The organism is Caryophanon latum (assembly GCF_001700325.1).
Taxonomy (GTDB): domain Bacteria; phylum Bacillota; class Bacilli; order Bacillales_A; family Planococcaceae; genus Caryophanon; species Caryophanon latum.
The window spans coordinates 1-57,671 of record NZ_MATO01000029.1; the positions used below are offsets into that span (position 1 = coordinate 1).

Sequence of the window (57,671 nt, forward strand, 5' to 3'; positions counted from 1 at the left end):
GCCGAAACTAAAATGTTGCTGGCATCAATTATGATGTCCAAAATCGTTTGCTAGAGTTAACTAGCTATGTTTCATCAACGTTTGTTGTTCAGTTTTCAAGGTTCATGTCAGCTTGTGTTTCCGACTTACTATAATTTAACACCGTTATGTTTTAGCGTCAAGCATTTTCTTAAAAAAACTTTTCCGACTAATTTTTGTAAGTGCTTATATAGTTCGCATATCAGCGACAACCCTTATATTAAAGGTTATTCCTTTCTACGTCAACTGTTTTCATGAAAAAAATTCGATTATTTTAAAGAAATAATATTATGAATATAATAGCATTTCAGTTGCTTCTACCTTCTTTTATATAAGAAGAAAGATCAATAAATCCTTTTTTATCATAACAAAATAAAACAGATTGGGAGATTGGGATAAAAAAGTGCCACAAGGAAATGTTCCGTTTCCTTGTGGCACTTTGCTTCGAGCGGGCCATTCTTTAGGACATAACATAAACCTGTAGTCTCAAACTCATGCTATGCGATTACTCGTCACAAAAAAACATTTGTGATTCAACTATATACAAGGTGATTGAAATTTAGAATGTGAACGAGGCTCGAAACAAGAGGCGGACTCCTGCGGGAAAAGCGTGAGCGAGAGACTACAGGCTCGAGCCACGCCCGCGGAAAGCCTGCCTCGATGTGGAGAGCCGACGAACAAAACGCTAAAATACATTCACCGTCTATATAGAAGTCCGCTCTTCGCTTCGTGACCATGTATGAAATTTTCAGCATATAACTACACTGTACTTCATTGGAATTATACTTTTGTTCCAGCCTACTCTAAAAAAATTATTGTTTTCCAACTTTATAATAACGATGAAAAATCATTTCATTTTTTGACATGACTGCTTCAACTTCAATGTATTCACGCTCAACTAAATACTCGATAAATACTTCGAGATCTTTAGAATAATTGCTTAGCTCTTTATGCTCGTGTAATTGTTGAATAGTCCAAGCATCTTGTTCTTTCATAACCGATAAAATATGTTGTGCTCCATCTGCTGTGCGTGAGTGAATCATAAACTCGCTCGCTAAAAATAACAGCTCTAATCGTTTATCAATCGGCTCGTCACTTAAAATGAGCTCTTCGTATAATTTGTAAATGGCTGGCTCTAGCCGTTTTACTTGCGCCCACACTGTCACTTCTGGATATAAACCGCTATCAATTACAGATAGACGCGCTAAATGATGTAATGAATCGACAACATGATTGTACGCATCTAAATAGTTCTTTTGTTCAAACAACTCTTTTCCCTCTATATAACGTCGAATGAGCATCGCAAATTGAATACCTGTTTTAATTTTGCGCCCATCAAATGGAAAAGCTTTTAATTCCATCTTTAACGTATGTAAAAATTCATTGCGATCAAATAGCACTTTACCGTTAAATAACCAATCGACAAGACGACGATGCGAGCCTATAAGAAGCCATTTGCGCAATTGCTTTTCTGTAATTGTATGCATCACTGCTTTTTGGTAATCGAATGTGTAATGCTTCGTCATCATCGCCTTTTCTGCATCCTTTACGATGACGAGCAGCACCTTATCAAAAGTATCTGTAACATTTGTTTCGTTTTGCTTTTTATCCACTAAAATAATGCCGAGCGTTTCTGCATTGCTCGCCCGCTCTTGATAAATCGGTCGTAATACGTGTTCCACTTTCGCTCCCCCTTACACTAATTTCTTCTTTGCCGAATTTTAGTTGCTGCACGCTAAATAGCAGACGACTACTAGTATATCTTTTTTATTTCGACATGTTTCATAAAATTCCTCTTTGTTAGGCGAACGTTTTGCATCAAGCGTTTCGTATAGTACAATAAAACGAACAAAGGGGGCGGCATAATGAAGAAATATTCAAGCAAAATCAACAAAATACGGTCATTTGCGTTATCGCTTATTTTCATCGGCTTCGTCGTAATGTATGGAGGGATTTTTTTTAAAAGCAATCCGTGGCTCGTGCTCGTCTTTATGTCACTCGGTCTTTTATGCATCTTCGCAAGCACCGCTGTATACGTTTGGATCGGTATGCTGTCGACAAAGGCGGTCGTCATTGAATGTCCAAGCTGTGGTAAACATACGAAAATGCTCGGGCGCGTTGATATGTGCATGTATTGTAATGAGGCGCTAACACTCGATCGAGAATTAGAAGGTAAGGAATTTGACGAAGCGTATAATAAGCGCGCGAGAACATAACAAAAGGCAGCTGAAATTTCCAGCTGCCTTTTGTTATTATTGTGCTTTTGCTGATACACCTTGGCAATTCGGACATGTGCCGTAAATTTCCATGCGGTGTGAATTTACTTTAAAGCCCGTGACATGTGCTGCAAAATGCTCCACTTCATCAAGTCCAGGATAATGGAAATCTACAATCGTTCCACAGTCTTCGCAAATCATATGGTAATGATCTGTTGCACCGAGCACGAAATCAAATCGACTTGAAGAGTCACCGTACGTTAGCTCTTTCACTAAACCGGCTTCGCGGAAAACACGCAAATTGTTGTACACCGTTGCCACACTCATGTTAGGGAACTTGCCTTCAAGCGCTTTATAAATATCGTCTGCTGTAGGATGGATCATCGATTGAATTAAAAACTCCAAAATCGCATGACGTTGTGGTGTGATTCGTACACCTGTACTTTTTAACGTGTCTAACGCATCTTTTAAATGCACCTCTGACATCGCCATGCACCTACTTTCATTAGAATAGTTATTATTAGTTTATAATCGTTATAATTAGTGTATAAAATGAAAGTAGTATCTGTCAACTTTTGTGTGTTTTTATTATCAATTAGTAACCACGTTCTAAGTCTACGATATTTTCTAAATTGCGATAGCCTTGCATAAAGCGACGTAAACTCGGTTTAAAAATCGCTAAGCTACGTTCTACATATAAAGAAGAACGACTTGAAATGTGCGGTGAAATGACAACGCCGTCTAGCTGCCATAGCTCGCTCGTCTTCGGTAGTGGCTCCTCATCAAACACATCGAGAACGACATGTGCAATTTGCCCTTCCTTTAACGCCCCGACTAATACGCTCTCTTCGACGATGTTGCTGCGCCCGAAGTTCATGAAAATAGCTGTTTCCTTCATACAGACGAAATAATCGTATGAAAATAAACGATCTGTCTCTGGCGTTTTTGGCAACAGCGACAGCACGATATCTGCTTTCGGTAAATAATCTTTTAGCTGCGCGAACGTAATCGTCTCGTCCATATATTTTGCACGTTCACCTGAGCGGTTGCAACCGATCGTCGTCACGTCAAACTTTTGCAGCAGGCGTCCGATTTCCCCGCCGATCGCGCCTGGCCCTAAAATGAGTGCGGTGCTGCCGTTTAGTTCATCTTGTCGCACGTCTTGACTCCACTCACCTTTTTTCTTTTGCTCGTACATCCACGGAATGGCACGCTTTAACGCTAAAATGTGCCCGATGATTGATTCTGCCATCGGTTTTTTATGAATACCTTTGACGTTTGATACGACGATATCGCGGGCTAAAATAGTGCGCGCTGGCAGCTTCTCAACACCAGCTGATGCGACGAAAATCCATTGAATGTTTGGCGCTTTTTTGAGTAATTCCTCCGTTACATCTTCCCCGTACGTTAGCAATACGTCCGCCTTTGCAAGCGCCTCCTCATTCACGTCATGTGGAGCAAATGTGAACTGAACGTTTGGAAACGCCGAAACTAACGGCTCGCGTAAATCTGGTCGAATAAAAAATGAAGCATATACATGCATGTGAAAACACTCCTTATTGTTGTAAAGTTGATAACACGTCTTGAATGTGACCTTTCACCTTCACTTTGCGCCACTCACCAACGACTTTGCCTTGTGGGTCAATTAAAAACGTCGAACGCTCAATACCCATATACTCACGCCCGTACATTTTCTTTAATACCCACACGCCGTACTGTTCAGACACGGTATGGTCGCTATCTACAAGAAGTGAAAACGGCAGACCATGCTTAGCGATAAACTTTGTATGCTTTTTGTCGTCGTCTGGGCTGACACCTAAAATGACCGCATTGAGTGCCGAAAAATCCTCGTATGCGTCGCGGAAATCACACGCTTCTGTCGTGCAGCCAGGCGTTGCGTCCTTCGGGTAAAAATAAAGCACGACGTATTTACCTCGGTATGCTTCTAGCGATACGTCGTCGCCATTCTCATTTAGCAGCGTAAATAACGGTGCGTCTTTATGTAATAATTCCATCGCTGTTCCCTCCAGTCTTTCTAATATCGTACCCGACTGCGCTCATTTCATCAATTTGTTTGGCATAACTTTTCGTTTAGGTCTACAATGAGAATCGAAGTACAAAAACGTTCCAGTTGGAGGTAATTATGAATCATTCAAAATCAGAAGCGCTTCACGAAGAGGCACTTAAACATATCGTTGGTGGCGTCAACAGTCCATCACGCTCATATAAAGCAGTTGGCGGCGGCGCACCAGTAGCAATGGATTACGGTAAAGGTGCATATTTTTATGATATCGACGGCAACCGTTACATCGACTATTTAGCAGCGTACGGTCCGATCGTAACAGGTCATGGTCATCCACATATCGCAAAAGCAATCGCGCATGCAGCAGAAACAGGATTACTGTTCGGTACACCGACGAAGCATGAAGTGAAATTTGCAAAAATGTTAAAGGACGTCTTCCCATCAATGGATAAAGTGCGCTTTAACAACTCAGGAACAGAGGCAGTCATGACGACGGTGCGTGTGGCGCGTGCTTACACAGGTCGCACGAAAATTATGAAGTTTGAAGGGTGCTACCACGGACATTTCGACCAAGTACTTGTAGCAGCAGGCTCAGGTCCGGCAACGCTCGGCTCACCTGACTCAGCAGGCGTACCAGAATCAGTCGCAATCGAAGTCATTACAGTACCGTTTAACGACGAGAACGCATTCGTTGCAGCGATGGATAAATGGGATGGGCAAATTGCTGGCATTTTAGTTGAACCAATCGTCGGCAACTTCGGCATCGTTGAACCGAAAAAAGGCTTCCTTGAAACGGTTCACCGCATCGCAAAGGAAAAAGGCTCTTTAGTCATTTACGATGAAGTCATTACTGCATTCCGCTTCCACTACGGCGGCGCGCAAACGCTACTTGGTCTTGAGCCAGATTTAACGGCGCTTGGAAAAGTAATCGGCGGCGGCTTACCGATTGGCGCATACGGGGGGAAGAAAGAAATTATGGAAACGGTCGCGCCACTTGGACCTGCGTATCAAGCAGGAACGATGGCAGGCAACCCAGCGAGCATGCAAGCTGGAATCGCGTGTTTAGAAGTGCTTGCACAAGACGGCGTGTACGAGGAAATGGATCGCTTAGGTGCGATTTTAGAAAAAGGGTTAGTGGAAGCGGCGGCAAAGCATAACGTCCCTGTTACAGTAAACCGTTTAAAAGGTGCGCTTGCGGTGTACTTCGTTAAGGAAGCTGGGCAAGTTGTTGAAAACTACAAGCAGGCGGAAAATACGGACGGCGAAAAGTTCGGGCGTTTCTTCAAGCTCATGTTAAGTAAAGGCATTAACTTAGCACCGTCAAAATACGAAGCGTGGTTTTTAACGACAGAGCATACAGAAGCAGACGTGCTTGAGACGATTGCAGCGGCGGATTATGCATTTTCGCAATTGTAACTAACTTAAACTGTTGGTAATTGCTTTGTGCGGCTCTTCATATCGAAGTAGGCTTTTCACAGGCGTGGAGGCTCACGTTTTTCTACTGAAGTCCGCCTTTTACTACGAGTAACACTTTCCGATTCCACTCGTTTCAAATAATGTTAAATGAATGATTGTAAAAGCGTGTGCCGATATTGGCATGCGCTTTTTCTCTCAATAGTTGACGCTGTAGGCAATTATCGTATAAAGTGAACACACTATTATTTGTGAAAGGGGTGACTGCTGCTATGAAAGTTGGGGCTCGCGTCTTAAAAACAGGTGTCGCCATCGTTCTTGCATTGTTTATCGCACAGACGTTGAATGTGCCAACGCCAGTGTTTGCCGGCATCGCTGCTGTGTTTGCTATTCAGCCATCCATTTACCGCTCATACTTAACAATTTTAGAGCAAATACAAGGGAATTTGATCGGTGCAATTATTGCAGTCATTTTTGCGCTATTGTTTGGACATCAAATTGTCGCAATTGGGATGGCCGCGATTATCGTCATTAGCATTATGATTAAGCTCAAGCTCGAAAAGGCGATTTCCCTTGCGCTTGTAACCGTCATCGCCATTATGGAAATACAAGGTGATGATTTTTTAATGTTTGCTGTCGTGCGCTTTGGAACGGTGATGATCGGTGTGTTTGCGGCATTTTTCGTCAACTTAGCGTTTTTACCACCGCGCTATGAAGTAAAGCTATTTAAAAACATTTACGTGCTGCAAGATGACATTATTCGATGGACGCGTCTTGCAGTTCGCCAAGCGTCAGAGCATACGTCAACGAAAATGGCACTTACAAAGCTTGAAACGCGCTTGTCTGAGGTGACGACACTGTATGATTTCTTTAAAGAGGAGCGCAATTACCATCGCAATAAAAAATTTGTGAAAGCACGCAAGCTCGTCATGTATCGCCAAATGATTTTAACGACGCGCAAAAGCTTAGAACTACTGCATCGTTTGCATAAGCATGAAAATGAGCTCGCGACGCTACCCGATCAATTTAATCTACTCATTCAAACGCGGCTCGATTCACTGTTGACGTATCACGAGCAGCTGTTGTTGAAGTTTACAGGTAAATTAAAGCCGGAGCATTCGAAGTGGACGCGTGAAGAGGAGTATTTACGCGGTAATGAGGTGATGGAGGAGTTCATTAACCAAATTATTTTGTCTCGTGAAAACATTGAAGAGGAAGAGTTTTCGAGTTATCACTTGCTGTACATTTTATCGCGCATTTTAGATTACGAGGAAAACTTAGAGCATTTAGATACGCTCATCGTGTCGTATCGCAGCTATCATAGTAAGGAAATTAACATTGATTTAGAGCAAGATTTTTACTAACCTTCTATCGCACTTCACGTCGAGGTAGCCTTTCCATGACACATCTTGTTGCGAACAATACTGTTTCCTTGCTATAGAGGCGGCATTTGAAAATGATAGTTAGGCTAAAACGTGTACTATATACGATTCGCGCTACCGCCTATGCTGCGAGACTTTCTAGGCAAGAGCAATGCGGTAGATTAAAGAAGGTGATCACGCGCCATCGCCTTCATAAAAAACGTCGTGTTTGCCGCCGAAGCTTAGAATTATTTGCGAACCGCCATATGCTCCTGCTGATTGACCGGCTAATGAACATGCTTGATCCAATACAATTTGCTGCATTTTTGCATGCTTCATAAAATAATCTGAACCTGATATGAATTCATGTCGTCTATATAAGGAATTGTTTGATATAATGTTGAAGTTAGTACATTGTTTCACTTTTTATTTTAAGGCAGTTGTTCTATACTGATAGCTGATACAACATACGAACACCTATTTTACTAATCAAGGAGATTTCACATGCTTACTCGTAATAAGTTAGTACCTATTTTTTTGGTCTTTTTATTACTTCAACCTGTACTTGATGTGCTAACGAACTTGCTGATGAACACGTTTGGCATTAACTTGTCACTCGGTATTATTGTTCGTACGCTTGTCATGCTAGTCTTCATGTTATTTGTTTTGAAAGAAGTATTTACAAACAAAGATCACTCACTCATGTTCCATATTGCAGCGATCACCTTCCTTGCAGCGATGCAATTGATCGTGACACTGCTGTTCAAAGAAGGTGCGAGCCTCGGGAGCGAAATTACGTTTCTCGTAAAATCGGTTTATCCGGTCGTCTTAATTTTTGCGCTGTTTTATTTAATGCGCTCAAAGGAAGAGCTGCATCGCCTCGCAAATGTTGTGATGATCAACGGGATTGTCATTTCAGCATTTATTTTAGTGCCAACTTGGTTAAACTTCTCGTTTGATAGTTATGACCACGGCTTAAAAGGAAGCTTAGGCTTTTACTCATCAGGTAACGAAATTAGTGCGGTATTAATGTTCGCCTATTTCTTCTCGGTATATACGTTGTTCTTCCGTAAAGGGAAACAAACGATTTTACCGTTCCTATCTGTCTTTTTAATTACATGGTCATCATTTTACGTCGGAACGAAAGTAGCAATCGGGGCCATTTTAGTTATTGCTATACTGTTTGCTTTAGCCATTTTCATTTTCCGTATGAAAGAAGTAAAGAAAACGAACGCGGCATTTTTAGCTGTGCCATTCATTTTCTCACTGCTGTTCTTTAACGGTGTACCTGCTGCCGAAAATAGTCAAATGGCAGAGGAGCAACAAGCCGCACGTAATCAAAAGTATGAAACGCCGGAACTGTTTTACGCAGCAGACGACGTAGCACGTATTTCAGAAGTTGTTCGTTTACGTGAAAAAGTAAACCCAATCATTACGAAAATCGTATCGTCGCGTGACATTTACGCGATTGAAACATATGAAGACTACGAGCGCGCCCACGTTATGCGCAAGCTGTTCGGTTTAGGCTATGCTGGCGATTATTACGATGATGTCGATGTAAAAATTATCGAGATGGACTTCATCGACTACATTTTCTCATTCGGTATTGTCGGAACGGTTTATTTCTTACTTGTGTTCGTATCATTCCTCGTGTTTACGGTCAAAGCGGTGTTCTCAACACGTGGCGTAACGCGCGGGAAAATTTTATATGCGCTCTTTGCGTTCTTACTAGCAATGTCAGTATCACTGCTTGCCGGACACATTTGGTTCGCACCAGCAGTTAGCATTTATTTAGCCGCGATGGTCATTATGCTCTATCGCGTCACACAGCTTGATACGATGGTAGAGAGTAATAGTTAATATGCAAAAAGCACCTGAAGGACGAAACTTCAGGTGCTTTTTATGTGATTTACTTAAATTTATTCTCCTTATTTATTGACATAAAAAAATAAAGGTGATAAATTTGATTACAGATACAAGAATATATTTCGTTGTGTCGACCCTCGCAGATAAATTCTGGCGAGTTTTTTTTTGCCTATTTTTATTACGTATGGTCAATTGCTCTACACAAAATGAGCTTTTCATTTAAAAGTTCTTTAAAATCCACACCATCTACATCTTGATCCTCATACTCAATAAATTTGAAGTTAACGTAATCATTAATTGTTACACTTTTCTCATCAATAAACCCTCGTGCTTTTAAAAATTCATATCTTGTTAACGTACAGACTAACGAACAAATAAAGTCAACAACCTCACTTCCACAATGAGGGGGCGTATATTCACTGCCGACTTCTTCCTTACGTATGAAACGAATTTCATCTAACAATTTCACAGCAGTCTCTTGTAAAAATCGTTCTGTACCGATCGTAAGTGATTCATTAAATGCCGCCTTCAAATCATTTTTCGCATCAAAGTTTTTCCCATCAGCATCGAATCTAATTTTTATGTACCGCTCAGACGTTAAGTTTTGATTCAAATACAATTGCCCTTCAATTTCTTCTGTTAACAAATGCTCAATAATCAAATCGAGTTGCTGTTTAAACGTAATGCGTGGTGCTAGTTTTGCGATGTTTTCTGGTGGGTTCGATTTCTTTTTCGTTAATCCTTTCGTTCCTTTGTTCACATATTGTCTTTTAGTATTTACATAATCTGTGTTAATGATCGTAAATTCCGCGGACGACAATAATTGTTTTAAATCGTTGAAGAAGCTCTTCAAATCACTTTTCGATTGTTCCTCCGAACGCTCTTCATCGTAAAATGTCGAATATGCTGACAAATCCGAATCATCTAAACTTAATGACTTCTTTACTTTAGTTAGAAATGTAGCTACATTAGGTGAGTCAACGTTTAATAAATATTTAGCTATAATCGTTTCCATATCCATCGTTTTGAAATCACCTTCTACGCACTTATATTTTTGAATGTTTTGTATATGTGTCTTCGAAAACAACTTCTTGAACTCCGCAAAATGTAAACATTCATTTTTAGGAATATTATATTTAGCTCGCAATGCTCTCCATTCATCTTCAAATTGATTTTTATAATAATTCGACTCAAAAATGACACTAGAAATTGAATAGTAGTTCAATTCTTTACATGCTGGAAACTGCACATTTAATGAATTGGTGAAGTAATTTGTTTTACACTCATCTGAATATGAGTAAAATAAGCCTTTTTCCAAAATGAAAACAACCTTTCTAAAATAACGTATTCTCGTATGTTCCATCATAAACAAGTTTTTTCGACCATACAAGTAAAAGCCGAATAGTAGCCACTTCTGTAAGTGGCTACTATTCGGCTCTTCATTAATCTAAATGCTGAATTTGGAACAGATCATAATACGCACCTTGCTTTTTCATAAGCTCTGCGTGCGTGCCGTATTCCTTCACACGTCCGTGGTCGATAACGTAAATTGTATCGGCATGTGTAATTGTCGATAAACGGTGTGCAATGACAATCGTCGTGCGGTCGTGCGCTAGTCGCTCAAGCGAATCTTGAATGAGCGCTTCACTTTCTAAATCGAGTGCAGACGTCGCTTCATCGAGCACAAGCACAGGCGGATTTTTTAAAAACACGCGTGCAATCGCAACACGTTGCTTTTGCCCACCTGATAGTTTCACGCCACGCTCGCCAACTTTCGTATCATATCCTTGTGGCAGCGACATAATGAAGTCGTGTGCGTTCGCTGCTTTTGCCGCTTCGATCATGTCTTCTTCGCTCGCGTGTGGGTTCCCCATTAAAATGTTTTGGCGTACCGAGTCGCTAAACAAAATGTTGTCTTGCAGCACGATGCCGATTTGTGAGCGCACCGACTCCATCGTCGCATCACGCACATCGACATCATCAATTGTAACTGAGCCGCTCGTCGCATCGTAAAAGCGTGGAATTAAACTAACGATTGTCGATTTGCCGCCGCCGCTCATGCCGACAAATGCGACTGTCTTCCCTGGTTCAATCGTAAAGCTTACGTCATCGAGCACGTTTTTGCCGCCATTTTCATACGCGAAGCTAACGTTGCTAAACGCCACTTTCCCTTGAATCGCTGGCAGCTGCTTTGCATTCATTTTATCTTCAATGTCGTACGCCTCATCCATTAGCTCAAACATGCGGTCCATTGATGCAATCGCCTGTGTAAGTGTCGTCGATGAGCTCATTAAACGACGAAGCGGTGAATACAGTCGCTCAATGTATGCGATAAACGCCGCCATGACCCCGATCGTTAAGTTGCCTTGAATAACTTCGTAGCCGGCATACGCAATGACGAGAAGCGGTGCAATGTCGGTAATCGTGTTGACGACCGCAAATGATTTCGCGTTCCAACGCGTTTGGTCAAGTGACTTTTCTAAAAACTCATCGTTCGTGCTATCGAAAATCGTTTGCTCGTGCTTTTCAAGTGTAAAGCTTTTAATGATGCTCATGCCGCTTACTCGCTCATGCAAATAACTTTGTACGCCTGCAAGTGCTTGCGAGCGTTTTCGTGTTAAGTCGCGCAGCTTGCTAAAGAAATATTTGACGCTAATCGCATAAAGCGGCAGCGTAATGAGTGCGACGATTGTTAGCTTGACGTTTAGCGTTAACATAATCGCCACTGCAATTAAAATTGTCGCTAAATCTAGCCACATGTTCATTAAACCGATCATGACGAAGTTTTTCGTTTGCTCGACGTCGTTAATGACGCGCGAAATGACTTCACCTGCTCGCGTGTTCGAATAATATTTCATGCTGAGCTTTTGTAAATGCCCATAAATTTCTTGACGAATATCGTATAAAATTTTATTCGATAAGTGCTGTGCGTAATATTGACGGTAATACTCAACCGGCGGACGAATGATGAAGAACAGCACAATCGTTCCACCAATCCAATACGCAAGCTGTGTCGTCTTCTCCTCGATCGACATATCGCCACCAATAATATCATCAATAATAATTTGAATTAATAACGGCGTGAACAACGGGATGGCAAATTTCAAAATCCCAATCGCCATCGTTAAAATTAACATTCCCCAATACGGCTTCACAAACCGCATATAACGCTTCATACTATCCAACGTATCACCCTCATTCTGTAGTTGAAAGACAAGATTTAATTATGGCATTTTTTGCGGGAAAAATCCATTTCGCTGTTTGGGCGTGTGCTTAACTGTTGCCTTGCTATCATCTTTCTACCACGCTCATTTGATCTTTAACTATAGTTACTTTTCACGACGAAGCAGGCTTTCCGCGGGCTCGGCGGCGAACACGATGTTGGTCATGAGGCACGTGCTTTTCCCGTAGGAGTCCGCCTCTTGTTACAAGCAACTTTTACGCGTCAACCTTCAGCTTATGGTGATGTACTACTAGGCTAGAACAAATGTAAAATTCAATCGTGTAAGAGATACGCTTACACATAAAAAGAGAGCTATGCTTCAGTCAATACAACTGAAACATAGCCCTAGCTTTTTGTCATTCCGATGAATAAATATCCTTTAGCAGCTTGTACCTGCTCGTCCACGCCTCGATAAAATCTGGTGCGAATGGTCCGCGTCGTTGGTGAATCCAACTAATGAGCTTGTCGACGTTACGCTTTAAAATTTTATCGATGACCTCTGGATATGCCATTTCTTTACGGTGTTGCTCGTACTCATCCTCATCTAACAGAGTATAGCTCATATCAGGGAATACTTTCACATCTAAATCGTAATCAATGTACTTCAATGCATGATTATCAAATACAAATGGTGAACTAATGTTGCAATAATAATACACACCATCGTTGCGCAGCATACAAATAATGTTAAACCAATGCTCCGCGTGAAAATAGCAAATTGACGGCTCTCGCGTTAACCACGTGCGACCATCAGATTCTGTAACAAGCGTACGTTCATTTGCGCCAATTACGATATTTCTTGTCCCTTTTAAAACCATTGTTTCTTGCCAGACGCGGTGGATACGACCGTTATGCTTATAGCTGTGGATTTGTATCGTTTCTCCTTCTACTGGTACTGCCATATTGAAGCCCACCTTTTCGTCTTACACGTTTATATAGTAATCTTCTCTATTATAACAATGTCATTCCGAAACGTGTAGAGTGAAACACCGTTTTGTAAAACTTTCTATCCCAAACTATTTTCATACGCTTTTAAAATTTTCAGCATCGACACAGGCATTGGATACTTTTTCATTTCCTCAAATGTTACCCAATGTTGTTGTACCCCGGCAACATCGACGACAAACACGTCCATATGCCACACTAAATGCGAAAATATGTGCTTTAGCGTTGTTAAGTTTTCCTTCGTCGTAATCGTCACATCGTATTGCTGCTCCAGTAACGTCGGTGTAAATACGTCGTCGCCACGCTCAATCATCGGGAACTGCCACATGCTCGCTAGTAAACCGCTTGCATCGCGCTGCTCGACTTTCAAATTGCCCGCTTCATCACGCATGACGTACACGTCGTAATAAAGCGGCTTCGTCTTCACCTTTTTCGTTTTCACCGGTAGCTTCTCCGGCTCACCTTCATGAAACGCTGTGCAATACTCGCGCACTGGGCAAAGTAAGCATTTCGGTGACGTCGGCGTACAAATGAGCGCCCCTAGCTCCATTAAACCTTGGTTAAACGACGACGCATTGTCGCGGTCAATGAGCATATCGACTGCCGCTTCGAACACCTTTTTCGTCTTCGGCAACGCGATGTCGTCATGAATGTTCAGCACACGACTGAGCACGCGCATGACGTTCCCATCAACCGCATGCTCTGGCACACCGTACGCAATCGATAGCACCGCGCCTGCTGTGTACGGACCGACACCTTTTAGCTTGGAAATTTCCTCGCGCGTGTTCGGCACGACCCCGCCGTATACTTCAACGACTTCGCGCACACCGGCTTGTAAATTGCGCGCACGTGAATAGTAGCCAAGCCCTTCCCATTGTTTCAGTAACAATTCTTCTTCCGCATTCGCTAAAGCGTCCATCGTCGGAAAATGCTCTAAAAAACGGGTATAATACGGTATGACCGTATCGACGCGCGTTTGCTGGAGCATCACTTCAGACACCCAAATTTTGTATGGATCTTTCGTATGTCGCCACGGTAAATCGCGCTTTTCTTGCTCAAACCATGTGACAAGTGCTTTGCGAAATTGTTCGGCATATGCGTAATGCATGAAAAACACCTCTCTCATATTTCATTTTATTGGAAAACAATGTACACTAAAGGTATACATCCGTTTTAGTTGTACGTCACCTTGTAAGGAGTGGATACTTTTGGATACTGCAACCCACGTCGTCATGGGTGTGGCACTGAGCGGTTTAGCACTCGCTGATCCTGTCACTGCCCAACCTACTACGTATACAGCGATCGTCGCAGCTGTTATGCTCGGCTCGCAAGCACCTGATATTGATACTGTTTTAAAATTACGCAACAACGCTGTTTACATTCGCAACCACCGCGGCATCACGCATTCTGTGCCAGCCGTGCTGCTTTGGCCGATTGCCATTACAGCTGTTTTATATGGTTTCTTACCCGAAATGAATGTGTTACATGTGTGGCTTTGGGCATTTTTAGCCGTTTTCCTACACGTGTTCGTCGATATTTTCAACGCGTACGGCACACAAGCATTGCGCCCATTTTCAAACAAATGGGTCGCGCTCGGCGTCATTAACACGTTCGATCCGTTCATCTTTATCGCGCACTGCATCGGTATTGCCGCATGGGCTTTCGGCGCGAATCCGGTCATTACGTTTAGCATCATGTACGTCATCATCGTCGGCTATTATATTGTACGCTTTGGTGTGCAAAATGCAATTAAAACAGCCGTCGCCCACACGCTACAAGACGAGGAGTTCATCATCGTTGCTCCGACGATGCGCTTTTGGTATTGGCGCATTGCCGCTCGTTCAAAAACGCATTATTACGTCGGGCGCGCATACGGTCGCTCGATTACGATTTACGATAAATTCCCGATTGAGCCGATTCCGAAAACGCCGATCGTCGAAGCAGCACTTGCCGATTCGAACTTATGTGCGTTCACGTCGTTTTCATCGATTTATCGCTGGGATATGTCTGAGCTAGAAAATGGCTTAACGGAAGTGCGCTTAATCGACTTGCGCTACCGCAGTAACGAGCGCTATCCGTTCGTTGCGATCGCGCACGTAACCGAAGATGCGAAAGTCGTGTCGTCATATACAGGGTGGATTTATCAAGAGGATAAGCTTCAGCAAAAACTACTGATTGGGGCAGGCAATATGCCAACTTCATTTGAGAAAATGAAAAGCCGTATTTTAAAGCCGACAGAAAAAAACTAGCCGCGCGCGTGCGGCTAGTTTTTTTGCTGTTTATACAGTTGCTGTTAGCTTCGTTAGCGCTTCTTTATACTCGCGCTCTAGCTGCTGTGCAATTTGTGCGATCGTTTGCTTATGCTTCACGCTACCGACACCTTGCCCCGCTGACCAAATGTCCTTCCATGCTTTCGCGTCGGTCATTACCGAAAAGTCGAGCTTGCCTTTTGACTGCAAGTTTTTCGGGTCTAATCCGTTTGCGACGATCGACGGCACTAAGTAGTTCGCATGCACACCGCTAAATGCGTCCGTATATACGATATCCTCAATATCACTTTCAATGAGCATATCTTTTAGCGGCTCTGGTGAATTGCTCTCGGCTGCTGTCATAAAGCGCGTGCCGACATACGCGTAATCCGCCCCGATCAGCTTTGCCGCTGCAACGTGCGCCCCTGTAGAAATTGCCCCTGACAAGCAAATGATGCCATCGAAAAATTCGCGCACTTCCGAAACGAATGCAAACGGGTTTAATTGACCGCCGTGACCACCTGCACCCGCACAAACGAGAATGAGCCCGTCCACTCCGGCTGCCGCTGCCTTTTTCGCATGCTTCACGTAAATGACGTCGCTATACACTTTGCCGCCGTATGCATGCACCGCTTCGACAACAGGTGCTGGGTTACCGAGCGACGTAATGACGATCGGTGGCTCGTACTGTTGAATGAGCGCAAAGTCCTCTGCATAGCGCACATTTTCACGCTCATGGCAAATGAAGTTCACTCCCCACGGCTCGGTCGGTAATGCCGATTTCACTTCCTTTAGCCATTTTGCACATTCTGATGCAGGGCGCGCATTCAGTAGCGGAAACGTGCCAATCATTCCTGCCTTGCTCGATTCAATGACCATTTGCGGTGTTGAAATTAAAAACATCGGTGCAACAATTACTGGTAACATAAAACATCCCCCTTTAGTTTATCGCAGTCGGGCGCAACGTATGCTTTAACACTTTGCCCGATGCGTTGCGTGGTAGTTCGTTCAAATATTCAATGACAGCAGGTACTTTATAGCTTGCGAGGCGCGTTTTGCAATGGGCGATAATGTCGTCGTCCGTAAGCGCTACCCCTTCTTTTAAGACGACGTACGCTTTTGGCACTTCACCGTAAATTTCATGCGGGATGCCGACGACTGCCGCCTCTAAAATTTCGGGCATTTCGTACAACGCTTCTTCGACTTCGATCGGATACACATTTTCACCGCCGCGCAAAATCATATCTTTTTTACGGTCGACGATATATAAAAACCCTTCGTCATCGAATCGTCCTAAATCTCCGCTCAGCAGCCAACCGTCACGTAGCGCACGTGCCGTTTCTTCTTCGTTGCGCAAATAGCCGAGCATCACTTGTGGACCTTTCACCGCAATTTCGCCGACTGCCCCGACTCGTAATGGCTGTCCGTACTCATCAACAATTTGAATGTGCGTCTTCGGTAGCGGCTTGCCGACTGAACCGATTTTTGTAAGCGCATCTTCATCAAGCAGTGACGACGCAGCTGGTGAATTTTCCGTTTGCCCGTATAAGTTTTGTACGCGCACGTTCGGAAACGTATCTTTTAGCTTACGTACCATTTCGTATGGCATTGGCGCCGCTCCGTAGCAAAATAAACGAAGATGCGGGAACGACAACGTTTTCGTATCGTCACGACTAAGCAAAATCATATACATCGCTGGCACGCCGAAAAAAATCGTCGCGTCCGTATCAACGAGCTCCTGCAACGTACTTTCTGGTGAAAACGCCTCAGAAATGACGACCGTACCACCTGCATGTAACGTCGGCACCGCAAACACTTGCAAGCCAGCACAATGAAAGAGCGGTGTACAAATGAACATGCGATCGTGCTCAGTCATTTGCATCGACTGCGACCAAATCGCCGCCGCTTCGTACACGTTGCGCTGTGACAACATGACCCCTTTTGGCTTGCCGGTCGTGCCAGATGTATACATGACGACCGCCATTTCATCTGGGTCCATGTCGTACGGCTCATACGTTAATTGTTCATCGTCCAAAATCGCTTGCAATTCATTCACACCGCCTCGCACAATCGTCTCATCAAACATATGTGTCGTTGCGAGTGCTTTGTCACGGAGCGCTTCATCATATATGAGTACACGCGCTTGCGAATGCTCAAAAATATAGGCAATTTCAGGCACCGCTAGCTTCGTGTTTACCGGCATAACGGTTAAGCCCGCAAGCTGAATGCCGTAATACGCTACGAGTAAGTCGTCGGAGTTTATTAAAAATAACGCAACAATATCTCCTTTTTTGTAGCGCTTTTGTAAATGTGCCGCTAAACGCTGTGCGCGCGTCCAAAGCTGCTCGTATGTGAGTTCATTGCCGTTATAAACCGTCGCTACGTGCTGACTTGCCGCTTCTGCTCGCTGTTTCAAATCGTTCGTTACTAACATGCTCGCCACCCCTTTGTCATGTGTATACATTCAGTGTAATTGAATAACGATTCAGTTGTAAAGTGCACAGAAGAGAAAATAAAAGAATAAAAGAGAATTAAACAACAAAAACCTCCAATCAACAGAAAAAAGCTGTTCGAAATCAACGCTTCGAACAGCTTCCTTCTACTTATTGAAAATCATCGCTTTCTTCTAGCAAATGAATGTACTTCGGATTGCGTCCTGCAAACTCGTGCAGCTCTGCGCCGTACGCTTGAATCCATTGCTTAATAATGTTTTCGACAACGTCTTTGTTTGCTGGGCCGTAGCCTGCGCGTGCTGAGCTTGATTCAAAATCAGACCATAATAGCTCCATCCATGTGCGTGCTTTCGCGACCGATAAGTTTTTATTTTTCGCAAGCAGCGCATTCGTTAAGCTTTCAATGCGATCGTTCATGTTACTTCCCTACCTTTAATGGCGCAAGCAGTGCAACTGGTAATGCTTCCTCATGACGATTGCCGCCTAAACGATAGCCCCATGCAAAGCGCCCTTTTAAATATTCTACTTGGAAAAATTCACCCGGTGTTCCGTCAATGCGGTATAGCTCACCCGGAATAATTGTATCTAAATCAACTAAATAAGATGCTGCCATTAACATGCGGCGCTCGTAAACAGCGAACTCGTTAATGATGCCGAGTGACTCTGCTTTTCGTGCTTTTTCACGTAAGTTCGCAACCTCTTGACGCAGCTCCTGCTCGGTCATGCTTGCATAATTCGTTTCATTCATGTTCCTCGTACTCCTTCTGTTCAATAAACGCATCAATAACTTCGCTCGGGAAACCTTTTTGGTACAGCGCTTGCTTCGTGCGCATACGCAAATCGTAGCCTTCGTACTTCGCCGCGTATTTGCGCCATACTTTGTCACCCTGCACCGCGATGAGCGCATCCCAGTCGTCGTCTTGACGCTCTAATTTTATATTTTCTACCACTGACGTAATAATCGCAAATGAATAGCCTTTACGCAAGAGCAAGTCTTGAATTTTTTGCTTTAGCTGCATCGGCGTTTTTTTCGTTTCGCTGCGCACAAGCTTTTCCGCAAGCTGCATCGCCACGTCGATTTGCTCTTGCTCGCTATACTGCTGTAGCACTTGCTGCTGTAGCTCCTTGTCGATGCCTTTTTTATGCATGTCTTGCGCGATGGCACGCGGACCTTTTTTTTGCGTTTTCTTTTTCGTCTCGAGCAGCGCCTTTGAATACGCCGCATCGTCTAAAAACTTATAATGGTACAGCTTTTGAATCGCCTCTAAAATGACTGCCTCGCCAAAGCCTTGTGCGAGCAGCTTCTCCTTCACCTCGTGCTCACTGCGCATTTGAAATCCAAGAAATTGAAGCGCCTTGTTAAACGCCTTACGAATTTCCTCCTCGTACGTAATGTCGCCGATTTCGAATTCGTCGAGCACTTTGCCTTTTTTTAATTCAAACTGCACGAGCACTGCTTCATCGACCGCAAAGGCATATTGCTCGTCTAGAAATATGTTGTAGCGCTGCTCATTATTTTTTTGGCGCGTAATTTTCGTAATTTTTTTCATAATGCTAGCCCTCCTTTTTGGCTTTCTATGTGAAACATACGTATGATGTAGATAGCAAGATATATTCGTTGATAATCGCTTCATTCGGCTCGCTTTCCTGGGGCGTGGCTTGAGCCTCCTCGCCGCTCCTACGTCGCGTCTGCGGGGTCTCAAGTCTCACGCTTTTCCCCAAGGAGTCTCGCCAATTACGCTCTATCAACGTTAATGAATCAACACACATGATGCAAGTACAAACAAACGATGAGGTGATGAAAGTGAACATTGCAATTACAGGCGGAACGGGACTTGTCGGGCGCGCGCTCACAAAGCTTCTCCAACAAAACGAACATACTGTATACATTTTAACACGCGGTGAGCAAAAGGTTGAAAACGGCATTCATTACATTCACTACTTATCTGAACATGCAGCACCTGAACAACATTTACAAGCGATCGATGCGTTCGTCAATTTAGCCGGCGTGTCACTCAATAGCGGACGTTGGACAGACGAAACGAAGGACGCCATTTACAGCAGCCGCATCGATGCAACGCGAGAAGTCATTCGCATTATGAAGGCGATGGAGCAAAAGCCAAAAGTACTCATAAACGCTTCGGCTGTCGGCATTTACCCTACATCAAAAACGAACGAATATACAGAGCAAGAAACGAATTTAGCAAACGACTTTTTAGGGACGACGGTGCGCCACTGGGAGGCAGAAGCTGAGCGTGCAAACGAGCTTGGTGTGCGCGTAGCAATCGGACGCTTCGGTGTCATTTTACATGAGGACGCGGATTCGTTAAAGCTCATGGCAATGCCGTATAAATTCGGTGTTGGTGGGCGTATCGGCAGCGGCAAGCAATGGCTGTCGTGGGTGCATGTAGATGATGTTGCACGGGCGCTATACTTTGCGATCACGCATAACATCGTCGGACCGTTCAACGTCGTGAGCCCAAAACCGATGACGATGCATGCATTTGGCGCTACGCTTGCACAAGTGTTGACGTCTCCGCACTGGCTACCGGTACCCGCATTTGCGCTCAAGCTTGCACTCGGTGAGAAAAGCACGCTCGTTGTCGACGGGCAGTTCGTCAAGCCGACCGTTTTACTCGAGCATGGCTTTACGTTCGACTACCCCGATGCAAAACGAGCGCTTCAGCACATTTTCCATAGCGCGCCTTAGTTGTTTGACGTAGCTTTTTTTCACGGTATAATGGTGAGATGACTAAATTGAAGGACGTGGCAAAATGAATCAACAAGCTGTAATGGAAGTCGGTCAAAAGTTTCCATTAACAATTAAACGTCTCGGCATTAACGGTGAGGGCGTTGGCTTTTTTAAGCGCAACGTCGTGTTCGTCAAAGGTGCGCTTCCTGGAGAAGAAGTAACAGCACAAGTAACGAACATTTCACGTAATTTCGCCGAGGCGAGCGTATTAAACATTCGCAAAGCGTCACCGTACCGCCAAGAAGCACCTTGCCCTGTATATGAGGAGTGTGGCGGTTGCCAGCTGCAGCACATGACGTACGAAGGGCAATTAAACGAAAAGCGCGACATCGTCATGCAGGCACTTGAAAAATACGTGCGCAACGTTGCTGAAACGACAGACGTTCGCCCGACGCTCGGCATGGAAAACCCGTGGAACTACCGCAACAAATCCCAGTTCCAAGTACGTCAAGAAGGCAAGCGCGTTTATGCTGGTCTATTTGCAGAAGGCTCAAACAAGCTGCTAAACATTAACGACTGCCTCGTGCAACAAGAAGTAACTTCAAAGGTGACAGTCGCTACGCGTAAAGCGCTACAAAAACTTAATATTCCAATTTATGATGGCAAAACGTTAAGCGGCTTAGTACGCACAATCGTCGTTCGCACTGGAGTTCGCACAGGTGAGACGCAAGTGTGCTTAGTAACGACGCGCAACGAGCTTCCAAAGAAAGAGGAGCTGTTAGAGCGCATTCGCAAAGTCGACCCGTCAATCGTATCGATTACACAAAACGTCAACCGCAGTAAAACGTCGCTTATTTTCGGTGAGGAGACGTTCACGCTATGGGGTAAGGACACGATTCACGAGGAGCTTGGTGAACTAGCATTCGACTTATCGTCACGCGCATTTTTCCAGCTCAACCCGATCCAAACGGTGCATTTATACGATGAAATTAAAAAAGCAGCCGAGCTAACAGGTAACGAATCGGTAGTTGATGCATATTGCGGCGTCGGCACAATCGGCTTATGGCTCGCAAAAGATGCAAAAGAAATTCGTGGTATGGACATTATCGCTGAATCGATTGACGATGCGAAAGCAAACGCGAAAGCACATGGCATCGAGCATGCACGTTACTTTACTGGCAAGGCAGAGGACTGGTTCGGACGTTGGCATAAATCAGGCTACGTGCCAGACGTTGTAACGGTAGACCCACCGCGTACAGGATTAGACGACCGCTTCATTCAATCCGTTTTACAAGTAAAACCGAAGCGCTTCGTATACACGTCTTGTAATCCGTCAACACTTGCAAAAGATTTACAGCAGCTAACGAAAATTTACGACGTTGAGTACATTCAGCCAGTCGATATGTTCCCGCATACGGCACATGTCGAGGCAGTTTGTAAACTCGTATTAAAGCAATAAATGAAGCGAGATGCTCTTTACTGAGGGCGTCTCGTTTTCACATTTTCACGAAAGAGCAACGCGTGTTATTTGAACTTTTTCATGGTATGCTGAACGTATTGATTTAGGAGGTTTTTCAACGATGGCAACAATTCAAGAAATTAATGAGCAAGCCCGCACATTAAAACGTGAAGGCAAATATGACGAAGCTTTATCACTTTATTCAGAAGGCTTAAAGGCGTTAAACAATGCGCTTGAGCAATTCGAAGCAACAGGTGAAGCACAAGTCGTTGTAGAAGGCACAGAGCCCGCAACGCTTGATTTCATACTATTCCAGCTGCAATCAACGTATTACAACTTAGCAAAAATTGCATACTTAAAAGAAGATCCAAGCTATGCTATTCGCGCGTATTTAGCAGCAATGCATATTGAAATTTCAAAAGTAGCAAGCGACATTCGTACAGGTCAATTAAGCGAGGACTATAAAAAAGCATTCCGCCAAATTCCACAAGAAGCAGTTGCACAGCTGCCACACCCTGCTGCTGCTTATATTTATTTTGAGCGCGACAAGCCTCGTCACATCGCCCATGCGTTTATGGATTACAATGAGGATTTTTTAAAGAGCGCTGAGGCAAACCCAAAATACGTAGCAGCATATAAGGCGAAACTTCGCGGCGACGGCTCGTATGAAGATGTACTAAAGGAGCAAGGCATTACAGAGGAAGAATCAAACGCGGCAGAGCTTCAGTTTTACTGGCCGTTCGGTGCGCGCTTCTTCATGAAAAATGGGCTTGACTGGTCACGCATCGACGCGACGAACGTTTTTGAAATTTATTTCGAATCAGAAGAACGTCAAACACGATAAAAAAGGCATGTGCGAAAATTTTCGCACACGCCTTTTTTTATACTAACTGCTCAAAGCCATACGTATATAAACGAATATGCTCGTCATCAATGACTGCATCTTGCACATCAATTGGCTGTCCGCCGAGCTTTTCAAAAAACGACAAGCTCGCTGCATCGTCAATGACACGTAAATACACTTTATGCGCCCCTTGCTCGTTCATTAACGTTAAAAAATGTTTCAATAAATCGCGCCCATGCCCTAAGCCGTTATGTTCTGGCTTTACGTATAAACTAAGCAGCTCCGCATCGTAGCCTGGATAGTTTTCCTTACGTACGAGCCCGCCGCTAACGAAGCCAAAAAGCTGCCCGTCCTTTTCTAACACGAACGTATGCATTTTTTCATTCGCTACATTATCTTCCCATAAATATGTTCGCTTTTTATGTGACAGCGACTGTAAAAATTGCTCGCTCACATGCTCTGTATATGTCGCCTGCCAGCATTGAATTTGTAACGTTGCAATGGCCGCGGCGTCATGTGCTGTTGCTAATCGAATCATTTGCTCTGCCCCCTTTATGTGTACTCTTTATTATTTCACGTTTACAAAGAGGTTGAAAACAAAAAACTCTCAATTTCTCAACAACTATTCCTATTTCGTTCATTGCAATGCTCCATCATTCCATATATTATGGAGGAAATAACGAATGAGGTGCTTTCAAATGAAACCAATTTCAGATAAAGATCAGCAAGTAACCTACTTAAAAGAGCGTCTCCAAATTTTTTTACAAGTGCTAGATGCCATTGATCCTGAAACGACAGAGCTTGACGATATCGACCGCTTAATTCAAATGATGGACGATTTAGAGCAAAAGATGGATCAGTTCAACAATCGATAAAGAAAGAGGCTATGCTAAAAATCTACATTTTAGCATAGCCTCTTTTCGCTCACCCGCAATCCCAGTTATACAACACGCGGCTGAAATCGCGATTTTTCAGTTGCTCCTCTGTCACAAAAAAGTTTGCGATGCCAACGTCACCCCATAGTAAATCGAGATCCATTTGCGAATCGATTTGTAAAAGCATAACAGTATAATCGCTATATTCGTACTCACGAGGGTCCGTTTGTGTAAAAAAGCTGTATCCACCAACTTGATGAAGCGGCTCGTTGTAATGTAACTTGATGTAGTCGTCCCATGCATCGTATTGCTCGGCTACTTCATTAGGTAAATGCTGCGCGCGAAAATCCTCTAAGCTAATCGGCTGCGTTTTTTGTGTGAAATGCATTTTCACTTCCTGCACTCCTGGCATCATTAATTCACTCTCATCGTATGTCGGAAGCTCCTGTTCTGCCATCATCTGCTCAACTGCTTCATGATAAATGACACGAAATCCTGCTTGATTCGTACCGTCGTCAAAGTCCATGCCATGTATGTCATCATATGGATCAATAAAAAACTGCAATATGCCGGTCGTTGGGAAATAAGAAAAATTCGGCATTTGCGCGAAGTTTAACTGTGCGAGTAGCTTTAACGGACGATTATCTTTATTCGTTGGAAACGGCATATTTAACGGGAAATACGGCACACCAAACAACTTGCTATCTGTGCGAGAAATCGACTCATCTTTTTGCAGCGTAATGTGTATATACGGCTGAACGCTTTGCTCAAAAAATGCTCGTGCAGGTTCGAAAGCTTGCGGTAACATTAATTTTCCGGTCATTTATTGTCCACACCTTCCTTTTCAAGTTACGTTAATTATAAAACATATGTTCGTATTTATCAATTAAAAATGCAAAAATTCTAACTAAAGCGCTTACTTTTCACCTTTTATTCACGACGGCAAAAGGGTATAATGAACGTTGGAATTACCTAATACATTTTTATTTTTCTGGGGGGAAAAATAGTATGGCATACTTACAAAACTTAGAGAAAAGCCTTTACAATTTAGTAACAGAAACTTCTACAAACTTACCTAAAGACGTTCGTCGCGCAATTAAAGCAGCGAAGGAAGCAGAAAACGCGGGTACTCGTGCTGCAATGTCTTTAGACACAATTACAACGAACATCGTCATGGCGGAAGATAACGTATCTCCAATTTGCCAAGACACTGGTTTACCAACATTCAAAGTGTACACTCCAGTTGGCGTAAACCAAATCGAAATCCGCAAAGCGATCGAAACAGCAATTGCGGCTGCTACAGGCGACGCAAAATTACGTCCAAACTCAGTAGACTCATTAACTGGTAAAAACTCTGGTACGAATATCGGCGCTGGCTTACCAGTTGTGAAATTCGAACAATGGGAAAACGACTACATTACAATTAAACTAATTCTTAAAGGTGGCGGCTGTGAAAACAAAAACATCCAATACTCTTTACCGACAGAATTAGAAGGTTTAGGTCGCGCTGGTCGTGATTTAGACGGTATTCGTAAATGTATTTTACACTCAGTTTGGCAAGCACAAGGTCAAGGCTGTTCAGCAGGCTTCATCGGTGTTGGTATCGGTGGTGACCGCTCTTCTGGTTACGATTTAGCAAAAGAGCAATTATTCCGTCACGTTGACGACGTAAACCCAATTGAAGACTTAGCGAAGTTAGAACAATACATCGTTGAGAAATCAAACACATTCGGCGTAGGTACGATGGGCTTCGGTGGTGAAGCAACATTACTTGGCTGTAAAATCGGCGTAATGGACCGCTTACCAGCATCATTCTTCGTATCAGTAGCGTACAACTGTTGGGCATACCGCCGCATGGCAATCGACATCAACCCTGAAACAGGCGAGATCATCAACTGGCACTACCAAGAAGGCGAAAAAATTACGTTCCGCGACGAAGAAAAGGAAGAAGCTGGCGACAACAAAGTAGTAGAATTAACAGCTCCTATTTCTGAAGAGCAAATCCGTTCATTAAAAGTGGGCGACGTTGTAAAAATTACTGGTCGTATGTACACTGGCCGTGACGCAATCCACCACCACTTAATCGGTGAAGGCGTTGAAGCTCCAGTAGACTTAAACGGTCAAATTATTTACCACTGTGGTCCAGTAATGGCGAAAGACGAAAACGATAACTGGGTAGTAAAAGCTGCTGGCCCAACAACTTCAATTCGTGAGGAGCCATACCAAGGCGACATTATGAAAAAATTCGGTATCCGCGCAGTTATGGGTAAAGGCGGCATGGGTCCAAAAACATTAAAAGCATTAGAAGAGCACGGCGGCGTTTACTTAAACGCAATCGGTGGTGCTGCACAATACTACGCAGACTGCATCAAGTCAGTTGACGGCGTAGACTTAATGGAATTCGGTATTCCAGAAGCAATGTGGCACTTATCTGTTGAAGGCTTCACAGCAGTTGTAACGATGGACTCTCACGGGAACTCATTACACGCAGACGTTGAGAAATCATCATTAGATAAATTAGCTCAACACGCTGAGCGCGTATTCTAATCACCTAACGAGCACGAGCGAGAAAATTCTCGCTCGTGCTTTTTTACGTTTATCGCTAATGTCATTCTTTACGATCGAGGCAGGCTTTCCGCGGGCTCGGCTCAAGCCTCCTCGATACTCGTTCCTCGTATCTGCGGGGTCTTTCGACGCGAGCTATTCCCGCTGGAGTCCGCCTCTCTCGTTACGAGCAAACGATTACACCCTAAAATATATTCATTACAAACATTGTTACCGCTTATCGCAACTACTGTGTACTATAATGGAATAAAACATGTGTTGAGCGTTCATGTTATTCGGCGATGTAGCGTCTAGAAGCATGGCGGCGAGACTCCTTGGGGAAAAGCACGAAACTTGAGACCCCACAGCCACGAAGCATGAGTGGCGAGGATGTCTCAAGCCGTGCCCCAAGAACGCGAGCCGCCTAGAGCAACTGGACGCAATAAATTGGAGGGATCATATGACCACTACTCAACAGCTAAAAAAAGAGCACATACTCGTCACGACGTTAAAGGCATACGGTGAGCTATTGCTTGCAATCATCGTCGGCGTACTCATTTTATTCGCCTGGCGCATGGATCTCGTCGGCTTAGAAACAGCAGCCATTTTAACGTACATCGCCGCCTTTTTCCTCGGAGGCTACACGAAAGCAAAAAGCGGCATTTTAAAAGGCGTGCGCGAGCGTAAATTAAACGTCGAAATTTTAATGATTCTCGCAGCAGTTGGCGCAAGTCTCACAGGTTACTGGACAGAAGGGGCGCTCCTCATTTTCATCTTTGCGATTAGCGGTGCATTTGAAACGCTCATTTTACGCAAAAGTCAAAAAGATTTATCTGCACTCATTCAATTACAGCCACAAGAAGCGGCACTCGTACGCGGTGGTTTTGCGCCGATTATGATTCCAGTAAAAGACTTAACGATTGGCGATCACATTTTAGTAAAGCCTGGCGAGCGCATTCCCGTTGACGGTCATATTTTTAAAGGCTACGCGACGATTGATGAATCTGCACTAAGCGGTGAATCGATGCCGCTTCATAAAGAAACAGGCGATGCAGTATTCGCCGGTACGATGAACTTGCACAATGCGGTGACGGTCGTCGTTTCTAAAAAAGCAGACGACACTGTATTTCAACAAATTTTAACGTTAATGGAGCGCGCGAAAAACGACAAAGCACCTGCCCAATTGCTGCTTGAGCGCATTGAGCAACGTTACGTGCAAGTCGTGTTACTCGTCGTCGGCATTATGATGTTTTTACCAATATTACTGCTCGACTGGTCGTTTGAGACGTCCTTTTATCGCGCGATGGTGCTGCTCGTCATTGCATCACCGAGCGCACTTGTCGCATCGATTATGCCCGCAACGCTTGCCGCTATTTCCGTAAGCGCGAAGCAAGGTATTTTATTTAAAGGTGGCAGTCATTTCGATACGTTAAGTCGCGTGCGCCAAATCGTCTTTGATAAAACAGGCACGCTGACGATGAGCGCACCGAAAGTTGTTGATGTCGTCGTTGCAAAAGGCGAAAATAAAGATGACACGCTGCGACTGCTCGGGGCAATTGAAAGTAAATCGAATCACCCACTCGCTGAAGCACTCGTGAAGGAGCTATCGATTCGCTACACATTAACGTATGAAGCATTAACAGTTGAGGAAATTGCAGGGCAAGGGTTGATCGCTCATACGACGACGCGCTCGTTTCGTGTCGGCAATGAAGCATTCGTCGGCGAGCACGCAGCTGAGGCATTTTTAAAGCAGCATAACATCGATGCGCGCGGTAAAACATTCGTCTTTTTAGAGGAGGACGGTGTATTACTCGCCGTTGCATCGCTACAAGACCCGATTCGACCGGAAGCAACGATGGCGATTTCACAGTTAAAAGCACTTGGCATTAAGCCTGTCATGCTTACCGGTGACAATGAGCATGCTGCACAAAGCGTCGCTGAAATGGTTGGCATCGCGCACATCGAAGCAAATAAACGCCCAGAGGAAAAAGCGGCATACATCGAGGCACAGCAGCACGTCGCAATGGTCGGTGACGGCATTAATGACGCCCCTGCCCTGGCGCTTGCGGACGTCGGCATTGCGATGGGTAAAGGTACGGCAGTCGCACTCGAAACAGCGAACGTTGCGTTAATGGAAAACGATTTGCGCAAGCTCGTCCAAGCGATCACACTGAGCCGCAAATTACAGCGCATCATTACGCAAAATCTCGCTGTATCGGTCATCGTCATTACGCTTTTAATTGGCACGAACTATTTACAACTGTTAAATTTACCGTTTAGCGTATTACTACATGAGCTAAGCGTGCTGTTCGTCATTTTAAACGGCTTACGCATGCTGAAATAAATATATGAGGAGATGTGTGTAACGCACATCTCCTTTTTTCGTTCGGCAAAGACACTAAAAAATAATACATAATCCTTCCATTTCACTGTTAACTAGATTATAATAATTATAAATTAAAAATAACTATAATAAAGGATAATGATAATCATTTACAATGAAATGGAGGGTTTACATGCAATTACATAATCGAGAATACTTATCATTAAATGAGAATATAAAAGCGTACGGTGAATTGCTCGCCGCAGCTGTTTCTGGCATTTTAATCGTCGTTGCTTGGCTATTACAAACAAATGGTGTTGAACAATTATCGATTTTCACGTACATCGCCGCCTTTTTAATCGGTGGCTATGCAAAAGCGAAGGAAGGTATTACCGAAACGTTTCGTGAAAAAAAATTAAACGTCGAAATGCTCATGATCTTCGCTGCACTTGGCGCATGTATTACTGGCTACTGGGCAGAAGGTGCACTGCTCATTTTCATTTTTGCCGTAAGTGGTGGCTTAGAGGCGTACGCACTGAGCAAAAGTGAAAAGGAATTATCCGCGCTTGTCGAGCTACAGCCACAGGAGGCGACGCGCGTTATTGGCGACATGCACAAAACAGTTGCTGTAAGCACGCTACACATTGGCGATATCGTTCTCGTAAAGCCTGGTGAACGCGTGCCAATTGACGGTGAAGTACTAACAGGTCGCTCGTCTATCGATGAAGCAGCACTAAGCGGTGAAGCTGTACCGATTGTGAAGGAAGTCGGCGATGCGGTATTTGCTGGCACGATGAACATTAACGGTGCGCTAACGATTCGCGTAACAGCAGAAGCAAGTAATACCGTATTCCAGCAAATTGTCACGCTCGTTGAACAAGCACAGCACGACAAAGCACCGACGCAGCAGTTCATCGAAAAATTTGAAGAACGCTACGTGCAAGCGGTGTTAATCATCGTCGGCGTCATGATGTTTTTACCGGTGTTTTTATTTGATTGGTCGTATGAAACCGCGTTTTACCGTGCGATGGTATTACTCGTTGTTGCGTCACCGTGTGCACTCGTTGCCGCAGTTATGCCTGCAACACTTGCCGCTATTTCATCAGGCGCAAAGCAAGGCATTTTATTTAAAGGTGGGCAGCATTTCGAACAGCTTAGTCGCATTGAGCGCATCGTTTTCGATAAAACTGGCACGCTGACGATCGGGCAACCTGTCGTTGTTGACTTTGCCGTTGATGCGAGCGCAAATGAGCTTGATATGCTTCAGCTGCTCGGCACGATCGAAAAACAGTCGCACCACCCGCTCGCTCAAGCAATTGTGAACTACGCAGAGGAACGAACTACGCTGCACATGAGCGACGTAACGATGGAAGACATTCCAGGATTCGGCTTACGCGCAACGCATGATGGACACACATACGACGTCGGCAAAGCAGATTTCGTCGGCAGAGACAACGCGATGAGCTTTTTACAAACATATGGTATTGATCCAACAGGTAAAACACTCGTCTTTTTAGCGAATGAGCAGCGCATTTTAGCAGCCGCTGCCCTGCAAGATACGGTGCGTGATGAAGCGGCTGACGCAATCGCCGCACTAAAGAAACACAAAATTACACCGGTCATGCTTACAGGCGATAACGAGCTTGCCGCAGCAGCTGTTGCGAAAGAGCTCGGCTTAACGGAAGTTGTTGCAAACTGTTTGCCACAAACGAAGGCGGAATACATTCAAGCGCACGAGCATATCGCAATGGTCGGTGACGGCATTAATGACGCTCCTGCACTTGCGCTTGCAGACGTCGGCATTGCGATGGGCAAAGGCACAGCGGTAGCCCTGCAAACAGCTGACGTTGCACTTATGCAAAACGACTTACGCAAAATCGAGCGTGCTGTGCGCATGAGTAAAAAATTACAGCGCATCGTGAAGCAGAACATTATTTTTTCAGTGACTGTCATTGCACTGCTCGTGTTGTCGAACTTTTTACAAATCGTCAATTTACCACTCGGCGTTATCGGACATGAAGGTAGCACCATTTTAGTTATTTTAAATGGACTGCGCATGCTTCGAACAAATTAACAAATAAAGAAGGAATCCCCCTTTGTGCAGTCGAATAATTGCATAAAGGGGGATGTTTTTTATGAATGAACGTTTTAACAAAGGGATGGAGACGATGCGTCAATACGTCTCAGAGGAAGAATTACAGCAAATGGTATCAAATGATGCACTCGCTCATATCGCGCCAGATTTGCGTAAACTGATTGTCGAATATGCATACGGCGATATTTATAGCCGCGGTGAGCTTGATGCGAAGGAGCGCGCACTCGTTGTCATTTCAACAGTCGTGACGCAAGGGGCTGCTCCGCAAACGAAAACGCATATTAAACGTGGTTTATACGCGGGCTTAACAGAGGCACAAATTGTCGAGGCGATTTTACAGCTCGCTCCGTACATCGGCTTCCCGCGCGTACAAAATGCCTTAACGCTCGCTTCAGAAGTATTCGCCGCGCAGCAACAAAACGTATAAAAAAAGGGAGCGTGCTGCAATGAGCATGCTCCCTTTCATATTAATAAAACGTTGGTGATTTACTGTCAGCTCGTACTTCTTTTACGTTTTTACGCTTTTGCATCGTCGCGTTAATGATGCCGCCGATAATTAAAATCATGCCCGTAAAATATAGCCAAAGCATGAGAACAATTACACCACCGATACTGCCGTAAGTCGCCGTATAATTACCAAAGTTGCTAATGTAAATTGAGAAGCCGTACGTTAACGCAAACCATGCGACTGTCGCAAATGTCGCGCCAATGAAAACACTCGTCACACGAATGCGCGGGTTTGTGTTCGGCACAATCCAATACATTAAGTTCATGACAACGAAAATGAGGACGATCGGTAACACGAAGCGTACGACGTTCCAAATTTCATTAAAGCGCTCGCTCAAATTAAATGTCGTTACCATGAAGTCACCAATTTGCTGACCGAATACTGGTAGTACGAGCGCTACTAATATAATCGCGACGAACGACACGGTGAAAATAAGCGACCATACACGATTCATTATGCCAGGCTTCGCTTTTACGTCATATGCTTTGTTCAATGCTTTCATGAGCGCATCGACACCTTTAGACGCCGACCAAATCGTCCCTAAAATACCGATTGACAGTAAGCCGCCACTTTGGTTCGTTAACACTTCCTGTAGCACACCTGAAATGAGCGAATACACTTCTGGCGGCATGACGTCATCTAAAAACTCATACATTGCTTGTTCATCTAAATTTAAAAACGGTAATAATGTAACTAAAAAAATGAGAAGCGGGAAGAAGGATAATAGGAAAAAGTAAGCTAGCTGTGCGCCGAGTGAGCCGATATCTACCGCTTTGACGCGCAAAATGAAGTCTTGAATGACACCTTTTGTCGTCGTAATATCTATTTTCGCTTCATCTGGTGCTGCAATTTCCATCACCGTTGCAACGATGCCTTGTTTCTTCTGTGCCATATACCTTCCACCCTTCTAACGCGTTTAGTTTGCTCCGTTTGTCGTTTCATCTTTTGCGAATGCTTTTTGCGTATCGCCGACCATCGCTTGAATTGTTTCTGGCAAACCTTTTAACTGATCTGCATTTTCAACAAGCTTCGTAATGCTCGTTTGCGCTGTGTCGTATAACGATTGCGCTTGTTCAATTTTACCTTCGACCATTTGCATTAACTCGTCGCGATTTTGCGCATAATATTTCACGCGCTCTGACGTCGTTTTCACCGTCGCCACTGTTGATTCACGTGTCGCACGGTCAAACATACTCACAATCCCACCAATAATCGCACCTGCAATAACTGCTTTGAAAAGTTTATTTTGCCCCATAGTCATCTTCTCCTCCTGCTTCTAATAAAAGCTATTCCCTAAAATATGCGGCAATAACCGCCTACAATTCCATTTTATCGAAAAACTTCCAAAGTGCAAAGTCGCATACCCGTTCAGTAGTTGACTTTTCAACATGAAAATGAAAAGATGGAAGTATTCTGGTTCAATTATCTTTTATAAAAAGCAAAAAGCAGGGAAATCCTGCCTCGACGCAAAGAGCAACATAAGCCAGTATTCTAGCAAACGGAGGGAACTATCGTATGGATTTAACAACACCATCAAAAGAAAATGTCATTTACATGATCGACCAAATGAAAGATAAATTACGTATGGTAAACGTAGATGCGATGAAGTCTGAAAATTTCAGCGAAGAGCAATACGAGGACTTACTTTATTTATACAACATGGTAATGAAGCGCGATACGTTTAGCCCAAGCGAAATGCAAGCAATTGTCGCAGAGCTTGGTTCATTACGTAAATAACATGCATAAAAAAACGCTAGAGCAGACGAATCATTTCGCCGTTGCTCTAGCGTTTTTACATGTTTTGCTTTCATTCGTTACGGGCGCTACTTTTCGCTAGCTCGCGATACGCATATTCGAGCTTATTTTTGTAACGCTACTGCGATCGCCGCGCCAATTTTCGCATTGTTTTTCACTAATGCGATGTTCGCGTCTAGCGATTTTCCTTCTGTTAACTCTTTTACTTTGCCTAGCAAAAACGGTGTGACATTTTTGCCTGTAATACCTTGTGCGTCCGCTTCGGCAAGTGCTTTTTGAATAATGTCGTTTATAAACGTCGCGTCCATTGCATCTGCTTGTGGAATTGGATTTGCAATTACCGCACCACCACGTAAGTTTAAATCCCATTTCGCACGCATCATGCTCGCCACTTCTTCAGCTGAATCAGCGCGGAAATTAACAGTGAAGTCCGACTCACGCGTGTAAAACGCTGGCAATACGTCCGTACCGTAGCCAATTACTGGCACACCTTTCGTTTCTAAATATTCAAGCGTTAAACCGATATCTAAAATTGATTTTGCCCCCGCACATACGACCGCTACGTTCGTCATCGACAACTCCTCTAAATCCGCTGAAATGTCCATCGTCGTTTCTGCCCCGCGGTGAACGCCACCGATACCACCTGTTACGAACAGTTCAATGCCAGCAAGCTCTGCACAAATCATCGTCGCTGCAACAGTTGTCGCACCGATTTTTTTCGTCGCCAGTAAGTAGCCGATATCACGGCGAGATGCTTTTGCGACGTTTGCTGCGTTGCCGAACATTTCTAATTCGTCTTCTGATAAACCGATTTTAATTTTGCCGTCGATCAATGCGATTGTTGCTGGCACTGCGCCATTATCGCGAATAATTTGCTCGACCTCGCGCGCTGTTTGTACGTTTTGTGGGTAAGGCATGCCGTGTGAAATAATTGTTGACTCAAGCGCAACGACCGGTAGCCCTTGCTCCTTTGCTTGCTGTACTTCCTCTGAATAAACGATGTATTGTTGCATATTAGTTTGCCTCCGTATGAAGTTGATTTTTCGTAATATTTTTTCGCACTGTATGCGTTGATTGAATCGTTTCACGTGCGTTCGTCATTGCTAACTGCAGCGTTTCGTCTAGCGTTTGTTCTGCTAAAATGCCGTAAATGAATGCCGCAACAAACGCATCACCTGCACCTGTTACATCGACGACTTGCTCGACTGCTTCAATATCCTTCGTTAGCACATCACCACTCGCAGCTCGCAGCCATACTTTTTCGCTGCCGTTTGTAATGACGACATTTTCGACGCCGCGCTGCTGAATGTGCTGCAACGCCTGTTCAAACTGCGCGTCTTCATACAAACTGTAGCCAACAAGAGATTCCGCCTCATCTCGATTGCACATAAGCCACGTAATGCCGGTGAAATCATCTGGCAAATTCGCCATTTTCGGTGACGATACTGGCACGGCAATGAGCGGTATGCGATGCACTGTCGCAACTTGCTGCAAATACGCAATCGTTTCTTTCGGACAGTTTAAATCCGCAACGATATATTTTGCATGGATAAATAGCTGCTCATGCTTTTGTACTAGCGCTTCTGTTAACATGTCGTAAATGTCCATATCGGCCGCTGCTAGCACTAAGTCACCTGCTTCATTTAAAACGGCTGTGTACGTGCCTGTTTGATGCGTCGATAATTTTTCGACAGCTGCAACATTCATATATGGCTTACTTTGCTCTTCAATCATTGCCCACGCCGCATCGTCACCCGCGACGGTTATGAGACGCACGGATTCACCTAAACGTCCTAAGTTTTCCGCAATGTTTCGTGCGACACCGCCGACTGTTTCTTCAGACGTTGCCGGGTTCGACGTCGCCATATGCAATGCGCCGCGAATATGAATTTTACGATCGACGTTTGCCCCGCCAATACATACGATATGTTTTGCCTCCGGGAATACGTAAGCGCGCCCGAGTAGCTTGCCATCTTTCATGCACGCTGACAAAATGTTTGCTACTGCTGGGCGCGACATGTTGAGCTGCTGTGCCATTTCCTGCTGAGATAAAAATGGATTTTGACGCAGTAGCTCGAGTACGCGCTGCTCTTTTTCATTCATCATCCACCAGCTCCATAAACTTTTGTTTAACACTTTAAACTTTTGTTTGGAAAATGTCAAGTAAACGTGAAAAAACACGATACAAAGCAGCTGCTTTGTATCGTGTTTTTTAGTTCGTTGCCGGTGGTGTCGTATCGCTTTCAACTTCGATTTGTGTACCATCTTCTAAGACGCGTTGTTGAACTAATACTTCTACACGACGGTTTTTCGAACGCCCTTCTGCTGTGCCATTATCTGCAATCGGGTGGTATTCACCATATCCTTTTGCACTAAAATGTAACGGATCCAGCGCCGGGTTTGAATCAATTAATAATTTCAAGAAGTTTACTGCACGCATTACACTTAACTCCCAGTTTGATTCAAATGCTGGAGAGTTAATTGGCACGTTGTCAGTATGCCCCGTAATGACAACATTACGTGCTGGGTCAAACACAAGTAATTCCGACAATTCATTTGCAAGCTGTCTATTATCAGCTGCAATCGTCGCAGAGGCTGGAGCGAATAATACGCCATCTCGAATCGTCACAAGTAAGCCTTCGTCAGTCATCGTCGTTTCCAATGAACCTTCTAATTCATTTACGGCAATAAAATTATCAACGTTTGCTTGGATTTCTTGTAATTCTTTTTGGTCCATATTATACGCTGCTTGCGAATTTTCTTGCTTCTTTATTGTTGTGTCAGTCTCCATCGGTTCAACAGGTGATGGATACTCCATAACACTTTCTCCACCCATGAAAATCGAGTTGAACACCGTTGACATTTCGTTCAACTTTTTTTGATCAACTGTACTCGACGCAAATAATACAATGAAAAGTGCTAATAATAAAGTTAAAATATCAGCGTAAGGAACTAGCCAGGATTCATCGACGTGATCCTCATGCTTATGCTTTTTATGACGTTTAGCCAAGGTCGCCTCCCTCGCTTCCCTTTCCTGTAATTTGCTTACGTTCTGATGCTGGTAAATATGATGCTAATTTTTGTTGGATGACTTTTGCTGATTCACCTTCTAATACAGATAAAACGCCTTCAATCATCATACGTTTTTGTTTTGATTCTACCGCTGATTTACGTTTCATTTTGTTCGCAAATGGATGCCATAATACGTAACCAGTGAAGATCCCTAATAATGTCGCAACGAATGCCGCTGAGATGGCATGACCTAACTTGTCGATATCAGACATGTCGGCTAATGCCGCGATTAAACCTACTACCGCTCCTAGTACCCCAAGAGTCGGTGCATATGTACCTGCTTGTGTGAAAATCGCAGCTCCAGATGCATGTCGATCTTCCATCGCTTCTACTTCTTCTGTTAAAACGTCGCGAATGTAATCCGCATTTTGACCATCAATCGCTAATGTTAAGCCGCTTTTTAAGAAATCGTCCTCAATTTCACTAACTGGGCCTTCTAGCGCTAATAAGCCTTCACGACGAGCTAGCTCGCCCCATTTCCCAAACAGCTCAATAATTTCAGCGTTTTCAGGCAATTTTGTTTCCGTGAATAAAATTTTGAAAATGCTTGGAATTCGCTTTAACTCTTTCATTGGGAATGCAATGATTACTGTCGCTAACGTACCACCGATAATGATTAATAATGCGGCTGGTACGAATAAGTTCGTAATCGGTACACCTTTCATTACAATCCCTGCGAGTAAAGTAACGAAGCCAAACACTACACCAACAACTGATGATATATCCATTTCTCTACCTCCAACAACTTACTCATTCTCTTTTATTTCGACACGTATGCGCTATGCTTAAACACAGTATATAAATATTCCCGTATTTTTTCGATGTAAATGTACTGAATTAGTCACTGTCTCGTAACATTTGATTATTTCGAATTAATATTGTTACTATAGGGGATGAACATATTGAGAGGAGTTAAGAAAATGGACTTAACATTTGAACAAAAATTATCGAACTACGCTGAATTAGCTGTAAAAGTAGGTGTAAATATCCAAAAAAATCAGTTTCTTTACATTACAGCCGCTGTCGACAACATGGACTTTGTGCGCCTCGTAACGAAAAAAGCATATGAGGCGGGCGCTCGCCAAGTGTTCGTTGATTTAGTAGACGACGAGCTAACACGTTTACGCTACGAGCTCGCACCAGACGATTCATTCGACTTCTTCCCTGAGTGGAAAAAGCTTGAGCGCGAATCACTTGCTGAGCAAAACTGCGCGTTCATGAGCATCGTGTCACAAAGCCCTGACTTATTAAAAGGCATCGACGGCACGCGCATTGCTGCGGCGCAAAAAGCAGCGGCGCAAGCATTGTATAAATACCGCGAGTACGCACAGTCAGACAAAATTAGCTGGACTGTAATTGCCGCACCGTCACAAGCTTGGGCTGCAAAAGTATTCCCTGAACTTCCAGCGAGCGAGCAAGTTGCGGCGCTATGGGAAGCAATCTTTAAAGCAACACGCGCTGACTTACAAGCACCAATCGACGCATGGGTAACGCATAACGACACGCTACACGAAAAAGTTGAATATTTAAATGCTAAAAAGTATGCGAAGCTTCATTATCAAGCACCAGGCACAAATTTAACGGTCGCACTACCAGACGGACATTTATGGTGTGGTGCAGGAAGCGTCAACGTAAACGGCACACAATTTATGGCAAACATGCCGACAGAGGAAGTGTTCACAACCCCTCATCGCGACGGTGTGGACGGCTACGTATCGAGCTCGAAGCCACTTAGCTACGGCGGCAACATTATCGACAACTTTAAATTAACATTTGAGAGCGGTCGCATCGTGGACGTTACAGCCGAGCAAGGCGAGGACATTTTAAAATCGCTCGTTGAAACAGATGAAGGCTCGCACTATTTAGGTGAAGTTGCACTCGTGCCGCATGAATCACCAATTTCAGCATCTGGCTTACTTTTTTACAACACGCTATTTGACGAAAATGCATCCAACCACTTCGCACTCGGCAGCGCGTATGCATTTTGCTTAGAAGGCGGCAAAGAAATGTCTCAAGAAGAATTAGCAGCGCACGGACTAAACCGTTCATTAACGCACGTTGATTTCATGGTCGGCTCTGCGCAAATGGACATTGACGGCATTACAGCGGACGGACAAGTCGAGCCAATTTTCCGCGCAGGCAATTGGGCATTTTAAGTTATAAATGATTATTTTTTCTACAAAAATACATTTTTTTGTTATACAATAGATAGAATACATCGTTTCTAAAGGAGTGAATTGTAAATGGATGTTGGCACGTTCGCTGAATACTTAACGACAGTTTTAGGCTACACTATACTCATTTTAGTTGCACTCGGTTATTTTATTTTTGTATTATTCCAAGGGTTAAATACGAACGATGCGCTCATTATTGATCACAAACCTGTGACAAATGAGCATGTTGCACAAACAAAGCATTAAGGTAAGGCGAGCAGCACGAGCACGGCATTTAACTGCCTATACTTATGCTGCTCGCTTTATCGTTGCTCTCAACAGCTTTCATGCAGACGGTAGCTCGTGTAATAGCGTTTGCTGTCTTTCTTAATTCTCACCGTTAAATTAAAGTCTCCGTCATTAGTACTCGCAGCACCGAACTGAAACTAAAGTAGCAATTACGACCATTTATAACTTTTTCGTTATATCTTTATAAAAAATAAATATATGAATTTTTCGACAACACGCTCACTTCCCTCTATATTTCGTTAAAAAATTTTTGAAAATTGCTAGTATTACACTAATTGTTCCTTATATCAAGTAAAATATAAGAAAAGGATGGTGCAAACAAATGTCAATGTTAGACGAAATTTTAAAATTTAACGACTCATTCGTTGAGTACAAAATGTATGAGCCATATATTACAACGAAATACCCTGACAAACGAATTGTTATTTTATCGTGTATGGATACACGTTTAGTAGAATTATTACCGAAAGCGATGAACTTACGTAACGGCGATGTGAAAATCGTTAAAAGTGCAGGTGCATTAGTTGCACATCCATTCGGCTCGATTATGCGTAGTTTACTTGTGGCGGTATACGCACTCCAAGCAGACGAAGTATATGTAATCGGACATTACGACTGCGGCATGAGCTCAGTCGATCCAATTGCTTTAATCGATGAAATGAAAGCACGTGGCATTACGGAAGAAACATTAAACATCGTCAACTACTCAGGTGTTGATTTAAAAGGTTGGTTACGCGGCTTCGGTGACGTAGCGACGAGCGTAACGAAAAGCTGTGACGTCATTCGCAATCACCCATTAATGGTGCCTGACATTCCAGTTCACGGTTTAATTATCGATCCAAGCTCTGGGAAACTCGATTTAATCGTCGATGGCAACAAACCAAACGGCGCATTAAACAAACCAATTACAGAACGCGCAGAATAACAAACAAGTAGACACAAAACAAAGCGTTATCAGGAAATGTACTTTCCCGATAACGCTTTTACTGTTCTCCGTTGAACCTCATCCATCGAACGCTTGCAATTCACTTTTGCTTCCCACTTTTTTATTCCTCGTTCATTGCATTGTAGTCATCCACAAGTAACGCATATAAATAATGATCTTGCCATGTGCCATTAATGAATAATAGCTGACGAAGCAGTCCTTCACGCACGAAGCCATTTTTCTCTAGCACGCGAATCGAGCCGATATTGTTTGGTGACACGTATGCCTCTAATCGATGAAGTTTCGCCGTTTGAAATGCGAATTGAATCGCAAGTGATAGCGCCTCTGATGCGATTCCTCGCCCGACAAACTTCTCGTCGATTGAGTAGCCAATCAATCCACTTGCGTACGGCAGCCGCTTCATCGAAAAAAGCGACACTTGCCCGATTAACTGCGTCGTCTCCTGATCAAAAATGCCGAACACATACTCGCGATTTGCACGCATTAAATTGAGACTTTCAACAATTTTACGATATTGCGTGTCATACGTATAAAAATGATCATGGTGCAGCGGCTCAAACTGCGACCAATGATATTTATTGCGCGCGACAAGCTGCGTTACTTGCTGCGCGTCATTTACAGTAAACGTCCGTAATATAACCTTTTTCCCCGTTACGATGACCACGTCGTCATCCTTGCTGAATAAGTTGAATAAACGCTTCCACATCGGCTACGCATAACGCGATTCCTTTTTCCCAAAAATCGAGCGTCGTAATGTCCTCACCTAAATGCTTCATCGCCAGCTCCTCGACCGTCATGACAGCTGTGTCGCGCAGCAACGCCATATACTTTTGTTCAAAGCTTGTACCTTGCTGCTGTGCATGGGCATAAATGCTAAGTGAGAATAAATAGCCGAACGTGTATGGGAAGTTATAAAACGGCACGCCTGTAATGTAAAAGTGCATTTTCGACGCCCAAAAATGCGGATGTGCCTCGCCTAATGCCTCACCGAATGCCTCATGTTGCGCCTCATACATTAGCTCATTTAAACGCTTCGCCGATACGATGCCAGCTTTGCGCTCCTCGTAAAAGCGCGTCTCGAATAAAAAGCGTGCATGAATGTTCATGAAAAATGCAACCGAGCGCTGAATTTTATCTTCAAGTAAGTTGAGCTTTTCCACTTTCGTCGTTGCTGCTTGCACAGCGGCGTCTGACACGATCATTTCCGCAAATGTCGATGCTGTTTCCGCAACGTTCATCGCGTAGCTGCGGTTTAACACATGCACTGGTCGTAGCGCATATGAGTGGAATGCATGCCCTAGCTCATGTGCAAGCGTTGAAATGTTTGACATCGTGCCTGAATACGTCATGAAAATGCGCGACTGCTGTGACATTGGCAGCCCTGTACAAAAGCCGCCTGGACGTTTATTATCGCGGTTTTCCGCTTCAATCCAGCCGTCCTCAAACGCAGTGCGCGCAAAGTTTGCTAGCTCTGGTCCAAACTTCTCAAACTGCGTTAAAATAAACTGCGCCCCTTCTGAATACGGCATTGTTGAAACGCTTTCTGTAATCGGTGCATCGAAATTGTACCAATCCATTTTGTTTGTGCCAAATAGTTTTGCCTTCTTTTGTAAAAAGTCGATAAATGGTTGCTTGTTGTTACAAATTGCTTGCCACATCGCATCGAGCGTTTTTTGCTGCATGCGATTAATGCGCAGCGGCTCATCTAACACATTGTCCCAGCCGCGCTTTTCGTACGTCGCTAAGCGGAAACCTCCTAAATGGTTGAGCACTTTTGCAAAAAATTCCTCGCGCTCTGTAAACACTTGCTCAAGCGCTTCAAATGCCGCTTTACGCACGTTTACATCTGGATGCGAGCTTAAATTGTTCGCCTGTCCAATCGATAACGTTTGCGCTTGCCCGTCCACTTCGACTTCCACTTTTAAATCGCTAATGAGCAAGTTATAATATTGCCCCCATGCCTCGTAGCCGTCTACTTGCAGCGCTGAAATGAGTGCTTCCTCTTTCGGTGATAGCTCAAGCTTTGCCGTGTCGCGCATTTCCGTCAAAATAAACGTAAATTCGGCTAGTGGCGACTGCGCAAGTAACGATTCAAACAACGCATCGTCTAGCTCTGTTAAACGCTGCTGTAGCGTTAAATGCACGGGCGCAAATGTCGCACGCATCGATGATAACTGCCCTTGTAATACGAGCGCTTCTTTGTCTTGCGTATTTTGTGCCGTTAAGCAAGAGATGAATCCTGCTGCTTGGCGCATTTGAAGCGATACGTGCGCGATGTCCTCTAGCACTTGACGTAACGTAGGCGCATCGTTCTCTGATGTTAATTGTAGCTGCTGTAAAGTTTCGGCTAGTGTGTCAATCTGATTCGGTAATGCATCAAGATGTGCCCGAAAAGCAGGTGAGGCACTTCCCCCTTCAAAAAACACATCTAAATCCCACACTTCTGGATAATGCGTCGTCATGTCAATCGCTCCTTTTATTGTTTCGTTTCTTTATCGATAATGTTCGTTAATTGTAAGCCGCGCTTTTTCGCTTCTTTTTCAAGCTGCTTTAACGTCTCACGCAATACTTTCACACGCGCGTATTGCTTGTTGTTTCCTTCAACTAAAATCCACGGAGCGTTTTTCTTATCCGTTTTTTCAAACATATCGTCTGCTGCTTCGCGGTATTTCGGGAATTTTTCACGGTTGCGCCAATCTTCATCCGTTAGCTTCCACGATTTGTACGGATCATTTTTACGTTGCTCAAAGCGCTGTAGCTGCTCATCCTCCGATACGTGTAACCAAAACTTTAAGACGATGTAGTTTTCATCTGTTAATTGACGCTCGAACTCGTTAATTTCGTCGTATGCGCGCGTCCATTGCTCTGTGCGTGCGAAGCCTTCAATGCGCTCTACTAACACACGTCCGTACCATGAGCGATCAAAAATAGCGATTTGGCCGTATTGTGGTAAGCGCGTCCAGAAGCGGTATAAGTAGTGATATTCTTTTTCGTGTGGACGTGGCGCAGCGATTGGATGTACGACGTAGCCACGTGGGTCTAAGCGCTCTGTTAAACGTTTAATTGCGCCACCTTTACCTGCTGCGTCCATCCCTTCAAACACGAGCACGAGACTTAAATTGTTGTGGCGTAAAAATTGCTGTGCGTTGAGCATTTCGTATTGTAGCTTTTTAATTTCTTTTTTATATTTTGATTTTTCGATCGTTTTGTCGAGCTGTAAATCTGCTAATTGTTGAACCATGTAAACATCTCCCTTTTTGTTATGTAGGCTCTTAATGCGCTACGTTGCTTCACGTCGAGGTGGACTCTATTTCCCGCGATGAACTGTGCTATTATGTTGATTAGCCATTCAATTTGGCAGTGCGCGTATTGCGGCTCGTGGTGCTCCTGCGGTTACTCGTCGCAAATAAATCTCCTGGGGCTCACCGCCCGCGCTCTGCCATGACAAAGCCACATTGATCTCAGTTTTGTAGCTGAAAACAACCGACTTAGCTGTATAAAAGTGGCTTATCAACAGACATAGAACCTATCTTTATTGTACTTGACTAGGCTAAAAATTGGTATTTATAAAAAGCCCCTTGAAAATAAATTCAAGCGGCTTCGCGTGCATGTTACCACACATTCTCTTTATATTTTTTGTAATAGTTCACTTGACGCATCGCTAAGTACAGCTTGCGTTTGAAGTGCTTATCCTTTTTGTAAAACAGCGGATTCACGAGCTTCTTTTGTTTAATGAGGCGCTGAATGTCTTGCTTCACTTGTGGATCGTCGACGAACTTCTTTAAGACGATTTTCGGCACGACTGAAAATAATACTTCACCATCTAAATATGTGCAGTCCTTTACTTTATTGCCGATTAAATCGTCGACAAAGTAGCGTGCCATATTATGACCGAGCGCTGTTACGTAATAGCTTGAGCGTCCTTGTCGAATGTTTACTTCGAACACTTTAAACTTACCGTCGCGCTCGTCATATTTTAAATCGAAGTTCGCAAAGCCAACGTAGCCGACCGCTTCTAAAAATCCGACTAGCTTTTTCATCATGTCCTCGTTGTAGCGAGAAATGACCGCTGTGTAATTGCCGATTGCCGTTACAGTGTGCTCCTGTAACACAACTTGCCCAAACGATACGAGCTGCGGCTTCCCTTTAGAGCTCATGTACACAACCGAATCCCACATCGCTGTATCGTCACCTGGAATGTAATCTTGAATAATGAGCTCGTCCGTATAGCCACTTTCACGAATCATGTTAATGACGCGTGTTAGCTCTGCCTCGTCTTGCACTTTGTATACTTTTTGCTGCCCAGTAAACTTATGCTTGCTATACATAATGCCGTTGCTTGGCTTTACGATTACCGGGAACATCATGCGCTCGTTAAACGGTTCGTCGCTTGCACAGCTATAAAACTTCGTCGTCGGTGCGTCGATGCCGTAGCGCTCACATAGCTTGTAAAAGTTCGCCTTATATTGCAAGTCGTTCATAAGCTGCTCGTTTAAATAGTTAAACGTAAAATGCTCTTGTAGCACGTCACGATTTTCGACGATTAGGCGCACGTATAAGTCATTTGTGCCGACAAGCAGCAGCTGATTTGCTTTATTTTTATACTTTTTCGCAACGTTCGTTAAAATATTCGCAAATTGTTCTGGGTCTGCTAAGTTTTCGTCATATTCAATTTTTTGTGGAATATTGCTATAATTCGTAAATGGTAAAACACCTTTACCGACTAAAATCGGTTGGATATTATATTCTTCATGAAAAGAAATTGCCATGTTGTACGCATTAATATCCGTTCCAACAATGATTGGCAAAAATGGCTGTCGCTTCATAAAAATTCTTCCTCTCAAACTTAATGATACGTGTATGCTCACTAAGTAATATCATACACTAGGAATTCGAACATGTCTTAACAAAGTCTCGTATTATTTTTTTGTTGAAATGCATTCGTTTTTATTCCCAAAATGAAAACAATCTCGTAAACTAAACTATATGGCTAAAATGAAATCGCACATGAAATAGACAATTTGAAAGATAAGGAGGTTTTGTCATGGTATTCGCCGATTTAATTCCCTCAAAAGAGCAATATATGACTACACTAATTAAAGACTTATTACATTTACGTGTTCTTCGATTATTTGAGGGAAAACTGATCTCTTCTCGTAAAATGGCGGATGAAGATTCAATGTACTTTGAAACAGAAGATGGACTTTGCCGAGAATGGCTAAATGCAATTTATGACAGCTATCATTTTTATGAAGGCTTCGAGACGAAAGAAGCGTGTGAGCAGTATATTCATTCTTCGCATTACGATGAGGATAAATATGTCATCATTTGTTTTTTGAATATGTTTTATGCAGTCGTCTACGAAAATACACAACACCAACAAGTTATCGGTAAAGAAATTTCCTACTACACAAAAAACAATTTATTTTTAGTATCTGAGCGACCACCAAACAACTTAACGATGAAAGATCGTGAGCGTTTGCCCGTTATTCCACTCATTTATTATGAGCTATTGTCATTTGATACAAATATTGTTTTTTATCATTACGTAAAAGAAACACGCTCTTATACGCTAGCGAAAGCAGAAGACTATTTAGAGTATGCCGTACTACTTGGCATTACGTTTAAAGATTGCTGGTATTTATGCAACACGCCATATGCTATTGCACATAACCGTCAAATTTTAAATATGTACTTTAATAAAGGGCATGGCTTTACCGTTTTTGGTAAGTACGCAAACGCCATCGCAATCAACCCGTTCCAACGTCTGCTATATATGCCTAAGGAACGCTTCGAGCATTATCAAATGGATATTGATAATCATCGGGCGCCGCATCGTGCGTTGCCATACCGCGAAGTGCGTCGCTACCAAGATTATATGCGCACGCGTCCTGTTGAGTTTACAGAGCCACTACAATAAAAAAGATGTGCTACACGTCATGTACGACACGTAGCACATCTTTTTTATTGTTCGTCTAATGACGTTAAAATAATTGGCTTATCTTTCGTCACGATAATTGAATGCTCAATTTGTGCAACGAGTGATTTGTCTGGCGTAATGAATGTCCAGCCATCACCTGATTCTACGATATGCTCTGCCGCGGCTGAAATGAATGGCTCAACTGCAAGCACCATTCCTTCTTTCATAATCGTCGCATCCCATGCATCGTAATAGTTTAAAATATGGTCTGGTGCTTCGTGTAACGATTTCCCTAAACCATGCCCTGTTAAGTTCATAATTACTGTTAAGCCGTGGTCGTTTGCTTCGCGCTCTACCGCTTTACCGATTTGGTTTAAGCGTGAGCCGGCTTTTACTTTCGTCATGGCGCGGTCAAACGCTGATTTCGCCACTGCACATAGCTTTTCTTTATCTTCGTAGCCATCGCCGACAACGAATGAAATGCCTGTGTCTGCAAAATAACCATTTAAAGAGCCTGATACGTCAATGTTTACAAGGTCGCCTTCTTGAATGACTTTATCGCCTGGAATACCGTGTGCTACTTCATGGTTTACTGAAATACATGTAAAGCCTGGGAAGTCATATTCGCCTTTTGGTCCAGAAATCGCACCAACTTCTTCAAACATACGCCCAGCAATTTCGTCTAATTCCTTCGTTGTAACACCTGGCTTTGTCGCAGCTTTCATTTCTTCACGAATTTCGGCAACGATGCGCCCAATTTTTTTAAACGCTTCGATTTCCTCTTGAGTTGTAACAATCATTTCAAAATCCCTCACTTATCGTTAAATTATCATTCCTTACTATATCATAACGTCGTGCAATGACACTAAAAAAATAAGCGCCACCGAAAAATTTCGGTGACGCGTCACTTATCGTTGAATTAAACGTGGCGCTGATGTAAATAACAATACCGCCACAATTGCCGTGAAAATAATTGCTGGAATCATGTACGTGCCATTATATACAATCGTATACAGCCATACGTTTTGATCACCTGCATATTCGGCAAAAAATACAGCGCCCGCTACGCTATGTGCGACGTAACGAAGCATGCCACCAATTACCGTTCCAAGCACGATATAGCCCGCTAGCTTTTTCATTTGACGTGCCTCAATTGCTGCAAGCACTGGCTTACGCACGAGCGCAATAAAGCCGACAACAGTAAACGCGATACCGTAATCAATTGCCGCTTGTAGCCAATGTAAAATGTACGCCCCAAACGCCATTTGCAGCACGCCGACAATGAACCCTGTCGTCAGCCCTGCTTGTAGCCCCCAGCGTAGCGCCATACACGCAATCGGCACCATCACTAAGCTGATTGAGCCACCTTGAGGCCAAAGTTTAAACGATAGTTGGTCGAGCACTAACGCAATTGCCGCAAAAATCGCAATTTCCATTAGCATTAACAGTTTTTTGTTCTTCATCTTATTCACTCCTTTGTCGTATAGACAATAGACATGTAAGTGAAGGAATGACGCAAACTGACTTCCTAGCAATATAAAAAAGATGCCAAGACAGAGCCTGACATCTTTGAAAAGTCGGTTTCTATCCACATTCCTACGCAAGTGTTAACTTACAGGTTCAAAGAGTTCGTGCAATGCGTGCACATCTCAGCTGACTTGATCAGCGCCCCTTGTGGTCTACTGTTTAATTGGACTAAGTATAGCGCATCAAAAATGTTTTCTCAATGTATTTTGAATCTTTTTTCAAATGTATGCGTATGAATAAGAAAGGGATGGTGACCGTTGTGAAAAATGAACAGCTATTAAGTGCTTTTAGTTATATTAGTATTTTATTTTGTCCACTCATTGTACCGATTGTCGTCTATTTTGCACAAAAGGATGATTTCGTGCGCTTTCATGCAAAACGTGCAATCATCGGTCAAAGCATCGTCGTCGTAAGCGCACTGTTTGCGATTTTTGCGATGCTAATTGGTGGTGTAACAGGTATGATTGAGCAAGTTCCCAACATGCTGCTTGTTATCGGCTTTGGCATAACAACGTTCATTTCGATCGTCGTGTCAATTTGGAGCATCGTTATGACTGTCCGTGTGTTCCATTAACGTTTTAAACTTGCTAAAAATAGGTATAAGTAACACTATATACATTGTAATGAAAAGGAGCGCTTCTGTATGAAACTAAATGTTAAAAAAATCGTAAACTTCGCTGTAAAGGTAGGCCCAGTCGTTTACCCGATGATTAAAAAGTTTTTAGATAAGAAAAAGAACAACCCAACGACGCGTCGTTAATGAAAAAACCGCCTGCTTGCATAATGCGAGCAGGCGGTTTTTTTACGTTGTCACGACTACTTCAATAAAAATTCCGTCGTGCTGTAGCCTTCCTTCGACTTCGTTACTTGCAGCACGGCTGGCATCGCGGCTTTTAGCTCCTGCACGTGCGAAATAATACCGATCATGCGTCCTGATTGCTGTAAGTCGACGAGCGTATCAATCGCCTTTGCGAGCGTTTCCTCATCAAGCGAGCCGAACCCTTCATCAATAAACATCGTCTCGATTTGAATGTTGCCTTGGAAGCTTTGAATAACGTCTGCCATGCCAAGTGATAAAGCGAGCGAGGCGTTAAACTTCTCACCGCCCGACAACGTTTTCACGTCGCGTAGTAACCCTGTATACGCATCGTACACGTCTAAACTTAAACCGCTTTGCTTGCCGCCACTTTCTAAACGATCAGAGCATTGCAGCGTAAATTGCCCGTTCGATAAATAGCGCAGGCGAATGTTTGCCGCTTCTGTAATTTGTTCAAGGAAGCCAATTTGGACGTAGCGCTCAAACGATACTTTTTTTGCATTTTTCCCGCGCATTAAATCATACAATGTCGTTAACTCCTGCTCTTCCTTTAACAGCTCCTCATTTTGCTCATGCGCTGTTTTTAACGTATCGTGCATCGTTTCGCAATGTTGTAGCGCGTGCTTACATTGCTCGTGCTGTTGGCTAACCGCTTGTAGCACGTCGCTTTGTGTCGCAATTTGCTCGTGCAATGCTGCAACGTCTACTCGCTCTGTCGTCGCTAGCTGCTCACCGCTATCAATGATTGCCTTTGCACGTTGTAATTCATCGCGGTAACGCTCTAGCTGCTCCTTCATCTCTTCGCGCACTTCTGCTGACTGAAGTGCTGCTTCAAATTCCGCAATCGTTGTGAAGCCTGCATTCGTTAATTGCTGCTGCCACACTTGCTCGGCTTGCTCGCGCTGCTTCGTTACTTGTGCATTTACTTGCTCAGTTAATGCGATGCGCTCCTTCGCCGTACCGTACTGCTTGTCAGTTGCCTGGTAAAGCTGCTGAATGTGCTGCCATGCGTCGATTGCTTCTTTATATGCTTGCTGTAGCTGCAACAGTTCGCGCTGTAACTCCTCGCTCGTTGCGATGTGCTTTGGCATGCGTTCGTTTAATTGCTGCAACGATGTCGTCGTAACGGCGAGCGTCGTTTGTAGTTGCTGTAACGCGTCCTTTTTTTGACGTTCATTTTGCTGCTCGGCAACTAGCTTTTGTTCTGCATTATCGATGACGATGCGCAGCTTCTTCACAGCTTCTGCTGCATCATACGCCGTCGCTACTGCTTGTTCGGTCGTTAAAACGTCCGCTTGAAGCGATGCGATATTTTGCAGCGGCACATGTAGCTCCTCACATGCTGTTACGTAGCTTGCTTGTAGCTGCTGTGCTTGCGTATATGTAGCTTGCGCTTGATTGTATGCTTGCTGCGCTCGTTCAGCTTGTTGACGAAGTGCGTCGAGCTGTACTTTCGTTGCAACGCCTTGCTGATGCGTCGCGCGATTTGGGTGCTCGGTGCTGCCACATACGTTACACGGCTCGCCGTCACGCAGTAAATCCGCAAGCTGCGCCGCCTCATTTTGTAGCCATTTATCGTACGCCTCACGATACGTGCTGTCGCTCGCTACGTATTCTTCGTGCTGCTTCGTCGCTACGCTAAAACTTTGCTGCACTGCCTCATTTTGACGCTGTAGTTGCTCGTACGCCTGCCATTGTGCCTGTAAAATTTGTAGCTTTTGGCGCTGCTCCTCTAACGGTTCTGCTGCAAGCTGTAAATCATGCAGCTTCTTTTTTTCGTCTTGCAGGCGGTCGCTAAACTGCGCAAGTCGCTTTACGTGGTCGTCGTAGCTTTGCTGTGCGTCTTGTAGCGCAGTCGTATCGCTACGTAACTGCTCAGTTAAACGGCGCTGCTCCGCAAATAACGGCTTGAGCTGCTCTAATCGGTCAATCGCGAGTCGCTGCTCCTCACGCTGTTGCTGCTGTACGGCAAGCTCGTCGTATTGCTTTTTCACTTCAACTAGCTGTGCTGCGATCGTTTGCTCGTGCGCGTTCGCCGCTTCAACATCTGCTCTCGCTCGCTGCTCATGTTGAACAGCTTGCTGTAGCTGCGCAAAATACGGTTGAACGGTTGCGGCGATGTCAGCACGCTGCCACGTTGTACGAAGTGCTATCATATCGTCACGGCGCTCTTCTAATGACGCATAATGAGCTTTTGCGTGCTCAAACTGCGCAAGCTGCTCATTTAAACGTTCCGCTGCTCCGAGTTGTTGCTGAAGTGTGTCGTGTTGCTGCTTTGCGCCTTGTAGCTGCTGCGCTAATGTCGGCAGCTGCTCGCGATAAAAGCTCGCCTCCTCTAGTAGCGCCTCTAGCAGCTGATACACATTGTGCTGCCCTTGTAGTAGCGTAAATAATGCCGAGTCACGCGTCGGTAACACCGCAAGTTGCTGCACGTTCGCCTCAAACGTCGCCTTCGCTGCTGCTGTGTCCTTTGCAAGTGCTGTACGCTTTACGTCGAGCTGTTTTACAAGTTGGTCGAGTGGCTCCGTCTTAAAAATTTTACGTAAAATTTCTTCCTTTTCTTTTGAATCAGACGTTAATAGCTTGCGAAACTCTCCTTGTGGCAGCATGACGATTTGCTTAAACTGCTGCTGCGTTAAGCCGATTAGCTCCTCGATTTTTTTGTTAATGTCTGACACTTTTTGACGGTCGACTGCCGGCGTTTCCGTTTCGTCTGCGTGCACTTCAAAAAATTCGTAGCGCTCGCCAGTTGCTGTTTTATTGCCTTTTTTAATATGTCCGAGCTGGCGCAACACACGATACGTTTTGCCATGCAGCTCAAATAATAGCTCGACTGCTGTGTAATCTTTGTCGTCCGCGAAGTCGCTGCGCATCGACTTCGTATCTTTTCGGTCTTCACCGCTCCCACTGCCGTACAACGCAAACGAAATACCGTCAAAAATCGTCGTCTTCCCTGCACCTGTTTGTCCTGAAATGGCGAATAAACGGTGCTGCTGTAGCTGTCGAAAATCGATCGTTTCAGTTGATTTGTACGGACCAAATGCTGTCATCGTCAAACGTAATGGTTTCATGCTTCCACCTCTCGTTCTTGTAACATCGTTTGCTGTAACAATTCGTTAAATAATTGCGCTGCTTCTGGACGCACTGGCTGCCCTGTCATTTCCTCAATAAATGCCGAAAATAGCTCCGTCGTCGATCGCTTCGCACGTGTTGATCGCTCCAACTGCTCTGTTTGCATTGCCGGCATGACGCGCTCGACGTGCAGGGCGTTCGGAAATACAGTGCGCACTTGTTCCATCGGGGATTGTACTGCCTGCTCGTCTAACAGCTTTACAAACACGTAATCGTCACTGCGCGGCATATGTAAAAGTTCATTCAATGTCGTCTCCACCGTGCGCATATCTCGTCTTGGTGCGAGCAGTACTTTTTCAACGCGCACGTCCCCTTTATCGCGCAGTTCGACGTGTAAATAGCCTTTTTTATGATGCTGCTCAGAAACTGAATATTTCAGCGGCGAGCCTGCATATTGAATCGACTCGCGCAGCACGTAATGCGCCTCATGCAAATGCCCGAGCGCGACGTAATCAAATGCTTGAAACAGTTCTGCACTCACACAATCGGACCCACCGACTGATAACGTACGCTCTGAGTCGCTCGTATTTTGCGCTTCCTCGCCGTGCTTTGTGACGAACGCATGGGCAACAAGCACATTGCGTACGTCTCGCTGCAACACCGTATCGTAATGTGCCATCATACGTGCCATCGCCGTTTGCTGCGACGTTACCGCATCATCTTTAAAAAAATGCTTCACTTGCGCAGGATCAACGTACGGCAATAAATATGTATGCACAACGCCAAATGCATCTTCTGTCACAACGGGTGTAAACGCGCTTTCTAGCTGACCGACGACGTGTAAACCTGCTTTTTTTAGTAGCTTACTGCCGTAATGAATGCGCGCGGGGCTATCGTGGTTACCTGCAATTGCAAGCACCGGTACGTTGAGCTCAAGTACGATTTTTTCAAACACTTCATCTAATAGCTTTACCGCTTCAACTGGCGGCAATGCACGGTCGTATAAATCACCTGCCACGATAACGACATCTGGCTTTTCGCGCTCTACATGTTGCATAAACTGCTCCAATATAAACTGCTGATCCTCGGTCATATACATGCCTTGGACGAGCTTTCCTAAATGCCAATCAGCTGTATGAAAAATGTTCATGTCGTTCCCTCCTTTTTTTCTTTATTTTACCATACAATAAAAAACAGACGCTCTCGGTTTTCGGAAAATGAAAAAACGCACGACAAGTCCAATTTCGACTCGTCGTGCGCTCGTTAACGTAATACGTATATACGTTTTAGTGCTGCTACACCATGAAGTGGCACGTATCGTTCAATTGTTTTAATAGACGTCGCCTCAGCGGTCACCTTCGTTTGTGCTGCTTGTAGCTGCTGCAATACTTCCTCAAACGTTTTCGAATTTTCAGCCGGTAGCTCCGCGCGCGTTAACGAGCTTATGCCAGCGTCACTTAAAAACGCATTCGCCATCGCCATGTAGCCGTCAAAGTTCGGGTGTACGTCGGTTGGATTTGGCAAGTAATGCGTCGCGTCAAGTCCGAATGCCTCGTCGACTGACACAAACGTCGCACCGTTGCTCTCTGCTTGCTGCTGTAAAATCGTATTGAGTGTCGCAAGCTGCGCACTAAGCCCTTCCTTTTGCGCGTTATGCACATGAGGGTACGGGAAATAATAACCGATGATCGCAACGCTTGCATTCGGTGCACGTAGCTTAAGCTCTTTTAATATGGCGTCTGTATTTTCACGCACGTTATTGAGTGCAAAGTCCGCCGCAAATTGGTCAAACGTTACGTCACCTGTTACGTTGTTTGCATTCACAAGGCGCAGTAAATCATTCGCACCAGCTGAAATCGTAATGAGCGTCGCATCACGCAAAATCGGCTGTGCGAACGGCTCCTTTACGCGCTGTAGCACTTGCTCTGTCGTAAATCCTGAAAACGCGAGCTCCTTCGTAAAATGCGCTAACTCCCCGCGCGATGCAAGACGCAATGCAATGAAATCGCTATAGCCAGCGTCAATCATGCTGTTTGGTGTTTGCCCCGCCGCTAATGAGTCTCCAAGCGAAACGTAACGCTCCGCTGCTTGTATCGGAAATGCTAATAACATGAACATACTTACAATCATTACAACACGCTTCATTTTGTCACGCTCCTAAAAAGCATCGTTATGTCATTTAATGCGCTGTTCCTTCGTCAGTAATCGGCTGAGCGCACATTGCAACTCACATTCCTCGAGCGTGACGTAAGCTTTTAGTTTGTCGCTCACGCTTTTCTCGCTGGAGTCCGCCTCTTGTTTCGAGCCTCGTTCACATTCTACATTTCAATCTCTTTGTATATAGAAATGATTAATTATCGCTTTTTCGCAAATGTTTTTCCTTTTGCTGGTGCTTTTTTCGGCGTTGGGGCGCTCACTGTTTTTGAGTTCCCTTCAATTAATGCGCCGTCATGCCAAATTTTTTGCACTGGCTTTTTCGGTAAATCACGCGTTAATTTTTTATAGTCCTTCTCGTCGTGATACGATAAAAATGCGATGACTTCACCATCTGCACCGGCACGACCTGTACGACCAGAGCGATGTAAATACTGCTCTACCGTGCGCGGTACGTCTACGTGAATAACGTGCGTTAAGCCGTCGATGTCTAACCCACGTGCTGCGATGTCTGTTGCGATTAAAATTTTCGCCTCGCCTTTACGGAACGCTTGTAACGTTTTTTGACGCTCTTCTTTTTTCATTTCTGAGTGTAGCGTTACAACTTTTGCATCGCGGAACTTTAATTTGTTTTCCTTCATGATCACTTGGTCGATGTTGTTGACGAACGCTAACGCCTGCAGCCCGTCTTGATACGATAGACGGCGCAGTAAATCCGTTTTGTCACGTTCATCCACTTTCACGAATGAATGCACAACTTTTCCACCTGCTGGCATATCCTCTGGGCGAATGACGATGCGCGCTGGCTCAAACATTAAGCGCTCTGCTACTAACTCAATTTCCTCTGTCACCGTCGCAGATACAACGACAATTTGACGACCGAATGCCGATGCATCGATAAATGATTTTACGACAACGCGGTATTCTCGGCTAAGCAATTGATCGCACTCATCTAATACGATTGTTTCCACTTCTTTTAGCTTTAGTTTACCTGCGCGTGCTAGCTCATTTAAACGCCCTGGTGTCCCAACGACAATCGTCGGCTTTTTCTTTAATTTTTCGATTTGACGCGCTGAGTTCGCCCCGCCGATTAGTTGCTGCACTGTAATGTTTGTTCCTTCTGTCCAGTCGCGAATAACATTGACAATTTGCATTGCAAGTTCTTGTGATGGTGCAACAATAAGTGCTTGCGTTTGCTTTTTGCTGCCGTCTACTTTATTTAAAATTGGTAATGTGTACGCAAGTGTTTTACCAGAACCTGTTGGCGACTGTGCAACAACGTCCTTTCCTTCTAACATTAAAGGAATGAGCTCCTCTTGAACTTTCATCGGCGCTTCAAAGCTCCACTTCGCTTGTAACTGCTCGTTTAATAATTGTACTACTGACATAATCGTCCACCTTCTATTCGTATAATTAAAAAAGGAGGGCTATATGACCCCCCTTAAAATATGCACTATTTGCTTTGTAGTATAGCATGTTTTTCGTTTATTTTCGAATGACAACCGCTTGTGCGCCGAGCTGCGTAAAGCGCTCTAAAAATAATGCCTCGTCGTAATGCTTTTGCGTCTCATCCGATATTACGTGAAATTGTTTGCGACTATGCCCGATAATAACGACTGACTCCATGTTGCGCGCAATTGAAAACGTCTCAACTTGCCCTTGAAGCTGCCATACTGTAGTTTGAGGATCCGCTAAATCGTTCGTCACCCATGCGATGACCGGCACACCACTTTTTACGATTTGTAGTAGCTCCGAATGTGTGCTACCGGTTGCATCAAACACCGACAATAAAACGTCGTGCTTTTTCGCTAAAGTTACAGCCGCTTCCGCAATCGGTTTGGCGAGCACGTAGCTTTCATCGCTATATACATCCCCAACAAGTGCCGCGTTCGGATTTCCACCAACGACATTATCAATAAATGGCTGCTGCGGCAATGCTCCGAGCACGTCCGTTACCGTTACATCGATGCCATAATATTGTAGTACTGACGTTAATGCAACGACCGCTTCACCTGACTTCATTTTTTCGGGTTGCTCAAGCGTCGGCACCGCTAACCCACGCAAATTGTTCGGAAAATGCGTCTCAAACAGTAAATATGTCATGTCCTTCTCGTACGTAAAACGCTCTGAGTCCACGATGACAGATTCCTCCATCGATACGTTGCTGACGATATATTCACGGTTATACTTCAAGCCTTCAAATACAACTCGCCCTTCATCATCGCTTATTTTCGTCGCAATCACTTTTTCTTTTTTTGCATCGATAAGCTCAACCTTTACGTTTGGCACGACCGCACCGCTCGTAAACTCAACCGTTAATACGTGTAGCGTTCGTTCGCTACAGCCTGCTAGTACCATTACTAGTAGGCATAAAAAAATGCTCTTTTTGAACATGTGTGTCATTCCTCATACTTTTCATTTAACCGCTCCCCATTATACGTCTTTCGCTCACTTATAGCTATGCGGCGTTTCGGCTCATTTTCAGCAAAAATAGAGGAAGCTAAGCGATCTGTCTACGCCAAACCACTCATATTATGCTAAAATATCCTTTGCAATAATGCCTTTCATAACCTCGTTCGTACCTGCATAAATGGCCGCTACCGGAATATCTCGGAAGCGTCGTGCAATTTCGTATTCCTCCATATAACCGTAACCACCATGCAGCTGCATGCACTGCGCCGATACACGCTTCGCTAAATCGCTAATCCACCATTTGGCCATTGATACTTGCTTAACAATGTCCTCACCAGCAATGTGACGTCTCGTTAACTCATGAATATACGTACGACCGATATCAATTTCAGTCGCCATTTCAGCTAGCTTAAACTGCGTATTTTGAAAGTCCGCAATACGCTTATTAAACGCTTGTCGCGACTTAACGTAATCAATCGTTATTTCTAAACAGCACTCCGCCTCTGTTTGCGTTTCAATCGCAACAAGCAAGCGCTCCTGCTGCAACTTTTCCATCAAATAATAAAAGCCGCGCCCTTCCTCACCAAGCAAATTCGTAACAGGCACTTTCGCATCGGCAAAAATGAGCTCACCCGTATCGCTGCTATGCATACCGACTTTTTTTAGCTGCTTGCCGCGCGTAAAGCCTGGCGTATCCGCGTCGACAATAAGCAAGCTAATTCCTTTATATGCAGGTGTTGCACTCGGATCGGTTTTGCATACGACGACGATATAATCGGCACAAATCGCATTCGTAATAAACGTTTTTTCGCCGTTTAAAATATAATAGTCACCGTCTCGCTTTGCCGTCGTTTGAATGCCAGCTAAATCCGACCCCGCACCTGGCTCGGTCATCGCAATCGCTGAGATCCATTCGCCACTCACGCTTTTTCGCAAATATTTTTCCTTTTGCGCCTCATTGCCATATGCCGTTATGTACGGCGTTACAATATCTGAATGTAATACGATTCCTGCTGCAACGCCTGCACTTACTCGCTCTAGTTCCTCAGCTAAAATGCGTGCGTAGCTAAAGTTTAAGCTTAATCCACCGTATTGCTCGTCCACCATCGGACATAAAAAACCATTTTCCCCTAGCTTTCGCCAAAACGCCCGTGGAATCGCGCGTGCCTCCTCCCATTCGTCAACGAACGGATATGCCTCCTTAGTTAACATTTTACGTAATGCTTGCCGAAACATATGCTGCTCATCTGTCCACATAAAACATCACCCCTTTTATCCATTATACGCCAAATACAATATTTATCGTACATGAAGCATGATTTTCCGAACAAATTCTACAACGAAGCAGCACATCCGTTGCTACAAAAATAAAAGTGACAGTGCTATGATAAACAAATCAAAGCTGTTGACTCGTACCTATTTACAGCTGGTCGCTTTCCTGAAAGCCAGCTCAAGCTTCTTCACCGATCGTTCCATTCAATAGCTACTATTTAGCAAAAGGAGACTTCCCGCATGCAAATTGCCATCATTAGCGATTTACATTCCAACACAAAAGCATTAAAGAAAGTACTGCGCCACATTCGTGATGTTGCACCGCAAGCGCCAATCGTTTGCTTAGGTGACTTGTACGAATGCACCGTCAGTAAAAAGAAAGCTGCATTCATACGTGACATGTCGCTTCAAGATGCAGCGATTACGTCACAAAAATTCGAGCAGCATCTTCAATTTTTAACGGTGCGCGGCAATCAAGAAGAGCGCATCGCAAAGGTGACGGGGCTTGCGCAATTCACCTCTTATCCTGAAACAATTGAAATCGACAACGCGCTATTCATTCATGGGCATCAGTTCAGCTGGACACCGGAATGGACAGCGATTTTTCCTAAATATGCACATGAAATTATTTTCTTCGGGCATTCACATCAAGCTGCGTACTACGTCGACGGTGAACGTCACGTCGTAAAGCATGGGACGACGATTACAGTCGAGAAGAAGCAGCTATTTATTAACGTCGGCTCCGTCGTCGATCATTACGAATGGGCGCTATATGACACCGGCATTAAAACGGTCACATTCCAAAAAGCACACGCATAAAAAACGTAGCGCCAAGCGATTTGCTGACGCTACGTTTTTATTTCATATGTCCATTTTTTTCCTTCACTAAAATTTCTTTTAGCTCCTGTAACTTCTCAATTACAATTTTCGATACGCTCGTAATATCTTCTAAATAACGCTCTGCCTCATCTTTACGATTTGCATTGTATGCCGATACTGCTTTGCGCGCAATATCATACACTTGTAAATGTGGTTGCTCAAGCTCCTTGTATGCACGTTCATTTTGTAAAATCATTTTGCCTTTACCGTAATACCATTCACCTAAGCGTGATTCTCTCGCTGTGCCGACTTCTGCTTCAGTCATTTGCTCAAAGC

At 44.2% G+C, this 57,671-nt stretch carries 53 protein-coding genes, 2 pseudogenes and 1 riboswitch (1 of these 56 running past the window's edge); of the genes and pseudogenes, 20 read left to right on the forward strand and 35 right to left on the reverse strand.

What is annotated here, in order from left to right; all coding sequences use genetic code 11:
- Positions 1-830: 830 nt before the first annotated feature.
- Entirely contained in the window at positions 831-1,700 is an 870-nt protein-coding gene (locus A6K76_RS06860) for a nucleotidyltransferase-like protein (RefSeq protein ID WP_066463425.1), read from the reverse strand.
- 183 nt (positions 1,701-1,883) lie between these two features.
- Between A6K76_RS06860 and A6K76_RS06865 the strand changes: the two genes are divergently transcribed.
- The gene (locus tag A6K76_RS06865) at positions 1,884-2,234 is read left to right on the forward strand and encodes a YgzB family protein (protein WP_066463426.1); all 351 of its coding nucleotides are present in this window, start codon (positions 1,884-1,886) and stop codon (positions 2,232-2,234) included.
- 36 nt (positions 2,235-2,270) lie between these two features.
- On the opposite strand, the gene perR is transcribed toward A6K76_RS06865, so the two are convergent.
- The 3 genes from perR to bcp all read right to left on the reverse strand — a co-directional run bounded on the left by perR (position 2,271) and on the right by bcp (position 4,249).
- On the reverse strand, positions 2,271-2,720 hold the full coding sequence (gene perR / locus A6K76_RS06870; RefSeq protein WP_066463427.1) for a peroxide-responsive transcriptional repressor PerR: 450 nt from the start codon (positions 2,718-2,720) through the stop codon (positions 2,271-2,273).
- Positions 2,721-2,829: 109 nt separating this feature from the next.
- Entirely contained in the window at positions 2,830-3,777 is a 948-nt protein-coding gene (locus A6K76_RS06875) for a D-2-hydroxyacid dehydrogenase (protein ID WP_066463428.1), read from the reverse strand.
- A 13-nt stretch (positions 3,778-3,790) separates the two neighbouring features.
- A complete protein-coding gene (gene bcp / locus A6K76_RS06880; RefSeq protein ID WP_066463429.1) occupies positions 3,791-4,249 on the reverse strand; it encodes a thioredoxin-dependent thiol peroxidase in 459 nt (152 codons plus the stop codon).
- Positions 4,250-4,377: 128 nt separating this feature from the next.
- On the opposite strand from bcp, the gene A6K76_RS06885 reads away from it, so the two are divergent.
- The 3 genes from A6K76_RS06885 (at position 4,378) to A6K76_RS06895 (ending at position 8,891) form a co-directional block, all read left to right on the forward strand.
- Positions 4,378-5,673 carry a glutamate-1-semialdehyde 2,1-aminomutase gene (locus A6K76_RS06885; RefSeq protein ID WP_066463430.1) on the forward strand — a complete coding sequence of 432 codons (1,296 nt, stop codon included), beginning with the start codon at positions 4,378-4,380 and terminating at the stop codon, positions 5,671-5,673.
- A 269-nt stretch (positions 5,674-5,942) separates the two neighbouring features.
- Positions 5,943-7,034, forward strand: coding sequence for an FUSC family protein (locus tag A6K76_RS06890; protein ID WP_066463432.1), 1,092 nt, complete (start codon positions 5,943-5,945; stop codon positions 7,032-7,034).
- 501 nt (positions 7,035-7,535) lie between these two features.
- A complete protein-coding gene (locus A6K76_RS06895) occupies positions 7,536-8,891 on the forward strand; it encodes an O-antigen ligase family protein (RefSeq protein WP_066463434.1) in 1,356 nt (451 codons plus the stop codon).
- 184 nt (positions 8,892-9,075) lie between these two features.
- Here A6K76_RS06895 and A6K76_RS06900 read toward each other — a convergent pair whose 3' ends face one another.
- The 4 genes from A6K76_RS06900 to mutY form a co-directional block, all read right to left on the reverse strand.
- Positions 9,076-10,215 (reverse strand): hypothetical protein, encoded by a 1,140-nt coding sequence (locus A6K76_RS06900; protein WP_066463437.1) that lies wholly within the window; start codon positions 10,213-10,215, stop codon positions 9,076-9,078.
- A 124-nt stretch (positions 10,216-10,339) separates the two neighbouring features.
- Entirely contained in the window at positions 10,340-12,082 is a 1,743-nt protein-coding gene (locus A6K76_RS06905; RefSeq protein WP_066463439.1) for an ABC transporter ATP-binding protein, read from the reverse strand.
- Positions 12,083-12,476: 394 nt separating this feature from the next.
- Positions 12,477-13,022 carry a nucleoside tri-diphosphate phosphatase gene (ntdP, locus tag A6K76_RS06910; RefSeq protein ID WP_066463441.1) on the reverse strand — a complete coding sequence of 182 codons (546 nt, stop codon included), beginning with the start codon at positions 13,020-13,022 and terminating at the stop codon, positions 12,477-12,479.
- A 104-nt stretch (positions 13,023-13,126) separates the two neighbouring features.
- On the reverse strand, positions 13,127-14,173 hold the full coding sequence (gene mutY / locus A6K76_RS06915; RefSeq protein WP_066463443.1) for an A/G-specific adenine glycosylase: 1,047 nt from the start codon (positions 14,171-14,173) through the stop codon (positions 13,127-13,129).
- A gap of 100 nt (positions 14,174-14,273) precedes the next feature.
- Here mutY and A6K76_RS06920 point away from each other — a divergent pair, with 100 nt between their 5' ends.
- Positions 14,274-15,314: a metal-dependent hydrolase gene (locus A6K76_RS06920; RefSeq protein WP_066463445.1), complete on the forward strand. Its 1,041-nt coding sequence runs from the start codon at positions 14,274-14,276 to the stop codon at positions 15,312-15,314.
- Between the two features lie 30 nt (positions 15,315-15,344).
- On the opposite strand, the gene A6K76_RS06925 is transcribed toward A6K76_RS06920, so the two are convergent.
- The 5 genes from A6K76_RS06925 to recX form a co-directional block, all read right to left on the reverse strand.
- Entirely contained in the window at positions 15,345-16,241 is an 897-nt protein-coding gene (locus A6K76_RS06925) for an NAD(P)H-dependent flavin oxidoreductase (protein WP_066463447.1), read from the reverse strand.
- A 13-nt stretch (positions 16,242-16,254) separates the two neighbouring features.
- Positions 16,255-17,748 (reverse strand): class I adenylate-forming enzyme family protein, encoded by a 1,494-nt coding sequence (locus A6K76_RS06930; protein WP_066463449.1) that lies wholly within the window; start codon positions 17,746-17,748, stop codon positions 16,255-16,257.
- A gap of 169 nt (positions 17,749-17,917) precedes the next feature.
- On the reverse strand, positions 17,918-18,184 hold the full coding sequence (locus A6K76_RS06935; RefSeq protein WP_066463450.1) for a YfhJ family protein: 267 nt from the start codon (positions 18,182-18,184) through the stop codon (positions 17,918-17,920).
- A 1-nt stretch (position 18,185) separates the two neighbouring features.
- Positions 18,186-18,515: a YfhH family protein gene (locus tag A6K76_RS06940; protein WP_066463451.1), complete on the reverse strand. Its 330-nt coding sequence runs from the start codon at positions 18,513-18,515 to the stop codon at positions 18,186-18,188.
- Positions 18,508-19,317 carry a recombination regulator RecX gene (recX, locus tag A6K76_RS06945; protein WP_066463452.1) on the reverse strand — a complete coding sequence of 270 codons (810 nt, stop codon included), beginning with the start codon at positions 19,315-19,317 and terminating at the stop codon, positions 18,508-18,510. The genes A6K76_RS06940 and recX overlap by 8 nt, the downstream gene beginning before the upstream one ends.
- 218 nt (positions 19,318-19,535) lie before the next feature.
- Between recX and A6K76_RS06950 the strand changes: the two genes are divergently transcribed.
- From A6K76_RS06950 to A6K76_RS06960, 3 genes are all read left to right on the forward strand, one after another.
- Positions 19,536-20,477 carry a TIGR01777 family oxidoreductase gene (locus tag A6K76_RS06950; RefSeq protein ID WP_245671965.1) on the forward strand — a complete coding sequence of 314 codons (942 nt, stop codon included), beginning with the start codon at positions 19,536-19,538 and terminating at the stop codon, positions 20,475-20,477.
- A gap of 64 nt (positions 20,478-20,541) precedes the next feature.
- The gene (rlmD, locus tag A6K76_RS06955; protein WP_066463453.1) at positions 20,542-21,918 is read left to right on the forward strand and encodes a 23S rRNA (uracil(1939)-C(5))-methyltransferase RlmD; all 1,377 of its coding nucleotides are present in this window, start codon (positions 20,542-20,544) and stop codon (positions 21,916-21,918) included.
- Positions 21,919-22,039: 121 nt separating this feature from the next.
- Positions 22,040-22,762 (forward strand): hypothetical protein, encoded by a 723-nt coding sequence (locus A6K76_RS06960; RefSeq protein ID WP_066463454.1) that lies wholly within the window; start codon positions 22,040-22,042, stop codon positions 22,760-22,762.
- Between the two features lie 37 nt (positions 22,763-22,799).
- Here the strand turns inward: A6K76_RS06960 and A6K76_RS06965 are convergent, their stop codons facing one another.
- Complete coding sequence (locus A6K76_RS06965; protein WP_066463456.1) at positions 22,800-23,300, reverse strand: GNAT family N-acetyltransferase; 501 nt, start codon at positions 23,298-23,300, stop codon at positions 22,800-22,802.
- A 160-nt stretch (positions 23,301-23,460) separates the two neighbouring features.
- Between A6K76_RS06965 and A6K76_RS16760 the strand changes: the two genes are divergently transcribed.
- Positions 23,461-23,637: an SE1561 family protein gene (locus A6K76_RS16760; protein ID WP_169817990.1), complete on the forward strand. Its 177-nt coding sequence runs from the start codon at positions 23,461-23,463 to the stop codon at positions 23,635-23,637.
- Between the two features lie 49 nt (positions 23,638-23,686).
- On the opposite strand, the gene A6K76_RS06970 is transcribed toward A6K76_RS16760, so the two are convergent.
- A complete protein-coding gene (locus tag A6K76_RS06970; RefSeq protein WP_066463458.1) occupies positions 23,687-24,460 on the reverse strand; it encodes a YwqG family protein in 774 nt (257 codons plus the stop codon).
- A 185-nt stretch (positions 24,461-24,645) separates the two neighbouring features.
- On the opposite strand from A6K76_RS06970, the gene A6K76_RS06975 reads away from it, so the two are divergent.
- From A6K76_RS06975 to A6K76_RS06990, 4 genes are all read left to right on the forward strand, one after another.
- Complete coding sequence (locus A6K76_RS06975; protein WP_066463459.1) at positions 24,646-26,184, forward strand: fumarate hydratase; 1,539 nt, start codon at positions 24,646-24,648, stop codon at positions 26,182-26,184.
- 457 nt (positions 26,185-26,641) lie between these two features.
- The gene (locus A6K76_RS06980; protein WP_066463460.1) at positions 26,642-28,525 is read left to right on the forward strand and encodes a heavy metal translocating P-type ATPase; all 1,884 of its coding nucleotides are present in this window, start codon (positions 26,642-26,644) and stop codon (positions 28,523-28,525) included.
- Positions 28,526-28,697: 172 nt separating this feature from the next.
- Entirely contained in the window at positions 28,698-30,578 is a 1,881-nt protein-coding gene (locus A6K76_RS06985) for a heavy metal translocating P-type ATPase (RefSeq protein ID WP_066463461.1), read from the forward strand.
- Between the two features lie 61 nt (positions 30,579-30,639).
- A complete protein-coding gene (locus A6K76_RS06990) occupies positions 30,640-31,026 on the forward strand; it encodes a carboxymuconolactone decarboxylase family protein (RefSeq protein ID WP_066463463.1) in 387 nt (128 codons plus the stop codon).
- A gap of 40 nt (positions 31,027-31,066) precedes the next feature.
- On the opposite strand, the gene A6K76_RS06995 is transcribed toward A6K76_RS06990, so the two are convergent.
- The gene (locus tag A6K76_RS06995) at positions 31,067-31,999 is read right to left on the reverse strand and encodes a YihY/virulence factor BrkB family protein (protein ID WP_066463465.1); all 933 of its coding nucleotides are present in this window, start codon (positions 31,997-31,999) and stop codon (positions 31,067-31,069) included.
- 24 nt (positions 32,000-32,023) lie between these two features.
- On the reverse strand, positions 32,024-32,362 hold the full coding sequence (locus A6K76_RS07000; RefSeq protein ID WP_066463467.1) for a hypothetical protein: 339 nt from the start codon (positions 32,360-32,362) through the stop codon (positions 32,024-32,026).
- A 260-nt stretch (positions 32,363-32,622) separates the two neighbouring features.
- On the opposite strand from A6K76_RS07000, the gene A6K76_RS07005 reads away from it, so the two are divergent.
- Positions 32,623-32,844 carry a DUF1128 domain-containing protein gene (locus tag A6K76_RS07005; RefSeq protein WP_066463469.1) on the forward strand — a complete coding sequence of 74 codons (222 nt, stop codon included), beginning with the start codon at positions 32,623-32,625 and terminating at the stop codon, positions 32,842-32,844.
- 122 nt (positions 32,845-32,966) lie between these two features.
- Here the strand turns inward: A6K76_RS07005 and A6K76_RS07010 are convergent, their stop codons facing one another.
- The 4 genes from A6K76_RS07010 to motA form a co-directional block, all read right to left on the reverse strand.
- On the reverse strand, positions 32,967-33,875 hold the full coding sequence (locus A6K76_RS07010; protein ID WP_066463471.1) for a pseudouridine-5'-phosphate glycosidase: 909 nt from the start codon (positions 33,873-33,875) through the stop codon (positions 32,967-32,969).
- Between the two features lies 1 nt (position 33,876).
- A complete protein-coding gene (locus A6K76_RS07015; protein ID WP_245671966.1) occupies positions 33,877-34,968 on the reverse strand; it encodes a carbohydrate kinase in 1,092 nt (363 codons plus the stop codon).
- 106 nt (positions 34,969-35,074) lie between these two features.
- On the reverse strand, positions 35,075-35,872 hold the full coding sequence (gene motB, locus A6K76_RS07020) for a flagellar motor protein MotB (RefSeq protein ID WP_066463473.1): 798 nt from the start codon (positions 35,870-35,872) through the stop codon (positions 35,075-35,077).
- Positions 35,865-36,662 carry a flagellar motor stator protein MotA gene (gene motA / locus A6K76_RS07025; protein ID WP_066463475.1) on the reverse strand — a complete coding sequence of 266 codons (798 nt, stop codon included), beginning with the start codon at positions 36,660-36,662 and terminating at the stop codon, positions 35,865-35,867. Before motA ends, motB begins: the two co-directional genes overlap by 8 nt.
- 192 nt (positions 36,663-36,854) lie before the next feature.
- On the opposite strand from motA, the gene A6K76_RS07030 reads away from it, so the two are divergent.
- The 3 genes from A6K76_RS07030 to A6K76_RS07035 all read left to right on the forward strand — a co-directional run bounded on the left by A6K76_RS07030 (position 36,855) and on the right by A6K76_RS07035 (position 39,321).
- The gene (locus A6K76_RS07030) at positions 36,855-38,090 is read left to right on the forward strand and encodes an aminopeptidase (protein ID WP_066463476.1); all 1,236 of its coding nucleotides are present in this window, start codon (positions 36,855-36,857) and stop codon (positions 38,088-38,090) included.
- Positions 38,091-38,177: 87 nt separating this feature from the next.
- On the forward strand, positions 38,178-38,354 hold the full coding sequence (locus A6K76_RS16765; RefSeq protein WP_169817991.1) for a hypothetical protein: 177 nt from the start codon (positions 38,178-38,180) through the stop codon (positions 38,352-38,354).
- Positions 38,355-38,718: 364 nt separating this feature from the next.
- On the forward strand, positions 38,719-39,321 hold the full coding sequence (locus tag A6K76_RS07035) for a beta-class carbonic anhydrase (RefSeq protein WP_066463477.1): 603 nt from the start codon (positions 38,719-38,721) through the stop codon (positions 39,319-39,321).
- A 121-nt stretch (positions 39,322-39,442) separates the two neighbouring features.
- Here the strand turns inward: A6K76_RS07035 and A6K76_RS07040 are convergent, their stop codons facing one another.
- From A6K76_RS07040 to A6K76_RS07055, 4 genes are all read right to left on the reverse strand, one after another.
- Complete coding sequence (locus tag A6K76_RS07040) at positions 39,443-40,006, reverse strand: GNAT family N-acetyltransferase (protein WP_066463478.1); 564 nt, start codon at positions 40,004-40,006, stop codon at positions 39,443-39,445.
- A gap of 4 nt (positions 40,007-40,010) precedes the next feature.
- Positions 40,011-41,804, reverse strand: coding sequence for a M3 family oligoendopeptidase (locus A6K76_RS07045; RefSeq protein ID WP_066463480.1), 1,794 nt, complete (start codon positions 41,802-41,804; stop codon positions 40,011-40,013).
- 14 nt (positions 41,805-41,818) lie between these two features.
- Positions 41,819-42,583: a polyphosphate kinase 2 family protein gene (locus A6K76_RS07050; RefSeq protein ID WP_066463481.1), complete on the reverse strand. Its 765-nt coding sequence runs from the start codon at positions 42,581-42,583 to the stop codon at positions 41,819-41,821.
- Between the two features lie 370 nt (positions 42,584-42,953).
- A complete protein-coding gene (locus A6K76_RS07055) occupies positions 42,954-44,168 on the reverse strand; it encodes a carboxylate--amine ligase (protein WP_066463483.1) in 1,215 nt (404 codons plus the stop codon).
- 218 nt (positions 44,169-44,386) lie between these two features.
- Here A6K76_RS07055 and A6K76_RS07060 point away from each other — a divergent pair, with 218 nt between their 5' ends.
- A complete protein-coding gene (locus A6K76_RS07060; protein WP_066463484.1) occupies positions 44,387-45,262 on the forward strand; it encodes a hypothetical protein in 876 nt (291 codons plus the stop codon).
- A 44-nt stretch (positions 45,263-45,306) separates the two neighbouring features.
- Here the strand turns inward: A6K76_RS07060 and map are convergent, their stop codons facing one another.
- On the reverse strand, positions 45,307-46,062 hold the full coding sequence (gene map / locus A6K76_RS07065; protein ID WP_066463485.1) for a type I methionyl aminopeptidase: 756 nt from the start codon (positions 46,060-46,062) through the stop codon (positions 45,307-45,309).
- 108 nt (positions 46,063-46,170) lie between these two features.
- On the reverse strand, positions 46,171-46,725 hold the full coding sequence (gene thiT, locus A6K76_RS07070) for an energy-coupled thiamine transporter ThiT (RefSeq protein ID WP_066463487.1): 555 nt from the start codon (positions 46,723-46,725) through the stop codon (positions 46,171-46,173).
- Between the two features lie 113 nt (positions 46,726-46,838).
- Positions 46,839-46,945, reverse strand: a riboswitch (TPP riboswitch).
- A gap of 76 nt (positions 46,946-47,021) precedes the next feature.
- On the opposite strand from thiT, the gene A6K76_RS07075 reads away from it, so the two are divergent.
- A complete protein-coding gene (locus A6K76_RS07075; protein WP_211271746.1) occupies positions 47,022-47,363 on the forward strand; it encodes a magnetosome magnetite crystal formation protein family in 342 nt (113 codons plus the stop codon).
- A gap of 242 nt (positions 47,364-47,605) precedes the next feature.
- Here A6K76_RS07075 and A6K76_RS17265 read toward each other — a convergent pair.
- The 7 genes and pseudogenes from A6K76_RS17265 to A6K76_RS07105 form a co-directional block, all read right to left on the reverse strand.
- Positions 47,606-48,157, reverse strand: a pseudogene (locus A6K76_RS17265) (SbcC/MukB-like Walker B domain-containing protein); the annotation flags it as partial.
- Between the two features lie 1,728 nt (positions 48,158-49,885).
- Positions 49,886-50,677, reverse strand: a pseudogene (locus A6K76_RS17270) (AAA family ATPase); the annotation flags it as partial.
- Entirely contained in the window at positions 50,674-51,828 is a 1,155-nt protein-coding gene (locus tag A6K76_RS07085) for an exonuclease SbcCD subunit D (RefSeq protein ID WP_066463493.1), read from the reverse strand. The gene A6K76_RS07085 and the pseudogene A6K76_RS17270, both read right to left, overlap by 4 nt.
- A gap of 113 nt (positions 51,829-51,941) precedes the next feature.
- Positions 51,942-52,823 carry an SGNH/GDSL hydrolase family protein gene (locus A6K76_RS07090; protein ID WP_066463499.1) on the reverse strand — a complete coding sequence of 294 codons (882 nt, stop codon included), beginning with the start codon at positions 52,821-52,823 and terminating at the stop codon, positions 51,942-51,944.
- Positions 52,824-53,032: 209 nt separating this feature from the next.
- A complete protein-coding gene (locus tag A6K76_RS07095; protein ID WP_066463501.1) occupies positions 53,033-54,220 on the reverse strand; it encodes a DEAD/DEAH box helicase in 1,188 nt (395 codons plus the stop codon).
- 97 nt (positions 54,221-54,317) lie between these two features.
- Positions 54,318-55,226, reverse strand: a complete 909-nt coding sequence (locus A6K76_RS07100) for a C39 family peptidase (protein WP_066463502.1) — start codon at positions 55,224-55,226, stop codon at positions 54,318-54,320.
- A 138-nt stretch (positions 55,227-55,364) separates the two neighbouring features.
- Positions 55,365-56,501, reverse strand: coding sequence for an acyl-CoA dehydrogenase family protein (locus A6K76_RS07105; protein WP_066463508.1), 1,137 nt, complete (start codon positions 56,499-56,501; stop codon positions 55,365-55,367).
- Positions 56,502-56,756: 255 nt separating this feature from the next.
- Here A6K76_RS07105 and A6K76_RS07110 point away from each other — a divergent pair, with 255 nt between their 5' ends.
- Positions 56,757-57,335 carry a metallophosphoesterase family protein gene (locus tag A6K76_RS07110; protein WP_066463510.1) on the forward strand — a complete coding sequence of 193 codons (579 nt, stop codon included), beginning with the start codon at positions 56,757-56,759 and terminating at the stop codon, positions 57,333-57,335.
- A gap of 37 nt (positions 57,336-57,372) precedes the next feature.
- On the opposite strand, the gene A6K76_RS07115 is transcribed toward A6K76_RS07110, so the two are convergent.
- Positions 57,373-57,671, reverse strand: the 3' end of a protein-coding gene (locus A6K76_RS07115; RefSeq protein ID WP_139108659.1) for a methyl-accepting chemotaxis protein. 1,453 nt of this gene lie beyond the right edge of the window; only the last 299 of its 1,752 coding nucleotides appear in the window; its start codon lies off the right edge, out of view — the gene reads right to left on this strand; its stop codon occupies positions 57,373-57,375.

Coding starts and splice junctions, on each gene's coding strand:
- A6K76_RS06965 (WP_066463456.1), bottom strand. CDS start 23,300: ATGATTCGATTAGCAACAGCACATGACGCCGCGGCCATTGCAACGTTA.
- A6K76_RS06995 (WP_066463465.1), bottom strand. CDS start 31,999: ATGGCACAGAAGAAACAAGGCATCGTTGCAACGGTGATGGAAATTGCA.
- A6K76_RS07030 (WP_066463476.1), top strand. CDS start 36,855: ATGGACTTAACATTTGAACAAAAATTATCGAACTACGCTGAATTAGCT.
- A6K76_RS07045 (WP_066463480.1), bottom strand. CDS start 41,804: ATGACGACGCATTATCCAGAAGTGTGGGATTTAGATGTGTTTTTTGAA.
- A6K76_RS16760 (WP_169817990.1), top strand. CDS start 23,461: ATGAAACCAATTTCAGATAAAGATCAGCAAGTAACCTACTTAAAAGAG.
- A6K76_RS07095 (WP_066463501.1), bottom strand. CDS start 54,220: ATGTCAGTAGTACAATTATTAAACGAGCAGTTACAAGCGAAGTGGAGC.
- A6K76_RS07090 (WP_066463499.1), bottom strand. CDS start 52,823: ATGAAGCGTGTTGTAATGATTGTAAGTATGTTCATGTTATTAGCATTT.
- A6K76_RS07015 (WP_245671966.1), bottom strand. CDS start 34,968: ATGATGAATGAAAAAGAGCAGCGCGTACTCGAGCTACTGCGTCAAAAT.
- A6K76_RS06960 (WP_066463454.1), top strand. CDS start 22,040: ATGGCAACAATTCAAGAAATTAATGAGCAAGCCCGCACATTAAAACGT.
- perR (WP_066463427.1), bottom strand. CDS start 2,720: ATGTCAGAGGTGCATTTAAAAGATGCGTTAGACACGTTAAAAAGTACA.
- A6K76_RS06940 (WP_066463451.1), bottom strand. CDS start 18,515: ATGAATGAAACGAATTATGCAAGCATGACCGAGCAGGAGCTGCGTCAA.
- A6K76_RS07000 (WP_066463467.1), bottom strand. CDS start 32,362: ATGGGGCAAAATAAACTTTTCAAAGCAGTTATTGCAGGTGCGATTATT.
- bcp (WP_066463429.1), bottom strand. CDS start 4,249: ATGGAATTATTACATAAAGACGCACCGTTATTTACGCTGCTAAATGAG.
- A6K76_RS06885 (WP_066463430.1), top strand. CDS start 4,378: ATGAATCATTCAAAATCAGAAGCGCTTCACGAAGAGGCACTTAAACAT.
- A6K76_RS06935 (WP_066463450.1), bottom strand. CDS start 18,184: ATGAACGATCGCATTGAAAGCTTAACGAATGCGCTGCTTGCGAAAAAT.
- recX (WP_066463452.1), bottom strand. CDS start 19,317: ATGAAAAAAATTACGAAAATTACGCGCCAAAAAAATAATGAGCAGCGC.
- rlmD (WP_066463453.1), top strand. CDS start 20,542: ATGAATCAACAAGCTGTAATGGAAGTCGGTCAAAAGTTTCCATTAACA.
- A6K76_RS06875 (WP_066463428.1), bottom strand. CDS start 3,777: ATGCATGTATATGCTTCATTTTTTATTCGACCAGATTTACGCGAGCCG.
- A6K76_RS06985 (WP_066463461.1), top strand. CDS start 28,698: ATGCAATTACATAATCGAGAATACTTATCATTAAATGAGAATATAAAA.
- A6K76_RS06865 (WP_066463426.1), top strand. CDS start 1,884: ATGAAGAAATATTCAAGCAAAATCAACAAAATACGGTCATTTGCGTTA.
- map (WP_066463485.1), bottom strand. CDS start 46,062: ATGATTGTTACAACTCAAGAGGAAATCGAAGCGTTTAAAAAAATTGGG.
- mutY (WP_066463443.1), bottom strand. CDS start 14,173: ATGCATTACGCATATGCCGAACAATTTCGCAAAGCACTTGTCACATGG.
- A6K76_RS16765 (WP_169817991.1), top strand. CDS start 38,178: ATGGATGTTGGCACGTTCGCTGAATACTTAACGACAGTTTTAGGCTAC.
- A6K76_RS07055 (WP_066463483.1), bottom strand. CDS start 44,168: ATGAAGCGACAGCCATTTTTGCCAATCATTGTTGGAACGGATATTAAT.
- motA (WP_066463475.1), bottom strand. CDS start 36,662: ATGGATATATCATCAGTTGTTGGTGTAGTGTTTGGCTTCGTTACTTTA.
- A6K76_RS07075 (WP_211271746.1), top strand. CDS start 47,022: ATGAATAAGAAAGGGATGGTGACCGTTGTGAAAAATGAACAGCTATTA.
- thiT (WP_066463487.1), bottom strand. CDS start 46,725: ATGAAGAACAAAAAACTGTTAATGCTAATGGAAATTGCGATTTTTGCG.
- A6K76_RS06990 (WP_066463463.1), top strand. CDS start 30,640: ATGAATGAACGTTTTAACAAAGGGATGGAGACGATGCGTCAATACGTC.
- A6K76_RS06950 (WP_245671965.1), top strand. CDS start 19,536: ATGATGCAAGTACAAACAAACGATGAGGTGATGAAAGTGAACATTGCA.
- A6K76_RS07110 (WP_066463510.1), top strand. CDS start 56,757: ATGCAAATTGCCATCATTAGCGATTTACATTCCAACACAAAAGCATTA.
- A6K76_RS06980 (WP_066463460.1), top strand. CDS start 26,642: ATGACCACTACTCAACAGCTAAAAAAAGAGCACATACTCGTCACGACG.
- A6K76_RS06970 (WP_066463458.1), bottom strand. CDS start 24,460: ATGACCGGAAAATTAATGTTACCGCAAGCTTTCGAACCTGCACGAGCA.
- A6K76_RS06925 (WP_066463447.1), bottom strand. CDS start 16,241: ATGTTACCAGTAATTGTTGCACCGATGTTTTTAATTTCAACACCGCAA.
- A6K76_RS06890 (WP_066463432.1), top strand. CDS start 5,943: ATGAAAGTTGGGGCTCGCGTCTTAAAAACAGGTGTCGCCATCGTTCTT.
- A6K76_RS07010 (WP_066463471.1), bottom strand. CDS start 33,875: ATGCAACAATACATCGTTTATTCAGAGGAAGTACAGCAAGCAAAGGAG.
- A6K76_RS07085 (WP_066463493.1), bottom strand. CDS start 51,828: ATGAACATTTTTCATACAGCTGATTGGCATTTAGGAAAGCTCGTCCAA.
- A6K76_RS07005 (WP_066463469.1), top strand. CDS start 32,623: ATGGATTTAACAACACCATCAAAAGAAAATGTCATTTACATGATCGAC.
- A6K76_RS06930 (WP_066463449.1), bottom strand. CDS start 17,748: ATGTTAGTAACGAACGATTTGAAACAGCGAGCAGAAGCGGCAAGTCAG.
- A6K76_RS07050 (WP_066463481.1), bottom strand. CDS start 42,583: ATGGTTCAACAATTAGCAGATTTACAGCTCGACAAAACGATCGAAAAA.
- A6K76_RS06895 (WP_066463434.1), top strand. CDS start 7,536: ATGCTTACTCGTAATAAGTTAGTACCTATTTTTTTGGTCTTTTTATTA.
- A6K76_RS07100 (WP_066463502.1), bottom strand. CDS start 55,226: ATGTTCAAAAAGAGCATTTTTTTATGCCTACTAGTAATGGTACTAGCA.
- A6K76_RS07035 (WP_066463477.1), top strand. CDS start 38,719: ATGTCAATGTTAGACGAAATTTTAAAATTTAACGACTCATTCGTTGAG.
- A6K76_RS07105 (WP_066463508.1), bottom strand. CDS start 56,501: ATGTGGACAGATGAGCAGCATATGTTTCGGCAAGCATTACGTAAAATG.
- ntdP (WP_066463441.1), bottom strand. CDS start 13,022: ATGGCAGTACCAGTAGAAGGAGAAACGATACAAATCCACAGCTATAAG.
- A6K76_RS07060 (WP_066463484.1), top strand. CDS start 44,387: ATGGTATTCGCCGATTTAATTCCCTCAAAAGAGCAATATATGACTACA.
- A6K76_RS06975 (WP_066463459.1), top strand. CDS start 24,646: ATGGCATACTTACAAAACTTAGAGAAAAGCCTTTACAATTTAGTAACA.